This window comes from Streptomyces sp. NPDC055966, assembly GCF_042269865.1.
In the GTDB taxonomy this organism is placed as follows: domain Bacteria; phylum Actinomycetota; class Actinomycetes; order Streptomycetales; family Streptomycetaceae; genus Streptomyces.
The window spans coordinates 114,099-161,348 of sequence record NZ_JBHJYK010000023.1; the positions used below are offsets into that span (position 1 = coordinate 114,099).

At 71.8% G+C, this 47,250-nt stretch carries 46 protein-coding genes and 2 pseudogenes (1 of these 48 cut by a window edge); 35 read left to right on the top strand and 13 right to left on the bottom strand.

Going from position 1 to position 47,250, the window contains the following annotated elements:
- Both ACFC8N_RS38025 and ACFC8N_RS38030 read left to right on the top strand, forming a co-directional pair.
- On the top strand, positions 1 to 141 hold the end of the coding sequence (locus ACFC8N_RS38025; protein WP_071375420.1) for a YggT family protein. 147 nt of this gene lie to the left of the window's left edge; 141 of the gene's 288 nt are visible here — the last part of the coding sequence; its start codon lies off the left edge, out of view; its stop codon occupies positions 139 to 141.
- Positions 142 to 196: 55 nt separating this feature from the next.
- Positions 197 to 1,384 carry a DivIVA domain-containing protein gene (locus ACFC8N_RS38030; protein ID WP_356021022.1) on the top strand — a complete coding sequence of 396 codons (1,188 nt, stop codon included), beginning with the start codon at positions 197 to 199 and terminating at the stop codon, positions 1,382 to 1,384.
- 178 nt (positions 1,385 to 1,562) lie between these two features.
- On the opposite strand, the gene ileS is transcribed toward ACFC8N_RS38030, so the two are convergent.
- Positions 1,563 to 4,706, bottom strand: coding sequence for an isoleucine--tRNA ligase (ileS, locus tag ACFC8N_RS38035; RefSeq protein WP_376293614.1), 3,144 nt, complete (start codon positions 4,704 to 4,706; stop codon positions 1,563 to 1,565).
- Between the two features lie 620 nt (positions 4,707 to 5,326).
- Between ileS and ACFC8N_RS38040 the strand changes: the two genes are divergently transcribed.
- The 7 genes from ACFC8N_RS38040 (at position 5,327) to ACFC8N_RS38070 (ending at position 11,631) form a co-directional block, all read left to right on the top strand.
- The gene (locus tag ACFC8N_RS38040; RefSeq protein WP_356021027.1) at positions 5,327 to 6,274 is read left to right on the top strand and encodes a TraR/DksA family transcriptional regulator; all 948 of its coding nucleotides are present in this window, start codon (positions 5,327 to 5,329) and stop codon (positions 6,272 to 6,274) included.
- A gap of 67 nt (positions 6,275 to 6,341) precedes the next feature.
- Positions 6,342 to 6,968: a signal peptidase II gene (lspA, locus tag ACFC8N_RS38045; protein WP_376293617.1), complete on the top strand. Its 627-nt coding sequence runs from the start codon at positions 6,342 to 6,344 to the stop codon at positions 6,966 to 6,968.
- Between the two features lie 62 nt (positions 6,969 to 7,030).
- The gene (locus tag ACFC8N_RS38050; protein WP_356021032.1) at positions 7,031 to 7,975 is read left to right on the top strand and encodes an RluA family pseudouridine synthase; all 945 of its coding nucleotides are present in this window, start codon (positions 7,031 to 7,033) and stop codon (positions 7,973 to 7,975) included.
- Complete coding sequence (locus tag ACFC8N_RS38055; RefSeq protein WP_376293619.1) at positions 7,972 to 8,439, top strand: GNAT family N-acetyltransferase; 468 nt, start codon at positions 7,972 to 7,974, stop codon at positions 8,437 to 8,439. Before ACFC8N_RS38050 ends, ACFC8N_RS38055 begins: the two co-directional genes overlap by 4 nt.
- A gap of 74 nt (positions 8,440 to 8,513) precedes the next feature.
- Positions 8,514 to 10,100, top strand: a complete 1,587-nt coding sequence (locus ACFC8N_RS38060; protein ID WP_356021037.1) for a Na+/H+ antiporter — start codon at positions 8,514 to 8,516, stop codon at positions 10,098 to 10,100.
- Between the two features lie 106 nt (positions 10,101 to 10,206).
- Complete coding sequence (locus tag ACFC8N_RS38065; RefSeq protein ID WP_362820600.1) at positions 10,207 to 10,947, top strand: SDR family oxidoreductase; 741 nt, start codon at positions 10,207 to 10,209, stop codon at positions 10,945 to 10,947.
- 105 nt (positions 10,948 to 11,052) lie between these two features.
- Positions 11,053 to 11,631, top strand: a complete 579-nt coding sequence (locus tag ACFC8N_RS38070; protein ID WP_356021041.1) for a dienelactone hydrolase family protein — start codon at positions 11,053 to 11,055, stop codon at positions 11,629 to 11,631.
- Between the two features lie 9 nt (positions 11,632 to 11,640).
- Here ACFC8N_RS38070 and ACFC8N_RS38075 read toward each other — a convergent pair whose 3' ends face one another.
- The 4 genes from ACFC8N_RS38075 to ACFC8N_RS38090 form a co-directional block, all read right to left on the bottom strand.
- Positions 11,641 to 13,311, bottom strand: a complete 1,671-nt coding sequence (locus tag ACFC8N_RS38075) for an alkaline phosphatase D family protein (RefSeq protein WP_376293622.1) — start codon at positions 13,309 to 13,311, stop codon at positions 11,641 to 11,643.
- Between the two features lie 94 nt (positions 13,312 to 13,405).
- Positions 13,406 to 14,218, bottom strand: coding sequence for a DsbA family protein (locus ACFC8N_RS38080; protein ID WP_376293625.1), 813 nt, complete (start codon positions 14,216 to 14,218; stop codon positions 13,406 to 13,408).
- A gap of 91 nt (positions 14,219 to 14,309) precedes the next feature.
- A complete protein-coding gene (locus ACFC8N_RS38085) occupies positions 14,310 to 14,999 on the bottom strand; it encodes a hypothetical protein (protein ID WP_376293665.1) in 690 nt (229 codons plus the stop codon).
- Between the two features lie 68 nt (positions 15,000 to 15,067).
- A complete protein-coding gene (locus ACFC8N_RS38090) occupies positions 15,068 to 16,393 on the bottom strand; it encodes a DUF2252 domain-containing protein (protein WP_356021049.1) in 1,326 nt (441 codons plus the stop codon).
- A 200-nt stretch (positions 16,394 to 16,593) separates the two neighbouring features.
- Between ACFC8N_RS38090 and dnaE the strand changes: the two genes are divergently transcribed.
- Positions 16,594 to 20,133 (top strand): DNA polymerase III subunit alpha, encoded by a 3,540-nt coding sequence (gene dnaE, locus ACFC8N_RS38095; RefSeq protein WP_356021051.1) that lies wholly within the window; start codon positions 16,594 to 16,596, stop codon positions 20,131 to 20,133.
- Positions 20,134 to 20,216: 83 nt separating this feature from the next.
- On the opposite strand, the gene ACFC8N_RS38100 is transcribed toward dnaE, so the two are convergent.
- Positions 20,217 to 20,390, bottom strand: coding sequence for a hypothetical protein (locus ACFC8N_RS38100; protein ID WP_376293629.1), 174 nt, complete (start codon positions 20,388 to 20,390; stop codon positions 20,217 to 20,219).
- Between the two features lie 227 nt (positions 20,391 to 20,617).
- Here ACFC8N_RS38100 and ACFC8N_RS38105 point away from each other — a divergent pair, with 227 nt between their 5' ends.
- The 4 genes from ACFC8N_RS38105 (at position 20,618) to ACFC8N_RS38120 (ending at position 24,539) form a co-directional block, all read left to right on the top strand.
- On the top strand, positions 20,618 to 21,877 hold the full coding sequence (locus tag ACFC8N_RS38105) for an NYN domain-containing protein (RefSeq protein WP_376293632.1): 1,260 nt from the start codon (positions 20,618 to 20,620) through the stop codon (positions 21,875 to 21,877).
- A 29-nt stretch (positions 21,878 to 21,906) separates the two neighbouring features.
- Positions 21,907 to 22,929, top strand: a complete 1,023-nt coding sequence (locus ACFC8N_RS38110) for an ABC transporter ATP-binding protein (RefSeq protein ID WP_362823619.1) — start codon at positions 21,907 to 21,909, stop codon at positions 22,927 to 22,929.
- 82 nt (positions 22,930 to 23,011) lie between these two features.
- Positions 23,012 to 23,833 (top strand): ABC transporter permease, encoded by an 822-nt coding sequence (locus tag ACFC8N_RS38115; RefSeq protein WP_356021060.1) that lies wholly within the window; start codon positions 23,012 to 23,014, stop codon positions 23,831 to 23,833.
- A 34-nt stretch (positions 23,834 to 23,867) separates the two neighbouring features.
- Entirely contained in the window at positions 23,868 to 24,539 is a 672-nt protein-coding gene (locus ACFC8N_RS38120; protein ID WP_356021062.1) for an AAA family ATPase, read from the top strand.
- 46 nt (positions 24,540 to 24,585) lie between these two features.
- Here the strand turns inward: ACFC8N_RS38120 and ybaK are convergent, their stop codons facing one another.
- The 4 genes from ybaK to ACFC8N_RS38140 form a co-directional block, all read right to left on the bottom strand.
- Positions 24,586 to 25,089: a Cys-tRNA(Pro) deacylase gene (gene ybaK, locus ACFC8N_RS38125; RefSeq protein ID WP_356021064.1), complete on the bottom strand. Its 504-nt coding sequence runs from the start codon at positions 25,087 to 25,089 to the stop codon at positions 24,586 to 24,588.
- A gap of 9 nt (positions 25,090 to 25,098) precedes the next feature.
- Positions 25,099 to 25,839 (bottom strand): LON peptidase substrate-binding domain-containing protein, encoded by a 741-nt coding sequence (locus ACFC8N_RS38130; protein WP_362823618.1) that lies wholly within the window; start codon positions 25,837 to 25,839, stop codon positions 25,099 to 25,101.
- An 11-nt stretch (positions 25,840 to 25,850) separates the two neighbouring features.
- Positions 25,851 to 26,903 carry a hypothetical protein gene (locus tag ACFC8N_RS38135; protein ID WP_376293637.1) on the bottom strand — a complete coding sequence of 351 codons (1,053 nt, stop codon included), beginning with the start codon at positions 26,901 to 26,903 and terminating at the stop codon, positions 25,851 to 25,853.
- 134 nt (positions 26,904 to 27,037) lie between these two features.
- The gene (locus ACFC8N_RS38140; protein WP_362823616.1) at positions 27,038 to 28,615 is read right to left on the bottom strand and encodes an oxidoreductase; all 1,578 of its coding nucleotides are present in this window, start codon (positions 28,613 to 28,615) and stop codon (positions 27,038 to 27,040) included.
- 183 nt (positions 28,616 to 28,798) lie between these two features.
- Between ACFC8N_RS38140 and hisD the strand changes: the two genes are divergently transcribed.
- The 10 genes from hisD (at position 28,799) to ACFC8N_RS38190 (ending at position 36,443) form a co-directional block, all read left to right on the top strand.
- Positions 28,799 to 30,124, top strand: coding sequence for a histidinol dehydrogenase (gene hisD, locus ACFC8N_RS38145; protein ID WP_356021072.1), 1,326 nt, complete (start codon positions 28,799 to 28,801; stop codon positions 30,122 to 30,124).
- Positions 30,121 to 31,227, top strand: coding sequence for a histidinol-phosphate transaminase (locus ACFC8N_RS38150; RefSeq protein WP_376293641.1), 1,107 nt, complete (start codon positions 30,121 to 30,123; stop codon positions 31,225 to 31,227). Before hisD ends, ACFC8N_RS38150 begins: the two co-directional genes overlap by 4 nt.
- Positions 31,224 to 31,826, top strand: a complete 603-nt coding sequence (gene hisB, locus ACFC8N_RS38155; protein WP_071375442.1) for an imidazoleglycerol-phosphate dehydratase HisB — start codon at positions 31,224 to 31,226, stop codon at positions 31,824 to 31,826. Before ACFC8N_RS38150 ends, hisB begins: the two co-directional genes overlap by 4 nt.
- A 4-nt stretch (positions 31,827 to 31,830) precedes the next feature.
- Positions 31,831 to 31,995 (top strand): hypothetical protein, encoded by a 165-nt coding sequence (locus ACFC8N_RS38160; protein ID WP_356021076.1) that lies wholly within the window; start codon positions 31,831 to 31,833, stop codon positions 31,993 to 31,995.
- The gene (gene hisH / locus ACFC8N_RS38165; protein ID WP_356021078.1) at positions 31,986 to 32,633 is read left to right on the top strand and encodes an imidazole glycerol phosphate synthase subunit HisH; all 648 of its coding nucleotides are present in this window, start codon (positions 31,986 to 31,988) and stop codon (positions 32,631 to 32,633) included. Before ACFC8N_RS38160 ends, hisH begins: the two co-directional genes overlap by 10 nt.
- 4 nt (positions 32,634 to 32,637) lie before the next feature.
- Positions 32,638 to 33,363 carry a bifunctional 1-(5-phosphoribosyl)-5-((5-phosphoribosylamino)methylideneamino)imidazole-4-carboxamide isomerase/phosphoribosylanthranilate isomerase PriA gene (gene priA / locus ACFC8N_RS38170; protein ID WP_071382787.1) on the top strand — a complete coding sequence of 242 codons (726 nt, stop codon included), beginning with the start codon at positions 32,638 to 32,640 and terminating at the stop codon, positions 33,361 to 33,363.
- Complete coding sequence (locus ACFC8N_RS38175; RefSeq protein WP_071382786.1) at positions 33,360 to 33,755, top strand: RidA family protein; 396 nt, start codon at positions 33,360 to 33,362, stop codon at positions 33,753 to 33,755. Before priA ends, ACFC8N_RS38175 begins: the two co-directional genes overlap by 4 nt.
- A gap of 6 nt (positions 33,756 to 33,761) precedes the next feature.
- On the top strand, positions 33,762 to 34,517 hold the full coding sequence (hisF, locus tag ACFC8N_RS38180) for an imidazole glycerol phosphate synthase subunit HisF (RefSeq protein ID WP_356021082.1): 756 nt from the start codon (positions 33,762 to 33,764) through the stop codon (positions 34,515 to 34,517).
- An 86-nt stretch (positions 34,518 to 34,603) separates the two neighbouring features.
- Positions 34,604 to 35,191: a helix-turn-helix domain-containing protein gene (locus ACFC8N_RS38185; protein ID WP_356021084.1), complete on the top strand. Its 588-nt coding sequence runs from the start codon at positions 34,604 to 34,606 to the stop codon at positions 35,189 to 35,191.
- A 13-nt stretch (positions 35,192 to 35,204) separates the two neighbouring features.
- Positions 35,205 to 36,443, top strand: coding sequence for an MFS transporter (locus tag ACFC8N_RS38190; protein WP_376293648.1), 1,239 nt, complete (start codon positions 35,205 to 35,207; stop codon positions 36,441 to 36,443).
- 3 nt (positions 36,444 to 36,446) lie between these two features.
- Here ACFC8N_RS38190 and ACFC8N_RS38195 read toward each other — a convergent pair whose 3' ends face one another.
- Both ACFC8N_RS38195 and ACFC8N_RS38200 read right to left on the bottom strand, forming a co-directional pair.
- On the bottom strand, positions 36,447 to 36,842 hold the full coding sequence (locus ACFC8N_RS38195; RefSeq protein WP_376293651.1) for a VOC family protein: 396 nt from the start codon (positions 36,840 to 36,842) through the stop codon (positions 36,447 to 36,449).
- A 4-nt stretch (positions 36,843 to 36,846) separates the two neighbouring features.
- Positions 36,847 to 37,482, bottom strand: a complete 636-nt coding sequence (locus ACFC8N_RS38200) for a TIGR03085 family metal-binding protein (RefSeq protein ID WP_376293653.1) — start codon at positions 37,480 to 37,482, stop codon at positions 36,847 to 36,849.
- 84 nt (positions 37,483 to 37,566) lie between these two features.
- Here ACFC8N_RS38200 and hisI point away from each other — a divergent pair, with 84 nt between their 5' ends.
- From hisI to lgt, 11 genes and pseudogenes are all read left to right on the top strand, one after another.
- Positions 37,567 to 37,980, top strand: a complete 414-nt coding sequence (gene hisI, locus ACFC8N_RS38205; RefSeq protein ID WP_356021092.1) for a phosphoribosyl-AMP cyclohydrolase — start codon at positions 37,567 to 37,569, stop codon at positions 37,978 to 37,980.
- Between the two features lie 11 nt (positions 37,981 to 37,991).
- Positions 37,992 to 39,464, top strand: a pseudogene (locus tag ACFC8N_RS38210) (anthranilate synthase component I); the annotation flags it as partial.
- Between the two features lie 77 nt (positions 39,465 to 39,541).
- Complete coding sequence (locus tag ACFC8N_RS38215) at positions 39,542 to 40,180, top strand: TIGR02234 family membrane protein (protein ID WP_356021097.1); 639 nt, start codon at positions 39,542 to 39,544, stop codon at positions 40,178 to 40,180.
- Between the two features lie 211 nt (positions 40,181 to 40,391).
- Complete coding sequence (locus tag ACFC8N_RS38220; protein ID WP_356021099.1) at positions 40,392 to 40,652, top strand: HGxxPAAW family protein; 261 nt, start codon at positions 40,392 to 40,394, stop codon at positions 40,650 to 40,652.
- 124 nt (positions 40,653 to 40,776) lie between these two features.
- Positions 40,777 to 41,220 (top strand): DUF2752 domain-containing protein, encoded by a 444-nt coding sequence (locus ACFC8N_RS38225; RefSeq protein WP_356021101.1) that lies wholly within the window; start codon positions 40,777 to 40,779, stop codon positions 41,218 to 41,220.
- A 213-nt stretch (positions 41,221 to 41,433) separates the two neighbouring features.
- Positions 41,434 to 42,243 (top strand): indole-3-glycerol phosphate synthase TrpC, encoded by an 810-nt coding sequence (gene trpC, locus ACFC8N_RS38230; protein WP_071382776.1) that lies wholly within the window; start codon positions 41,434 to 41,436, stop codon positions 42,241 to 42,243.
- A 21-nt stretch (positions 42,244 to 42,264) separates the two neighbouring features.
- A complete protein-coding gene (gene trpM / locus ACFC8N_RS38235) occupies positions 42,265 to 42,432 on the top strand; it encodes a tryptophan biosynthesis modulator TrpM (RefSeq protein WP_351800536.1) in 168 nt (55 codons plus the stop codon).
- Between the two features lie 136 nt (positions 42,433 to 42,568).
- A complete protein-coding gene (gene trpB / locus ACFC8N_RS38240) occupies positions 42,569 to 43,852 on the top strand; it encodes a tryptophan synthase subunit beta (protein ID WP_376293658.1) in 1,284 nt (427 codons plus the stop codon).
- Entirely contained in the window at positions 43,849 to 44,667 is an 819-nt protein-coding gene (trpA, locus tag ACFC8N_RS38245) for a tryptophan synthase subunit alpha (RefSeq protein WP_376293661.1), read from the top strand. Before trpB ends, trpA begins: the two co-directional genes overlap by 4 nt.
- Before the next feature lie 107 nt (positions 44,668 to 44,774).
- Positions 44,775 to 45,548, top strand: a complete 774-nt coding sequence (locus ACFC8N_RS38250; protein ID WP_356021108.1) for a thioredoxin domain-containing protein — start codon at positions 44,775 to 44,777, stop codon at positions 45,546 to 45,548.
- 87 nt (positions 45,549 to 45,635) lie between these two features.
- The gene (gene lgt / locus ACFC8N_RS38255) at positions 45,636 to 46,607 is read left to right on the top strand and encodes a prolipoprotein diacylglyceryl transferase (protein WP_356021110.1); all 972 of its coding nucleotides are present in this window, start codon (positions 45,636 to 45,638) and stop codon (positions 46,605 to 46,607) included.
- A gap of 56 nt (positions 46,608 to 46,663) precedes the next feature.
- On the opposite strand, the pseudogene ACFC8N_RS38260 reads toward lgt, so the two are convergent.
- A pseudogene (locus tag ACFC8N_RS38260) lies at positions 46,664 to 47,250 on the bottom strand (HpcH/HpaI aldolase/citrate lyase family protein); the annotation flags it as partial.

Genomic DNA, 47,250 nt, shown 5'->3' on the forward strand with positions numbered 1-47,250 from the left:
ACTGTCACCGATCCACCGCTGAAGCTTCTGCGGCGGTTCATTCCGCCGCTGCGTCTCGGGGGCGTGGCGCTCGACCTGTCCTTCTTCGTACTGATGATCATCGTCTACATCCTCCTGTCCATCACGGGGAGCTTCGTGTGATGAGGGTGGACGATACGGTCTTGCCGACTGCCGATGACTACGTTGAGGTGAAGAGATGCCGTTGACCCCCGAGGACGTGCGGAACAAGCAGTTCACGACCGTCCGCCTCCGAGAAGGCTATGACGAGGACGAGGTCGATGCCTTCCTCGACGAGGTCGAAGCCGAGCTGACCCGTCTGCTCCGCGAGAACGAGGACCTGCGCGCCAAGCTGGCCGCGGCGACCCGTGCGGCCGCGCAGAACCAGCAGAACATGCGCAAGGGCCCGCCGGAGCAGGACCAGCAGCAGCATCCGCAGCAGCAGGGCATGCCGCAGCAGGGCATGCGAGGTCCCGGCGCGCCGGTGCCCGCCGGCATATCGGGCCCGCCGCAGCAGCAGATGGGTGGCCCCATGGGTGGCCCGCCCCAGCTGCCGAGCGGTGCCCCGCAGCTGCCCGCCGGTCCCGGCGGTGGTCAGGGTGGTCCCCAGGGTCCCGGTCCGATGGGCCAGGGTCCGATGGGTCAGGGTCCGATGGGTCAGGGTCCGATGGGCCAGGGCCCCATGGGTCAGGGCCCGATGGGCGGTCAGCCTCCCATGCAGCAGCAGATGGGTGGTCCGATGGGCGGCCCCATGGGCGGTCCGATGGGCGGCCCCGGTCAGGGCCCCGGTGGCGACAGCGCCGCCCGTGTCCTCTCGCTGGCCCAGCAGACCGCCGACCAGGCGATCGCCGAGGCCCGCTCCGAGGCCAACAAGATCGTCGGCGAGGCCCGCAGCCGCGCCGAGGGTCTGGAGCGTGACGCCCGTGCCAAGGCCGACGCCCTGGAGCGGGACGCGCAGGAGAAGCACCGCGTAGCGATGGGCTCCCTGGAGTCCGCCCGCGCCACGCTGGAGCGCAAGGTCGAGGACCTGCGCGGCTTCGAGCGCGAGTACCGCACGCGCCTGAAGTCGTACCTTGAGTCCCAGCTGCGTCAGCTGGAGACCCAGGCCGACGACTCCCTGGCCCCGCCGCGCACCCCGGCCACCGCGTCGCTGCCGCCGTCCCCGGCGCCCTCCATGGCGCCGGCCGGCGCGAGCGCCCCGTCCTACGGCGGCAACCAGACGATGGGCGGCAACCCCGCCCCGTCCGCCCCGTCCTACGGCGGCCAGCAGCAGATGACCCCGGCCATGACCCAGCCCATGGCCCCGGTCCGCCCGCAGGGCCCGTCCCCGATGGGCCAGGCACCCTCGCCGATGCGCGGGTTCCTGATCGACGAGGACGACAACTGAGCACCGGGCACGGTGAGTAGTACGCCTTAGGCGTCGGCAGCGTTCAGGGCGGGACCCCGGATTCACACGATCCGGGGTCCCGCCCTTTTTACGCGCGTTGCGGACCCATGAAGAGGACCGGCGAAGAAGGGCCCGGCCTCCGAACCGGAGACCGGGCCCTGCGCAAACCGCTCGGCGCTTACGCCTTCCGCAGCCGGAACGTGAGCGACAGCCCCTCGTCGGTGAACGGCTCGCCGTAGCTGTCGTCGGCCTCACCCTGGGCGAAGTCGGTCGCCAGAACCTCGTCCGCGATCAGCTCGCTGTGCTCGCTCAGCGCAGCGACCACCGCCGGGTCGGTCGACACCCACCGCAGAGCGATCCGGTCGGCCACGTCCAGGCCGCTGTTCTTGCGGGCCTCCTGGATCAGCCGGATCGCGTCACGGGCCAGGCCCGCCTGCCGCAGCTCCTCGGTGATCTCCAGGTCCAGCGCCACCGTGGCACCGGAGTCGGACGCCACCGACCAGCCCTCGCGCGGGGTCTCGGTGATGATGACCTCGTCCGGGGCGAGGGTGACGGTCTCGCCGTCGACCTCCACCGAGGCCGTGCCCTCGCGCAGGCCCAGGGACAGCGCGGCCGCGTCGGCGTTCGCGATCGCCTTCGCCACGTCCTGCACCCGCTTGCCGAACCGCTTGCCCAGCGCACGGAAGTTGGCCTTGGCGGTGGTGTCCACCAGGGACCCGCCGACCTCGGAAAGCGACGCCAGCGCGGAGACGTTCAGCTCCTCGGTGATCTGCGTGTGCAGCTCCGGGTCCAGCGTCTCGAAGCCGGTCGCCGCGACGAGCGCGCGGGACAGCGGCTGGCGGGTCTTGACGCCCGACTCCGCGCGCGTGGCACGGCCCAGCTCCACCAGCCGGCGGACCAGGACCATCTGCTTCGACAGCTCGGGGTCGATCGCCGACAGGTCCGCCTCCGGCCAGGCGGCCAGGTGCACGGACTCCACGGCGCGCGGCGTCACCGGCACGACCAGGTCCTGCCACACCCGCTCGGTGATGAACGGGGTGATCGGCGCCATCAGCTTGGTGACCGTCTCCAGCACCTCGTGCAGCGTGCGCAGCGCCGCCTTGTCGCCCTGCCAGAACCGGCGGCGCGAGCGGCGGACGTACCAGTTGGACAGGTCGTCGACGAACGCGGACAGCAGCTTGCCGGCGCGCTGGGTGTCGAACGCCTCCATCGCCTGCGTCACCTGGTCGGTGAGGGCGTGCAGCTCGGACAGCAGCCAGCGGTCGATCAGCGGGCGCTCGGCCGGGGCCGGGTCCGCCGCGCTCGGCGCCCACTGGGACGTACGGGCGTACAGGGCCTGGAAGGCGACCGTGTTCCAGTACGTGAGGAGCGTCTTGCGGACGACCTCCTGGATGGTGCTGTGCCCGACCCGGCGAGCCGCCCACGGGGAGCCGCCGGCCGCCATGAACCAGCGCACCGCGTCCGCGCCGTTGGCGTCCATGAGCGGGATCGGCTGCAGGATGTTGCCCAGGTGCTTGGACATCTTGCGGCCGTCCTCGGCCAGGATGTGGCCCAGGCAGACGACGTTCTCGTACGACGACTTGTCGAAGACCAGCGTGCCGACGGCCATCAGCGTGTAGAACCAGCCGCGGGTCTGGTCGATCGCCTCGGAGATGAACTGCGCCGGGTACCGGCTCTCGAACAGCTCCTTGTTCTTGTACGGGTAGCCCCACTGCGCGAACGGCATCGAACCCGAGTCGTACCAGGCGTCGATGACCTCGGGCACGCGCGTGGCCGTCTTGCCGCAGCCCTCGTGCGTGCAGGCGAAGGTGACCTCGTCGATGTACGGCCGGTGCGGGTCGAGGGCCGACTGGTCGGTGCCGGACAGCTCGGTCAGCTCCGCGCGCGAGCCGACGCAGGTGAGGTGATCGTCCTCGCAGCGCCAGATCGGCAGCGGGGTGCCCCAGTAGCGATTGCGGGACAGCGCCCAGTCGATGTTGTTGTTCAGCCAGTCGCCGTACCGGCCGTGCTTGACGGTCTCCGGGAACCAGTTGGTCCGCTCGTTCTCCTGGATGAGGCGGTCCTTGATCGCCGTCGTGCGGATGTACCAGGAGGGCTGGGCGTAGTACAGCAGCGCGGTGTGGCAGCGCCAGCAGTGCGGGTAGCTGTGCTCGTACGGGATGTGCCTGAAGAGCAGGCCGCGCTGCTGGAGGTCCTCGGTGAGCTTTTCGTCCGCCTTCTTGAAGAAGACGCCGCCCACCAGCGGGACGTCCTCCTCGAAGGTGCCGTCCGGGCGGACCGGGTTCACGACCGGCAGGCCGTAGGAGCGGCAGACCTTGAGGTCGTCCTCACCGAAGGCGGGGGACTGGTGGACCAGACCCGTGCCGTCCTCGGTCGTCACGTAGTCGGCGTTGACCACGAAGTGGGCCGGAGCCGGGAACTCCACGAGCTCGAACGGACGTTGGTACGTCCAGCGCTCCATCTCGGCACCGGTGAAGGTCCGGCCCGTGGTCTCCCAGCCCTCGCCGAGCGCCTTGGCGAGCAGCGGCTCGGCGACGACGAGCTTCTCCTCGCCGTTGGTGGCGACGACGTAGGTGACCTCCGGGTGCGCGGCGACCGCCGTGTTGGACACCAGAGTCCAGGGGGTCGTCGTCCACACCAGGAGCGCGGCCTCGCCGGCGAGCGGACCGGAGGTGAGCGGGAAACGGACGTACACGGACGGGTCGACCACCGTCTCGTAGCCCTGCGCCAGCTCGTGGTCGGACAGGCCGGTGCCGCAGCGCGGGCACCAGGGCGCGACGCGGTGGTCCTGGACCAGCAGGCCCTTGCCGAAGATCTCCTTCAGCGACCACCAGACCGACTCCACGTACTCGGGGTCCATGGTCCGGTAGGCGTCGTCCATGTCGACCCAGTAGCCCATGCGGGTCGTCAGCTCGGCGAAGGCGTCGGTGTGCCGGGTCACGGACTCGCGGCACTTGGCGTTGAACTCGGCGATGCCGTACGCCTCGATGTCCTGCTTGCCGGAGAAGCCCAGCTCCTTCTCGACCGCCAGCTCCACGGGCAGGCCGTGACAGTCCCAGCCGGCCTTGCGGGCCACGTGGTAGCCCCGCATGGTGCGGAAGCGGGGGAAGACGTCCTTGAAGACGCGCGCCTCGATGTGGTGGGCGCCGGGCATGCCGTTCGCGGTGGGCGGGCCCTCGTAGAACACCCACTCAGGGCGGCCCTCGGACTGCTCCAGGCTCTTGGCGAAGATCTTCTGCTCGCGCCAGAAGTCGAGCACGGCGTGCTCAAGAGCGGGCAGGTCGACCTGTGCGGGCACCTGGCGGTACGTCGGCGCTGTCATCTGCGAGCATCCTCCAACGGACTTGCTGCCTTCCGTCGGAGGGACGAGAGCCTTCGATCCTGTCTACGCCGTGTGCGGCGCGCTCCCGCGGTACCACCCTCCTTGGCCCGCCGGTGCGCCCTGTGCTCCGGTGAGCCCCCTCATTGGGGTCGCGATGCCGGTTCTACTCGCCCCGGCCTCACGGCTGCGGCTTTCTTCCGGCGGCTCCGGGGTGATCTTCACGTCGCGCTCGCCCCCGGGCTCACACCGTCCCCGGGTCGCTCTCGGCCGCGTACGCCGCTACTCGTCCCCATCCACGCTTCTCGCTCCGCCCAGTGTACGGCGCCGCACGGACAGCGGCTGACCGGTTTTCCCCGGGCCCGTTTTCCGCGGGCCGGGGCCGTCCGCCCGGCGACCGGTCGGCATGACCCGAATGGCGAGGGCACGCGCGTGCGTGTCCGGCCGACGCCGCCGGGGCGGATTACCCGGCGGGGAGCTGGGCACAACCGATGCAGGCCCGCTGCTCGGGGGGTGCGGGCGGGCGAATCGGGCGGTGTGCCCCGTTGCCGCGGGACTCAAGTCGATTTATCGTCCCAGCACGATTCGCGAGCAAGATCACAATATGTGAAGGGGCCGCGGCCATGGTGGCGAAGAAGACCGCCGTAGAGCAGCCGGCGACCGGCCGGGCCAGGGGCGCGGCCGCGGAGAAGACGGCCGCGAAGGACGCCAAAGATGCGAAAGACGCCAAGGCCGTCAAGGATGTCAAGGCCGTCGAAGCCGTCAAGTCCGTCAGGAAAACGGCGGCCGAGACGACAGGCGTGAAGAAGGCCTCCCGGAAGACCGCGGAGGCCGCCGTGGCGCCGAAGGCCGGGAAGAAGCCGGCGGCTGGGAAGAAACCCGCGGCCAAGACGGCGGCGGCCGGGAAGGTCGCCGGGAAGAAGGCGGCGGCGAAGGGGGTGGCGGTGGACAAGGCGGCCGTCGAGGCGCCGGCGGCGAAGAAGGCCGGCGCCCGCAGGACGGCTGCGGCGGGCGCCTCCACGGAGGCGGCCGGGAAGAGCACGGCCAAGAAAGCGGGCGCGGCGCGGGCCGCGAAGCAGACGGGAGCCACGACAGTGGTTGCGAAGAAGACTCCTGGCACGGCCACGGCCGAACAGACCGCCGTTCCCAAGGCACGGCTCGCCGCGGCGGAGCCCGGTGAGCTGGCGGTGCGTCCCGGAGAGGACCCCTGGACCCCGGAAGAGGTCGCGGAGGCCCGCGCCGAGCTGTTGTCCGAGGTGGAGCGGCTGCGCGCCGAGATCAGCTCCTCCGAGGCGTCCCTCGTGGGCCTGATGCGGGACTCCGGGGACGGCGCGGGCGACGACCAGGCCGACACCGGGACCAAGAACATCACGCGCGAGCACGAGATGGCGCTGGCCGCCAACGCGCGCGAGATGCTGATCCAGAACGAGCACGCCCTGGAGCGGCTGGACGCGGGCACCTACGGACTGTGCGAGAACTGCGGCAATCCCATCGGCAAGGCACGGATGCAGGCCTTCCCGAGGGCCACCCTGTGCGTGGAGTGCAAGCAGAAGCAGGAACGTCGCTCCTGAGCGTGAGGGGCCGGGCGGGCGTGCCGTAGTCTCGTCCTCAGTCAGGCACCTAGGTTGAGGGACTCACGTGGCAGAGGCGGAGCGCATCATCGGTACGCCGGACACCCCGGGCGACGACGGCGAGCACAGGGCGCCCGGCGCACCGACGGGCTCCGGCGTGTCCGCCGCGACCGGCACCGGCGGGCAGGAGGCGCACGCGCGCAGTGGCCGCGGGCGCCGGATCGCCGTGCTGTTCGCGGTGGCCGCGTTCGCCTACGCCCTCGACCTGATCAGCAAGACGCTCGTGGTCGCCAAGCTGGAGGGCCACGAGCCGATCAAGCTGGTCGGGGACCTGCTGGAGCTGCACGCCATCCGCAATCCGGGCGCCGCCTTCGGCTTCGGCGGCGCCTTCACGGTGATCTTCACGGTGATCGCCGCGGCGGTGATCGCGGTCATCATCAGGCTGGCCCGCAAGCTCTACAGCTTCCCCTGGGCGGTCGCCCTCGGCCTGCTGCTCGGCGGCGCGCTCGGCAACCTGACCGACCGGATCTTCCGGGCACCCGGCATCTTCGAGGGCCAGGTCGTGGACTTCATCGCGCCGAAGGGCTTCGCGGTGTTCAACCTGGCCGACTCGGCGATCGTGTGCGGCGGCATCCTGATCGTGCTGCTGTCCTTCCGCGGTCTGGACCCGGACGGCTCGATCCACAAGGACTAGGCCGCCCGGAGTTGTCCACAGGCACGGTCGGGGGTGTCCGGGCCGTCCGGCATACTCGACGGGTGAGCACGATTCCCGAGATCCGTACCCTGCCCGTGCCCGACGGCCTGGAGGGCGAGCGCGTCGACGCCGCCATCTCCCGCATGTTCGGCTTCTCCCGCACGAAGGCGGCCGAGCTGGCCGCGGCCGGCAAGGTCCAGGTCGACGGCGCGGTGGTCGGCAAGTCCGAGCGGGTGCACGGCGGTGCCTGGCTTGAGGTCGAGATGCCGCAGGCGCCCGCGCCGGTGCAGGTGGTGGCCGAGCCGGTCGAGGGCATGGAGATCGTGTACGACGACGATGACGTGGTCGTGATCGTCAAGCCGGTCGGGGTGGCCGCGCACCCCTCGCCGGGCTGGAGCGGCCCGACGGTCATCGGCGGCCTCGCCGCGGCGGGCTACCGCATCTCCACCTCCGGCGCCGCCGAGCGCCAGGGCATCGTGCACCGCCTGGACGTCGGCACCTCGGGCCTGATGGTGGTCGCCAAGTCGGAGCGGGCGTACACCTCGCTCAAGCGCCAGTTCAAGGAGCGCACGGTCGACAAGCGCTACCACACACTGGTCCAGGGCCACCCGGACCCGACGAGCGGCACGATCGACGCGCCCATCGGCCGCCACCCCCAGCACGACTACAAGTGGGCGGTCACGGCCGACGGCAAGCCCTCCGTGACGCACTACGACCTCATCGAGGCCTTCCGCGCCGCCTCCCTGCTGGACGTGAAGCTGGAGACCGGCCGCACCCACCAGATCCGCGTCCACATGGCCGCCCACCGCCACCCCTGCGTCGGCGACCTGACGTACGGCGCCGATCCGACCCTCGCCAAGCGGCTGCGCCTGGCCCGCCAGTGGCTGCACGCGGTCCGGCTCGGCTTCGAGCACCCCGCGGACGGGCAGTGGGTGGAGTTCGCGAGCGACTACCCCGAGGATCTCCAGCAGGCCCTCGACCAGGTCCGCGAGGAGACGTACGCGTGAGCGCGGCGTACACCGTCCGGATCGCCGCGGACTTCGCGGACCGCGAGGCCTGCTTCGCGGTCCGCAAGGAGGTCTTCGTGGGCGAGCAGGGCGTCCCCGAGGACCTGGAGTACGACGCCCACGACGCGGACGCCGTGCACGTACTGGCGATCCGCGAGGACGGTGTGCCGCTCGGCACCGGACGGCTGCTGCACGGCGCGGCGGCCGTGGCGAAGACCGGCGCGGACGCCTCGGTGGGCTGCCTGGGGCGGCTCGCCGTCTCCCGGGCGGCCCGCAGACTCGGCGTCGGCGCGGCCCTGGTGCGGGCCATCGAGGACGTGGCACGCGCGCGTGGCCTCACCGCCGTGGACCTCCACGCCCAGACCCGAGCCCTGGGTTTCTACGAGCGCCTCGGCTACGCGGCGTACGGCCCGGAGTTCCCGGACGCCGGCATACCCCACCGGGCGATGCGCCGCGCCCTGTAGCGGCGCGCGCTCCCGGCGGCCGGATGGCAGGCTTGAGGCCAGCCGTGTGATCGTCGACCCCCGGAGCGCCGGCCGTGGATCAGTTGGCCCTGTTGTTCGTCCTGTTGCTCGGGGCCCTGGTGAGCGTGCCGGTCGGAGACCGGTTCGGGCTGCCGGCACCGGTGCTGATGACGGTCTTCGGCGGGCTCCTCGCGGTGGCCGACTTCGTGCCCAACGTGAACATCCCGCCGGAGCTGATCCTGCCCGGGCTGCTGCCGCCGCTGCTCTACGCCGCCGTGCGCCGCACCTCCTGGCGGCAGTTCGCGGCCAACGTCCGGCCGATCTTCCTGCTCGCCGTCGCCCTGGTGTTCGTGACGACGGTGTGCGTGGCGTACGTCGCCAACGCGATCGTGCCCGGGCTGTCGATCGGTGCCGCCGTCGCCCTCGGCGCGCTGATCGCCCCGCCCGACCCGGTCGCCGCGACCAGCGTCGCCGGACAGCTCGGGCTGCCGCGCCGGCTGGTGTCGATCCTGGAGGGCGAGGGGCTCTTCAACGACGTCACGGCCATCGTGCTCTACCACGTGGCGATCGCCGCCGTCGTGAGCGGCACCTTCTCGGCCTGGCAGGCAGGCCTGGACCTGGTGCTGTCCGCCGTGGTCGCCGTGGTCGTCGGGGTGGCGCTCGGCTGGGGCGCGAACAAGCTGATGGACCTGCTGGGTGATCCGACCCTCCAGATCGGCATGACCCTGCTGGTGCCCTACGCCTCCTACGTGCTCGCGGAGAAACTGCACGGCTCCGGGGTGCTCGCCGTGCTCACCACGGCGCTCTTCCTCTCCGAGTACGCCACCGACGCCGACGACGTGATGACCCGGCTGGCCGGGTACACCTTCTGGGACATCATCGACACCCTCGTCACGGGCGTGGCCTTCGGGCTCATCGGCCTGGAGCTGCACAACGCCATCCGTACGGCCCAGGGCCGCTGGGGCGAGCTGATCGGCTGGGCCGCCGCCGTCACGGGCGTGGTGATCGTCGTACGGCTGGTGTGGCTGCTGCCCGCGACCTGGCTGACCAAGCGGCTGCACGCGCGACGGGACTACGACGAGGAGATCCCGGTCAGCTGGCGGGAGACCGTCGTGATGTGGTGGTCCGGGATGCGCGGGGTGGCCTCGGTGGCGCTGGCGCTGGCCGTCCCGCTGACGCTCGACGACGGGTCTCCCTTCCCGGACCGGGACGAGATCGTCTTCATCGCCTTCGGGGTCATCGTCGTCACCCTGGTGCTGCAGGGGCTCACCCTGCCCTGGCTGGTGAAGCGGCTCGGGGTGCGGGCCGACTCCGAGCGGGAGAAGGAGTTCGAGAAGGAGCTGGCGGTGCGCGCGGCGAAGGCGGCGAAGGGCAGGCTGCGGGAGATCGAGCAGGTGGAGGACCTGCCCGAGGACCTGGCGGAGCAGATGCTGCGGCGCGCCTTCGACATCGGCATCCGGATCAGCCCGGACATGGGCGAGGAGGAGCGGCGCGAGGCACAGCACCAGCGGGCCAAGCGGCTCAGACGGATCCGGCGGATCCAGAGCGAGATGATGAGCGCGGCCCGGCACGAGGTCCTCGCGGCGCGGAGCGAGCCGGGGGCGGATCCGGAGATCGTGGACCGCGTGCTGCGCCATCTCGACGTGCGGAGCCTGCGCTGAACGGGTGCGCACGCCGACGCGCAGGAGTGGCTCGATAGTCGTACGAATGTGTGGTGCCTGTGGAAAACTTCCGCGCCGCTCGGCGGTCCGTGCCTACGCTCGGATCATGACGCGGAACATTGTGATCAGTGGTGGGGGTACGGGCATCGGGCTGGCCACCGCCCGGGCGTTCGCGGCGGACGGGGACCAGGTGCTGCTCCTCGGGCGGCGGGCCGAGGTGCTGGAGAAGGCCGGTGTGCCCGGGGCGCTCACCTGTGCCGCGGACCTCGCCGAGCCCGATCAGGTCCGCAGGGTGGCCAGGTTCGTCGCCGAGGAGTTCGGCACCGTCGACGTCCTCGTGCACTGCGCGGGCGGCGCGGGGCAACTGGAGCCGCCGTCCGACAGCGACGACCCCCTGGACCGGGTGGCCCACGACTGGACCGTCAACTTCAGACAGAACGTGCTGACGGCCGCGCTGCTCACCGAAGCGCTGAAGAACCGCCTCGCCGAGCCCGGCGGACGGGTGCTCTTCGTCAGCTCCATCGCCGCCTACCGCGGTTCGGGCAGCGGTGCCTACGCTGCGGCCAAGGCCGGCCTGCACCCCTACGCGCACGACCTGGCCCGGCAGCTGGGCCCGCACGGCATCACCGTGAACGTGGTCGCTCCGGGGTACGTCGAGGACACCGAGTTCTTCGGGGACACGATGGACGAGGCCCGGCGGGAGCGGCTCATCGGGGACACGGTGACCGGCCGCGCCGGGACACCGGGAGACGTGGCGTCGACTCTGCACTGGCTGGCCTCACCCGCCGCCGGGCACGTCACCTCACAGGTCGTGCAGGTCAACGGCGGTGCGGAGCGCGGCAACTGACGACGGGCGGTGCGGCGGGGGCACCGCGTCGAAGGTGTTGTCAGGACGAGCCGGCAGGGGTGTCCCCGGCTCCGGTGGCGTCGCACCGGCTGGCACCATGGCCTCATGAACATCATGCTCTTTCATTCGATCTACGGCCTCAGGCCCGCGGTGCGGGAGGCCGCGGACCGGCTGCGCGCGGCCGGCCACGAGGTGTGGACGCCGGACCTCTTCGAGGGGCGCACGTTCGACACCGTCGAGGAGGGCATGGAGTACCGGGGCGAGATCGGCAAGGACGAGCTGCTGAAGCGTGCCGTGCTGGCGGCGGCGCCGTACTCCGAGCGCGGGCTCGTGTACGCGGGCTTCTCGCTCGGCGCCTCCGTCGCCCAGACCCTCGCCCTCGGCGACGACAAGGCGCGCGGGCTGCTGCTCCTGCACGGCACGTCGGACATCGCGCCGAACGCACAGGCGGAGGATCTGCCGGTGCAGCTGCACGTGGCCGAGCCGGACCCGTTCGAGACGGACGACTGGCTGAGCGCCTGGTATCTCCAGATGGGCCGGACCGGCGCGGACGTGGAGGTCTACCGGTACGCGGGCGCCGGGCACCTGTACACCGACCCGGAGCTGCCGGACTACGACGCCGAGGCCGCCGAGGCCACCTGGCGGGTGGCGCTGGGCTTCCTCGACGGCCTGGAGAACGCGTAGTCGTACGCCCTACACGGGGTCGTAGGTCCGCTCGACCTTCTGGGTGCCGCTGCGGGTGCGGTACGAGCGCTCCCACGTCGAGGTCGCGTTCGGGTCGGTGCGGTCGGACAGGACGTAGTAGTCCATCTGCGCCCGGTCGGCGGTGATGTCCAGCACGCCGTAGCCGTGCCGGTCGGTGTCGACCCAGTGGACGTGCCGGTTGGCGGCCCGGATGAGCGGCGCGGCGACGGCGGAGACCGTGCCCTCGGGGACCTTGACGATGTCGTCGAGGTTGTCGGAGGTCACCGAGGTGATCACGAACTCGGTGGCCGCCGACGGCGACAGCGGGTAGGTGCCCGCGTCCACCGGCACGTCGTTGGCCCAGGACATGTGGATGTCGCCGGTCAGGAAGACGGTGTTGCCGATGGCGTTCGCGCGCAGGTGGTCGAGGAGTTCACGGCGGTCGTGGGTGTAGCCGTCCCACTGGTCGGTGTTGACGCCGATGCCGCCCTGCGGCAGGTCGAGCAGCTCGGCGAGCGGCCCCAGCAGGTCGGCGGTGAGGGAGCCGATGACGAACGGCGCGATCATCACCGAGTTGCCGACCAGCCGCCACTTGGTGTCGGAGGCCTTCAAGCCGGCCTTCAGCCAGTCGAGTTGGGCGCGGCCGGTGATCGTCCGGTTCGGGTCGTCCACCGAGCCGTTGCCCGCCGACGCCTGCTGGGAGCGGAAGGAGCGCAGGTCCAGCAGCGACAGATCGGCGAGCTTGCCGAAGCGCAGCCGCCGGTAGGTGGTGCCCTCGATCGCGGGGCGGACCGGCATCCACTCGAAGTAGGCCTGCTTGGCGGCGGCCTTGCGGGCGGTCCAGGTGCCCTCGGCGCCCTCGGTGTGGTTGACCGCGCCGCCCGACCAGGCGTTGTCGGCGAACTCGTGGTCGTCCCAGATCGCGACGACCGGCGCCTTCAGGTGCAGGGCCTGGAGGTCCGGGTCGGTCTTGTACTCGCCGTGCCGGGTGCGGTAGTCGGCGAGCGTGATGATCTCGTTGGCCGGCGCGTGCGGCCGGACGACCGTGCCGCGGGCCGCGTACTCGCCGGACTTGTACTCGTAGATGTAGTCGCCGAGGTGCAGCCACGCGTCGAGGTCGCCGCGGGCGGCGAGGTGGCGGTAGGGGGTGAAGTAGCCGGCCTCCCAGTTGGCGCAGGTGACCACGCCGAAGCGCAGCCCGGACACGGCCGCGTCCGCCGCCGGGGCGGTGCGGGTGCGGGCCACCGGGGAGTCGGCGGCGCCGGCCGAGAACCGGAACCAGTAGTCGGTCGCCGGCTGCAGACCGCGGACGTCGGCCTTCACGGTGTGGTCGGAGGCGGCGGTCGCCTCGACGGTGCCCTTGGCGACGATGCTGGTGAACGCCTTGTCCTTGGCGACGACCCAGCTCACCTCGGTGTCCGGGCCGATCCCGGAGCCCGGGACGGCCTGCGGGGTCGGAGTCACCCGGGTCCACAGCAGCACGCCGTCGGGCAGCGGATCGCCGGAGGCGACACCGTGCAGGAAGGCGGGGGCCCGGCCGTCGGCGCGCGCCGGGACGGTGGCGGCGAGCGGCGCGGCCAGCGCAGCAGTCGCCGCCGCGGCCTTGACGACCGTACGGCGGCGGGGCGAGAGGGAGTTGAAGCGCTCGGAGGCCGAAAATGATCTCTGTCGACTGGTCACGACCGGTCATGTTACTGGCTGGTACGAACGCGAGAGCGGGCGAACTCCCCATGTTCGCCCGCTCTTCACGCGGAGGCCGGATTCCGCCGGGACGTCAGCCCTTCATGGCTGCGTCGAGCGCCTTGTCGAAGTCGGCCACGGTCATGGGCGGGTTCTTGCCGTCGGGGCCCGTCAGCGTCTTGCCGTCCATCTTCAGGGTCGGGGTGCCCGAGATGCCGTCCTTGTTGAAGATCTTGGACTCCTCCAGCGCCCACCGGTCGTAGGTGCCGTCCTTCACCGCCTTCTGGAAGGCCGCGTTGCCCTTCAGCGCCGGGACCGTGTCGGCGATCTGGAGCAGATAGGAGTCGTCCTTGAACTTGTCGTCCTGCTCGTCGGGGTGCCACTTCGTCGAGTACATCGCGGACCGGTACTCGATGAACGCCTCGGGGCTGACGTTGAGCGCGGCACCCAGGGCGCTGAGCGCGTTCTTGGAGCCCACGCCGGGCAGGTTCTGGTCGAGGAAGGTGGCGCCGACGTAGTGGAGCTTGATCTTGCCGTCGTCGACATCCTTCTTGACCGTCGAGCCGACCGTCTGCTCGAACTGCGCGCAGATCGGGCAGCGCGGGTCCTCGTAGATGGTGAGGGTCTTCTTGGCGGTGCTCTTGCCGATCACGACGGTCGTGCCGTCCGAGCCCGAGGTGTTGGCCGGCTTCACGAGCGGCTGGGACTTCGCCGCGTCCCACCCGGTGGGCTTGTTGGCCTGGACGACGGCGTAGCCGATGCCGCCGGCGGCGGCCAGCACGGCCACGACCGAGGCGGCCACGATGACCTGCCGCTTGGCCTTGTCGCGCTTGGCCTGCCGCTCGCGCTCCTCGCGCAGCCGCTCGCGGGCCGCGGTCTTCGCCGCCTGGGTGTTCCGCTTGCTCATGTTGGTGATCTCCATGTGGGACGCGCACATGTCGTACGCGGGATACGTTTGGGGGACTGGATGTGCTCGGATGCCGCCGCGTACAAGCCGTTCAGACGGCGGCGAGGGCGGGTGAGCACGGCGGTCCACGCCGTCCCAGGGAGTGCACGAGAAGCCGGTCGCGGGCTGTCGCCGGGCCGGGAGCCGGCCGCGGCAGCCGGCGGGCCGGGGCCGGCCGTACGGCGGCGGAGGTCACCGCCAGCAGCAGCGGCCGGAAGGTGGTGGCGGCGACCGCGCGCAGCAGCTGCATCAGTGCCCGCTCGCCCCGGCGCAGCCAGGCGGCGGCGAGCAGCCCCACGCCGACGTGCGCGGCGAGCAGCAGCCACGCGGCCGTCGGGCCGGCGTGCGCGAGCAGCGCCTCCGGGTGGCCCTGGCCCCCGGTCATCCGGGCGAGCGGGGTGCCGACGGCACCGCCCTGGCACAGCACGTCGAAGCCGAAGGCGTGCAGCGGGCCCGCGACCGGGCCGCCCGCCCGGCCGTAGCAGGTGTGCTGGCCCGTGGTGAACACGGTGTCGGCGGCCAGCTCCACCGGGATCAGCAGGGCCGCGATCCGGCCGAAGCCGCGCTCGCGGCCCGCGAGCGCGTACGCGGCGGCGAAGACGCCGGCGCAGACCGCCAGCACCGTCCCCGCCGGCAGCGGGGCCTGGGACAGCAGCACGTGCGACGCGGTGCTGAGCGTCACGACGAAGGCCGTGAACAGCGCCGCGCGCACGGCTCTGAGCTGGATCCCGGATATGTCCATAGCGATTGAAGAGTCTGTCACGTACGTGAGTAAGGGACCCCTAAAGAGTGCCTGTGAGTGCGCGAAGGTTACAGCCCCGGAATCCGGCCGTTGCGGAACAGGTCGACGAAGATCTGGTGGTCGCCGCGCGCGCGTGCGCCGTAACTGTGCGCGAAGTCCACCAGCAGGGGCGCGAAGCCCTCCTCGTCGGCCGCGAGCGCCGCGTCGATGGCCCGCTCGGTGGAGAACGGCACCAGGGACTCGCCGGACTGGTCGTCCGCCGCCGCGTGCATCGCCGCCGTGGCCCGGCCCAGGTCGGCGACGACCTGGGCGATCTCCTCCGGGTCGTCGATGTCGCTCCAGTCCAGGTCCACGGCGTACGGCGAGACCTCGGCGACCAGCTGGCCCGCCCCGTCCAGCTCGGTCCAGCCCAGCCACGGGTCGGCGTGTGCCTGGAGGGCGCGCTGGGAGATCACCGTGCGGTGGCCCTCGTGCTGGAAGTAGCCCGCGATGGCCGGATCCGTGATGTGCCGGGAGACGGCCGGGGTCTGCGCCTGCTTGACGTAGATCACGACGTCGTTCTCCAGGGCGTCGCTGTGGCCCTCCAGGAGGATGTTGTACGACGGCAGACCGGCCGAGCCGATGCCGATGCCCCGGCGGCCGACGACGTCCTTCACCCGGTAGGAGTCGGGCCGGGCCAGCGAAGCGTCCGGCAGGGTCTCCAGATAGCCGTCGAAGGCGGCCAGGATCTTGTAGCGGGTCGCGGCGTCCAGCTCGATCGAGCCGCCGTCCGGCGCGAAGCGGCGCTCGAAGTCGCGGATCTCGGTCATCGACTCCAGCAGCCCGAAGCGGGTCAGCGAGCGGGCGTCACGCAGCGCGTCGAGGAGCGGGCCCTCCGCCGTGTCCAGCGTGAACGGCGGCACCTCGTCGCTCTTGGCGCCCGTGGCCAGGGCGTGGATGCGCTCGCGGTACGCGCCCGCGTAGATCCGCACCAGCTCGGTGATCTGCTCGTCACCGAGCGCCTTCGCGTACCCGATCAGGGCGATCGAGGCCGAGAAGCGCTTCAGGTCCCAGGTGAAGGGGCCGACGTAGGCCTCGTCGAAGTCGTTGACGTTGAAGACCAGGCGGCCGCCTGCGTCCATGTACGTGCCGAAGTTCTCCGCGTGCAGGTCGCCGTGGATCCACACGCGCGAGGTGCGGTCGTCCAGGAACGGACCGCCGCGCTTCTCGGCGTCCAGGTCGTGGTAGAAGAGGCATGCCGTGCCCCGGTAGAACGCGAACGCCGAGGCCGCCATCTTCCGGAACTTCACCCGGAACGCGGCCGGGTCGGCGGCCAGGAGCCGGCCGAAGGCGGTGTCGAAGACGGCGAGGATCTCCTCGCCGCGCTGCTCGTCGTTGAGCCGGTGGACCGACATCGCGGGGTGCCTCCTGGTGCAAGTGCATGAGCGACAGCGTTTCTGTCGTCTCCAACGGGCGACGCCATGCGGGAGTGCCCGGTTCCGCCCGAAGGTACGCGCGAAGAGGCCGTGCGTGTCAGTGGCGAGGCATAGACTTCCCGCTGACCCCAGAACTCCCCGTCCGCCCCATGCCGAGCGTTTCCGTTGGAGGCCATACCGTGTCAAAGCCGCCCTTCACGCACCTGCACGTCCACACCCAGTACTCGCTGCTGGACGGTGCCGCGCGGCTCAAGGACATGTTCGACGCCTGCAACGAGATGGGCATGACGCACATTGCCATGTCCGACCACGGCAACCTCCACGGGGCGTACGACTTCTTCCACTCCGCGAAGAAGGCCGGAATCACCCCGATCATCGGGATCGAGGCGTATGTCGCCCCCGAGTCGCGGCGCAACAAGCGCAAGATCCAGTGGGGCCAGCCGCACCAGAAGCGGGACGACGTCTCCGGCTCCGGCGGTTACACCCACAAGACGATGTGGGCCGTGAACAGTACGGGCCTGCACAACCTCTTCCGGCTCTCCTCGGACGCGTACGCCGAGGGCTGGCTCCAGAAGTGGCCCCGGATGGACAAGGAGACGATCTCCCAGTGGTCCGAGGGGATCGTCGCCTCCACCGGCTGCCCCTCCGGTGAGCTCCAGACCCGGCTGCGTCTCGGGCAGTACGACGAGGCGCTGAAGGCCGCCGCCGACTACCAGGACATCTTCGGCAAGGACCGGTACTTCCTGGAGCTGATGGACCACGGCATCGAGATCGAGCACCGGGTCCGCGAAGGCCTCCTGGAGATCGGCAAGAAGCTCGGCATCCCCCCGCTGGTCACCAACGACTCGCACTACACGTACGCGCACGAGGCGACCGCCCACGACGCCCTGCTGTGCATCCAGACCGGCAAGAACCTCTCCGACCCGGACCGCTTCAAGTTCGACGGCACCGGCTACTACCTGAAGTCCACGGACGAGATGTACGCCATCGACTCCTCGGACGCCTGGCAGGAGGGGTGCGCCAATACGCTCCTGGTCGCCGAGATGGTCGACACGACCGGCATGTTCGAGAAGCGCGACCTCATGCCGAAGTTCGACATCCCCGACGGCTACACCGAGGTCACCTGGTTCCAGGAGGAGGTCCGCCGGGGCATGGAGCGCCGCTTCCCCGGCGGCATCCCGGACGACCGGCAGAAGCAGGCCGAGTACGAGATGGACGTCATCATCCAGATGGGGTTCCCGGGCTACTTCCTCGTCGTCGCCGACTTCATCATGTGGGCCAAGAAGAACGGCATCGCGGTCGGCCCCGGCCGAGGCTCGGCGGCCGGCTCGATCGTCGCGTACGCCATGGGCATCACCGACCTCGACCCGATCCCGCACGGCCTGATCTTCGAGCGGTTCCTCAACCCCGAGCGCGTCTCCATGCCCGACGTCGACATCGACTTCGACGAGCGCAGGCGCGTCGAGGTGATCAGGTACGTGACCGAGAAGTACGGCGCCGACAAGGTCGCCATGATCGGCACCTACGGCAAGATCAAGGCGAAGAACGCCATCAAGGACTCCGCGCGCGTGCTGGGCTACCCGTACGCGATGGGCGACCGCCTCACCAAGGCGATGCCCGCCGACGTCCTCGGCAAGGGCATCGACCTCGACGGCATCACCAACCCCTCGCACCCGCGCTACAACGAGGCGGGCGAGATCCGGGGGATGTACGAGAACGAGCCGGACGTCAAGAAGGTCATCGACACCGCGAAGGGCGTCGAGGGCTTGGTGCGGCAGATGGGTGTGCACGCCGCCGGCGTGATCATGTCCAGCGAGCCCATCGTCGACCACGCCCCGATCTGGGTGCGGCACACGGACGGCGTGACCATCACGCAGTGGGACTACCCGCAGTGCGAGTCGCTCGGCCTGCTGAAGATGGACTTCCTCGGCCTGCGCAACCTGACGATCATGGACGACGCCGTCAAGATGGTGAAGTCCAACAAGGGCATCGACCTCGACCTGCTCGCCCTGCCGCTCGACGACCCGAAGACCTTCGAACTCCTCCAGCGCGGTGACACCCTGGGCGTCTTCCAGTTCGACGGCGGCCCCATGCGCTCGCTGCTGCGGCTGATGAAGCCCGACAACTTCGAAGACATCTCCGCCGTCTCGGCGCTCTACCGTCCCGGCCCGATGGGCATGGACTCGCACACGAACTACGCGCTCCGCAAGAACAAGCTCCAGGAGATCACCCCGATCCACAAGGAGCTGGAGGAGCCCCTGGAAGAGGTCCTGGCCGTCACCTACGGCCTGATCGTCTACCAGGAGCAGGTGCAGAAGGCCGCCCAGATCATCGCCGGGTACTCGCTCGGCGAGGCCGACATCCTGCGCCGCGTGATGGGCAAGAAGAAGCCCGAGGAGCTGGCGAAGAACTTCACCATCTTCCAGGCGGGCGCCCGCAAGAACGGCTACAGCGACGAGGCCATCCAGGCCCTGTGGGACGTGCTGGTCCCGTTCGCCGGATACGCGTTCAACAAGGCGCACTCCGCCGCGTACGGCCTGGTCTCGTACTGGACCGCCTACCTGAAGGCGAACCACCCCGCCGAGTACATGGCCGGGCTGCTCACGTCGGTCAAGGACGACAAGGACAAGTCGGCCGTGTACCTCAACGAGTGCCGCCGCATGGGCATCAAGGTGCTCCCGCCGAACGTCAACGAGTCGGTGCACAACTTCGCCGCCCAGGGCGACGACGTGATCCTCTTCGGCCTCGAAGCCGTGCGCAACGTCGGTACGAACGTGGTGGAATCGATCATCAGGAGCCGCAAGGCCAAGGGCAAGTACAGCTCCTTCCCCGACTACCTCGACAAGGTCGAGGCGGTCGCGTGCAACAAGCGCACCACGGAATCGCTGATCAAGGCGGGCGCCTTCGACTCCCTGGGGCACACCCGCAAGGGCCTCACCGCGCACTTCGACTCGATGATCGACAACGTGGTCGCGGTCAAACGCAAGGAGGCCGAGGGCCAGTTCGACCTCTTCGGCGGGATGGGCGAGGAGGAGAGCGACGAGCCCGGCTTTGGACTCGACGTGCAGTTCACCGACGAGGAGTGGGACAAGACCTATCTGCTCGCCCAGGAGCGGGAGATGCTCGGTCTGTACGTCTCCGACCACCCGCTCTTCGGCCTGGAGCACGTGCTCTCCGACAAGGCCGACGCGGGTATCGCCCAACTGACCGGAGGCGAGCACGCGGACGGCGCGGTCGTCACCATCGGCGGCATCATCTCCGGCCTCCAGCGCAAGATGACCAAGCAGGGCAACGCCTGGGCGATCGCCACCGTCGAGGACCTCGCCGGCTCCATCGAGTGCATGTTCTTCCCGGCGACGTACCAGCTGGTGTCGACCCAACTCGTCGAGGACGCCGTGGTGTTCGTCAAGGGCCGCCTCGACAAGCGCGAGGACGTGCCGCGGCTCGTCGCCATGGAGCTGATGGTCCCGGACCTGTCCAACGCGGGCGCCAACGCGCCGGTGATCCTCACCATCCCGGCCACCAGGGTCACTCCGCCCATGGTCAGCCGCCTCGGTGAGATCCTCAGCCACCACAAGGGCGACAGCGAGGTCCGGATCAAGCTCCAGGGCCCGCGCAAGACCACCGTGCTGCGCCTGGACCGGCACCGCGTCAAGCCCGATCCGGCGCTCTTCGGCGACCTGAAGGTGCTGCTCGGCCCGTCCTGCCTGGCGGGCTAGCGAGCGGAGACGTACGAGGGGCGCACCCGTGGCGGGTGCGCCCCTCGTCGTGTGCCTGGGCTCAAGTGCCCTTTATGCAGATGTCAGTTGTGGCCGAACCGCTTCTGCTTGCCCTTGCGCGCCAGGTCCCCGGGCGTCACCTGGGAGAGGTGCTGCTCGGTGCGTGCCTCCACCGAGGACTTCTGGGCCTGTTCCTGCCCGCGCTCGGCCTGCGAGGCGCGCTGCTGACCTCGGTCCTGCTTCTTGTTCTTGGCCATGGTGATCTGCCTCCTGTGGGGGATCTAGGGGCCAGGGCCGGATTCAGATTCACATACGCCGACATCAGGCGCATGTCGGATAATTACCGTGTGTGACAGGGCAGGTGGGCGTGCGTGGGCCGGAAACGCCACGCCGAAGATCCAGTTCCGGCCGTTAACCTCCGCGTGGTCGGGCAGACTCGAAGGAAGTCCGAAATCCAAAGCCTCCCGGGAAGAGGGTGAGTCGCGTGGACCGCTGCATCGTCCTGGTGGACGCCGGGTATCTGCTGGGCGCAGCCGCCAGCCTCCTCGCCGGTGAGCCCTCGCGGTCCCGGATCACCGTCGACCACACCGCGCTGATCCAGGCGCTGCGCGAGCGCGCGGAAGCCGAGACCGAGCGCCCGCTGCTGCGCATCTACTGGTTCGACGGCGCCCCCGACCGCGTTCCCCAGCCCGAGCACCGCCGGCTGCGCGTCATGCCCCGGGTCACCGTCCGGCTCGGCGCCCTCACCCGCAGCGACGGACGCTGGGCGCAGAAGGGCGTGGACGCCGCCATGCACGCCGAGCTGACGGAGCTGGCCCGCAACCGCGCCTGCTCCGACGTCGTCCTCGTCACGGGCGACGGCGATCTGCTGCCCGGCATGATGGCCGCCAAGGAGCACGGCGTCGCCGTCCACCTGTGGGCCGTCCAGGCCGCCGACGGCGACTACAACCAGTCCGAGGACCTGGTCGCCGAGGCCGACGAACGGCGTGTGCTGGACCGCGCCTGGATCACCCAGGCCGTCCGCGCCAAGGAGCTGACCGGCGTCTGCGCCCCGCCGCCCGTGCCCCGCCCCGAGATCGCCGCGATCCTCTCCGCGCCGCTGCCCGAGTCCGCGCTCGCCGCCGCGGCCGAGCGCCCGGCCGAGCAGGGCCCGCCGCCGGCCGCCGCGGCGAGCGCCAACGGCGCGCAGGAGCGGGCCGCCGCCCCCAAGGGCGTACCCACCCCCAAGGACCTCGCCGCCCTGCGCGCCCCCGGCGCCCAGCCCGCCCAGAACCCGGCGACCGCGACCCTGCGCTGGTCCTCCGACAAGGGCTGGGTGGACCGCCCCGGCGTGGTCTCCGAGCCGCCCGAGGCCGCCGCCATGCCGACGCTCGCCCAGCTCACCACCGCCGAGCAGCGCTGGGCCGACCGCGAGGAGGACATCACGACGGTCGGCGGCGACCCGTACGAGGTGGGCCAGGTCTTCGCCCGGCGCTGGATCTCCCGCCTCGGCGACCAGGGCCACCTCCAGAAGCTGGCGCAGATGTACCCGCGCGTCCCGCACCGCATCGACGGGGAGCTGCTGCGCTACGCCGCCCGGTTCGGGCTGCTCGCCCACAAGGACGACCAGATCGACGAGCACGACCGTTACGCCATTCGGGCGGGCTTCTGGCGGGAGATCGACGTGCCCGCGGGGACGGAACCCGCTCCCACCGGGGGACTGAACCCGGGCGGAACCCCCATGGCTGGCCCCAAAGGCGAGTAAAGGCCCCGGACCCCGTACCCTCGTCCCTTGTGAACACGCGCGCGGTACAGGCCCCTCGGGAGGACGGGGAGGACGAGGTCGTACGCGTGCGCGGGCTCGCCAAGACCTACCCGGCCGTCAAGGGACGGCGCGGCGCCCCCGGCACCCCCGAGGTGCGGGCCACCGACGGGATCGAGCTGAGCGTCCGGCGCGGCGAGGTCTTCGGGCTGCTCGGGCCGAACGGCGCCGGCAAGTCCACCCTCGTACGGCAGCTCACCGGACTCATGCGGCCGGACGCCGGCAGCGTCGAGATCCTGGGCCACGACATCGTGCGGCACCCCGAGCGCGCCGCGCGCCTGCTCGCCTACCTCGGCCAGGAGTCCTCCGCGCTGGACGAGCTGACCGTCTCCCTCGCCGTCGAGACCACCGGAGTCCTGCGCGGCCTCGACGTACGGCGGGCGCGGGCCGAGCGGGACGCCGTGCTGGACGAGCTGGGGCTCGCGCCGATCGCCGGGCGGGCGCTGAAGAAGCTGTCCGGCGGGCAGCGCCGGCTCGCCTGCTTCGCCGCCGCCCTCGTCGGCCGGCGCCCGCTGCTCGTGCTGGACGAGCCGACCACCGGCATGGACCCGGTGGCCCGGCGCGCGGTGTGGGCGGCCGTGGACCGGCGGCGCGCCGAGCGCGGCACGACGGTGCTGCTGGTCACCCACAACGTCATCGAGGCCGAGACCGTCCTGGACCGGGTCGCCGTCATCGACCGGGGCCGGGTCATCGCCTGCGACAGTCCGGCCGGGCTGAAGGAACAGGTCTCCGGCGAGGTGCGGGTCGAGCTCGTGTGGCGGGAGCGGGCGCCGCTGGAGGTGCCCGAGGTCGCCGCCCTGCGCGAGCGCGCGGCGGAGTCCGGCCGGCGCTGGACGCTGCGGCTCGCGCCCGAGGAGGCCCGGGCCGCCGTCGCCACCGTGACCGGCGGGGCCGCCTTCGCCGCGCTGGACGACTTCACCCTCGCCACGCCCAGCCTGGAGGACGTCTACCTGGCGCTCGGCGGTGCGGCCCGGCAGGGGCTGGTGAAGGCATGAGCGCGCAGACCGCGACATGCGTATCGGTCGTAGAGGCGTACGGGGTGTACGCGACGGCCGCAGGGAAGAGGAGCAGCTCGACGTGAGTGTCGTACCCGCCCAGGTTCTGCCGGGCGGTGTCCCGGCCGTGCCCGAGACGGCACGGGACACGGACGGACTCGGTCCGCCCGCGCGGCTGTGGCCGTCGCTGGCGGCCGTCTACCGGGCGCAGCTGTCCCGGGCCCGGGTGGCGCGGATCCCGCTGCTGTTCGTGGCGACCTTCCAGTCCGTCGGCATCGCGGTGATGATGCGCGGCGTCGTCGACAGCGGTACCGAGGCCCAGTCCGTGGTGGCCGGGTCGGCGGTGCTGGTCGTCGCCTACGTCGCGCTGAACCTGCTCTCCCAGTACTTCGGGCAGCTGCGGGCCAGCGGCGGCCTCGACCACTACGCCACGCTGCCGGTGCCGCCGGCCGCGGTGGTGCTCGGCGCGGCGGCCGCCTACGCCTCCTTCACGGTGCCGGGGACCCTGGTGACCGCCGTCTTCGGGTGCGCGCTGTTCGGGCTGCCGCTGTCCAACCTGTGGATCCTGCTGCTCGTGATCCCGCTCGCCGGGGCCGCGCTGTCCGGGCTCGGCGCCGCCTGCGGGCTGCTCGCGCCGCGGCCCGAGCTGGCCACGCTGCTCGGTCAGCTGGGCATGTCCGCGGCACTGCTGCTCGGGGTGCTGCCGGCCGACCGGATGCCGGAGATCATCCGGCTCGCACGCGATCTGCTGCCGTCGACGTACGGCGTGGAGGCGTACGCCCGCACCTTCGCCGAGCGTCCGGACTGGGCCGTCGTCCTCGCCGACCTGGGGGTGTGCGCCGGTGTCGGGGTGGTCTCGCTGGCCGTGGCGACCTGGGCGTACCGCCGGGCCGCCGTCCGGTGACGCGGCGCACAGCGCGACCTGGCACGATGTCAGGGTGACCGCACCGCTGACTCCGCCACCGCCGCCGCACGACGACTCCGCGCACCACGCCTGGCAGGTTCCGCCTGCCGCGGGGCCGGGTGCGGGCACGTACGAAGAGGACGGGCCCGGAATGAAGACCGAGTTGCGGGAGGCCGCCGGCATCACGGTGGCCGTGGCGCTGGGCGGGGTGCTGCTGGGGCTGCTGTGGTGGTGGCTGGCGCCGCACGTGCCGCTGGTCGGCGACGAGGTGGACAAGAGCTGGGTGGTCTACCTCAAGGACAGCGAGGGCGAGCAGGCCATCGGGGTGGACGGCACCTTCACCCTGCTGGCGCTGGGCCTCGGGCTGGTCAGCGGGCTCGCCGTGTTCCTGTGGCGGCGGCGCGGGGGCGTACCGGCCGTGGTGGGCCTCGGCGTCGGCGCGCTGCTCGCGTCACTGCTGGCGTGGCGGCTCGGGGTGTGGCTCGGGCCCACGTCCGACGTGATCGCGCACGCGCAGCAGGTGGGGAAGGGAGTCACCTTCCCGGCGCCGCTGAAGCTGGGCGCGAAGGGGGCGCTGCTGGCCTGGCCGCTGGCCGCACTGGTCGTCCACCTCGCCCTGACGGCGGCCTTCGGCCCCCGGGACCCCGAGCTCCCGTATCCGCCGGGACCGATGACCGAGGACCTGTACGGGGCGCCGCCGGCGTAGCCGGCCCCTTCCTCCCCGCTCGGCGCTCGGCCGGCAGCACTGCTCGTCAGCCTCGTCCCACCGGTGCCAGCACCGCGTCCGTCAGCTTCGCCAGGTCGCCCGGTGCCAGCTCCACCTCCAGGCCCCTGCGGCCCGCCGAGACGCAGATGGTGGCGTGTGCCGCCGCCGAGTCGTCCAGGACCGTCCTGAGCCGCTTGCGCTGGCCCAACGGGGAGATGCCGCCGCGGACGTAGCCCGTCGTGCGTTCCGCCAGGGCCGGGTCGGCCATGGCCGCCCGCTTGCCGCCGACCGCCGCCGCCAGCGCCTTGAGGTCCAGGGAGCCGGAGACCGGGACCACGGCCACCGTCAGGGCGCCGTCGACGTCCGCGACCAGGGTCTTGAAGACGCGGTCCGGGGAGACACCCATCGCCTCGGCCGCCTCCTCGCCGTAGGAGGGGTGGGCGGGGTCGTGGTCGTAGGCGTGGACCGTGAAGTCCACGCCGGCCGACGTCAGGGCGACCGTCGCGGGCGTTCCCCCGGACTGCTGCGGCTTCTTCTGCTTCTTCGCCATCCGGCTTCCTCAGTTCAGGCTCGTCGGCGCCCGGGTCAGCTCGAACGCGGGCAGCGAGGGCAGGTTACGGATGATGGCCGTCTCGGCGCGCAGCAGTTTCAGCTCGTCGCGCAGGCGCGAGGCGGTGTCCGGGGCCTGCAGCAGCCGTTGCTTCGTCGGGGTGTCGTGGACCATCGCGGCCGCCACCAGGTACGACACCACGCCCGGGTCGTCCGGCAGCTCCGCGCCCGAGGACAGCGAGCGCTCACGGGCACCGGCCAGCCGCTTCTGGTACTGGCGGAAGGAGCGCAGGACGCCCTCGGCCAGCGCGCCGGCCTCGTCGCCCGGCTCCTCCGGCAGTTCCTCGCACTCCGCCGTCAGGAACGGGCCCGACGCGTCGATCGAGAGCAGACGCACGCGCGTCGTGCCCGTCGCGAGGACCTCGAACGTGCCGTCGGCCCGCTCCCGGATCGTCGCCGCGTCCGCCACACAGGCCGTCGTGTGGAGGGCCTTGAGCGGGTCCGGGCCGAAGCCCGCGGCCGGCCCGCGCTCCGGCTGCGCGGTCGGATCCGGCATGCCGGGGGCGCTCGGCGCCACCTCGTAGCCGTCGCGGATCGCCACGACCGCGAACCGGCGCGGCTCGTCCTCGGGTGTCTTGAGCAACTCGCGCATCACGGCGCGATAGCGCTCCTCGAAGACGTTGAGTGGCAGCACGAGTCCCGGGAACAGCACGGTGTTCAGCGGGAAGAGCGGGAGACGGACGGTGGTCACGGCGCCCCAGCCTAGTGGTCACCGGCGCGAACGTGTCCGCCGTGCCCGCCGAGCGGGACCGGGGACCAGGGCGCCGGCCCCGCGGGCAGGGGCCGCGTACCGGGTGCCAGCAGGTGCTCGCGCAGCCGCAGGAAGTGGCCCAGCGGGTCGTCGGAGAACCGGTCCCAGGGGAACGACGTGGCGTACGGGCCGATGAGGACCAGCTGGGCGCGGGCGTCCTTCCACCGCTCCAGGCGCAGCAGGACGTACAGGAGCTCGTTGCGGATCCCGGCCGGCCAGGGGTCGGCCGGGGGGAAGCGCTCCGACAGGGCGAGGGCCCGGTCGGCCGCCGCGTCCAGCCGGGCGCGCGGCACCTCGGGGCCGCAGCCGTCGGTCAGATAGCCGAGGGCCGCGCGGGCCGGCAGCGCCTGGACCAGCGAGTCGGCGGGCGCGTCCTGCGCGGCCCGGTCGGCGAAGTCCAGGCACTCGCGGTGCGCGCCGTGCCAGGACGTGCCCAGATAGCGCAGGGCGGACACATGGCAGCCGTGGTGGTGCGGGGCCCGCCGTACGGCCGCCTCCCACAGCTCCTCGACATAGCGGTGCCCGGCCCCGGAGCCGCGCGCGTGGTCCAGCGCGATCCGCCAGGGCACCGGATCGCGGTCGTCGGCCCGGGCGGCGGCGGTGATCAGCGGGCTCACCTCGCGCAGCAGTTCGGCGCGGGCCGGGGAGGACCAGACCCGGTCCACCGCGAGCTGCGTCGCGACCAGCAGCACGCCGGGATCCTGCGGGAGGGCCGTGTGCCAGGCGTCGAACCACTCGGGGCGCGAGCGGGCGAAGCCGGCCAGGTGCCGGACGTACCGGTCGTGGCTCTCCCAGGCGGCCGCGGTCCGGGTGGCGGTGAGCAGGGCGGCCGCCGCGGCGTACTCGCCCCGGCCGGCCGCGACCAGCGCGGGGGAGAGCCGGTCGTCGGGCGCGTCGAGTACGGCCTCGGCCCCGGTCTCGGGCCGGCCGGCCGGGCGCGCGGAGCGTCTGTTCATCAGGGCGCAGCGGATGAACGAGGGCAGCGGAGCCATGGTGTCGACCATTGAAAGTCCGCAGGTCGGGGGCGCGCCAGAGGGTTCGGGGAAGTCCAGGAAAGTTGTACGGCGCGAGGTCAAAGAGCGGTAAAGGTGCGGGTTCGTCTGGGTATCGGCTGTGGCCCCCGCCCTCCTGGGTCCCCTCAGCCCCGCCGCAGCAGCCGCGTCGCCCCCGCCGCCACGGTCGTCGCGAGTATCCAGCCGAGCAGGATCATCGCGGCCTTCAGCCAGTCCCAGACGCCGTGCAGCTCCCACTCGCCCGCCTGGCCCAGGTCGATCACCGGCAGCAGCAGGTCCAGCGTGAACAGGGCCGGGCTCCAGTAGGGGTGCTCGTCGTGGTTCGCAGGGAGGTGGTCCGCGTGGGCGAAGGCCAGCGTGCCCGCCGCCCACAGCACCGCCATCCACACCGCGGCCCGGCCCGGCCGGTAGCCGTAGGCGACCGTCCAGTCCTGGACGTACCCGAGGAACTTCGCGGCCAGCGGCAGCGTCTCGCGGCGCCGGCGCTGCTTGGCGAGCAGCACCTCGCGCGCGTCCTCGTCCTCGCCGGCCGCGCGCAGCACCGCCGCCAGCCGCTCGTACGGCTCCGGGGCGTACTCCGCCGTGGCCGCCGCTATCCAGTCCAGGCGCCGGGTCAGCGGGAAGGGGCCCTGCGGCACGAGGTTCTCGTACGTGAAACCGCCCATGTGCAGGTTCCCGGTCCCCGGCCAGGCGTTCGCGCGGTCCACCAGGTTGACGATCCGTGCCCCGGACAGCAGGACCTTGCCGCGCTGCGGCCGGTCGCCGAGGAAGCGCAGCTCGGGCGTGTGCACCCGGCGCAGGGACAGCTCCTGGTCGTCGGTGAGGGCGAAGCGGGCCCGCTCCAGGTCGACGGCGTCCCCGAACCGCCCGTCGTCCAGCCGCAGTCCGCCCCGGCACTCGAAGCGCTGGATCCGCGTCCCGCGCGCGGGAGTCGTACCGCTCAGCTGCGCGCCGCCGACGCCGGCCGGGGTCAGGTACAGGGTGCGCTCGACGGTCAGCTGCGGTGCGTTCAGGGCGAGCCGGGCGTAGGGATTGGCGAGTTTCGCGCCCCGCAGGCTGAGCGACACGCCGACCTTGGCGCTGCGCAGGCTCAGCTCGCCGTGCGACTCCAGCAGCTCCGCCTGGAGGTCCTGGCCGACGGTCATGCCGTCCGCCGCGATCGACCGGCCGCTGCGGTCGCGGTACACGATCGCCTCGTTGAGCAGCAGATCCGTGCCGATGTGCGCGTCGGTCAGCCGGATCCCGTTCTGGAAGCGGCAGCGCGGCAGATGCAGATCGCCCTCGGTGTGCACCCGGGCGGCCTCCAGGCGCGGCACCGCGCAGTTCACCAGGCGCAGGGTCGTGAACCGGGCCTCCGGCACCCGTACCTCGTCGTCGAAGCGGCAGCCGCGCAGCTCGACGTACGGCGTGATCTGGCCGCCCGCTAGCTCCATCGTGCCGGTGATCCGCACGCCGGCGAGCTTCAGCGCGGACACCCGGCCCGCGAGCGCCGGCGGCCCGTCCAGCAGCAGCCAGCACACGATCCGGGCCCGCACGGTCCGCTCGGGTCCCCAGGGATGCCCGCCGTGCGGATCGTCCACGACGGCGTCGCCGCTGTTCAGGTCGTACACACTGCCGTTGCGGAAGGCCTGCCACATGCCCGCCTCGGCCGCCGTCAGCTCGTCCGGCACGTCCCCGGCGACGAAGCCGGCCCCCTCGGTCACCGCCGTTCCTTCTCTCTTCCCGCGCACGACGCTCGCGCATGACATTTCGTACAGCCGTTCATGCCCGCTGAATGACTGCTGGAACACTAGAGGTGAAGGAGATCTTCCGAATCAGGCCACGTTCTGTATCAGCCATTGATACGCGCGCACGGTGCCCGACCCCGGTCTGAGAGAATTGAGTCCGTGATCTCCCGAATCGATCTGCGCGGCGACGCCCTTCCCGAGGGCCCCGCCCTGCGCGACCTGCTGCCCCGAGCCGACTTCGACGTCTCGGCCGCCCTGGAGAAGGTGCGTCCGATCTGCGAGGCCGTGCATCATCGTGGCGACGCGGCGCTGATCGACTTCGCCGAGAAGTTCGACGGAGTACGGCTGGAATCCGTCCGGGTGCCGGCCGAGGCCCTCACCGATGCCCTCAAGACCCTCGACCCGGCCGTGCGCGCCGCGCTGGAGGAGTCCATCCGCCGCGCCCGCCTGGTCCACCGCGAGCAGCGCCGCGACACGCACACCACGCAGGTGGTGCCGGGCGGCTCGGTGACCGAGAAGTGGGTGCCGGTCGAGCGCGTCGGGCTGTACGCGCCGGGCGGCCGGTCCGTCTACCCCTCCTCCGTGATCATGAACGCCGTACCGGCCCAGGAGGCCGGCGTCGCGTCCATCGCGCTCGCCTCGCCGCCGCAGGCCGAGTTCGGGGGCCTGCCGCACCCGACGATCCTCGCGGCCTGCGCCCTGCTCGGCGTGGACGAGGTCTACGCCGCGGGCGGCGCCACCGCCGTCGCGATGTTCGCCTACGGCACCGAGTCCTGCGCCGCCGCCAACATGGTCACCGGCCCCGGCAACATCTGGGTCGCCGCCGCCAAGCGCTTCTTCACCGGCCGGATCGGCATCGACGCCGAGGCCGGCCCGACCGAGATCGCGGTCCTCGCCGACGACACCGCCGACCCGGTGCACGTCGCCGCGGACCTGATCAGCCAGGCCGAGCACGACCCGCTGGCCGCCGCCGTCCTCGTCACCGACTCCGTCGAGCTGGCGGACGCGGTGGAGAAGGAACTGCGGCCGCAGGTCGAGGCCACCAAGCACATCGAGGACCGGATCGTGCCCGCCCTTGAGGGCCGGCAGTCCGCGATCGTCCTCGTGGACGGCCTGGACGAGGGCCTGCGCGTGGTCGACGCCTACGGCGCCGAGCACCTGGAGATCCAGACCGCCGACGCCGCCGCGGTGGCCGACCGCGTGAAGAACGCGGGCGCGATCTTCATCGGCCCCTGGGCCCCCGTCTCCCTCGGCGACTACGCGGCCGGGTCCAACCACGTCCTGCCCACCGGCGGCTGCGCCTGCCACTCCTCGGGCTTGTCCGTCCAGTCCTTCCTGCGCGGCATCCACATCGTGGACTACACGAAGGACGCGCTCGCCGAGGTCGCCGCCCACGTGGTGACGCTGGCGGAGGCGGAGGACCTGCCGGCGCACGGCGCGGCGATCAAGGCGAGGTTCGGCTGGAAGGTACCGACGAGCAAGTGACCGGCATCGACGATCTGCCCGTACGGGACGAGCTGCGCGGCAAGTCCCCCTACGGCGCGCCCCAGTTGGACGTCCCCGTACGGCTGAACACCAACGAGAACCCCTACCCGCTGCCCGAGCCGCTGGTCGAGCGGATCGCGGAGCGGGTGCGCGAGGCCGCCCGCGACCTGAACCGCTACCCCGACCGGGACGCGGTCCAGCTGCGCACCGAGCTGGCCAAGTACCTCACGAACACCGGCAAGTACCCCCTCGGCATCGAGAACGTCTGGGCGGCCAACGGCTCCAACGAGGTCATCCAGCAACTGCTGCAGACCTTCGGCGGACCGGGCCGTACGGCGATCGGCTTCGAGCCGTCGTACTCGATGCACGCGCTCATCGCGCGCGGCACGGGCACCGGCTGGATCTCCGGGCCCCGGAACGAGGACTTCACGATCGACCTCGCCGCCGCCGAGCGGGCCATCGCCGAGCACAAGCCCGACGTCGTCTTCATCACCACCCCCAACAACCCCACGGGCAACGCGGTTGCGCCCGAGACCGTCCTCGCGCTGTACGAGGCGGCCCAGGCGGCCAAGCCGTCGATGGTGGTCGTGGACGAGGCGTACATCGAGTTCAGCCACGGCGACTCGCTGCTGCCCCTCCTCGAAGGCCGCCCGCACCTCGTCGTCTCCCGCACGATGTCGAAGGCGTTCGGCGCCGCGGGCCTGCGCCTCGGCTACCTCGCCGCCGACCCGGCGGTCGTGGACGCCGTCCAGCTCGTCCGGCTGCCGTACCACCTGTCGGCCATCACCCAGGCGACCGCCCTGGCCGCCCTGGAGCACACCGACACCCTGCTGAAGTACGTCGAGCAGCTGAAGGCGGAGCGGGACCGGCTGGTCGCCGAGCTGCGCGCGACCGGCTACGACGTCATCGAGTCCGACGCGAACTTCGTGCAGTTCGGCCGGTTCGCGGACTCCCACGAGGCCTGGCAGAAGATCCTCGACCGCGGCGTCCTGGTCCGGGACAACGGCGTACCGGGATGGCTGCGGGTCTCCGCCGGCACCCCGCAGGAGAACGACGCGTTCCTCGACGCGGTCCGTGAAGTCAAGAAGGAGCTTGAGGCATGACTCGCGAAGGTCGCGTGGGAAGAACAGAGCGTACGACGAAGGAGACGTCCGTCCTGGTCGAGATCGACCTCGACGGCACCGGGAGGACCGACATCGCCACCGGCGTCGGCTTCTACGACCACATGCTCGACCAGCTCGGCCGGCACGGTCTGTTCGACCTGACCGTGAAGACCGACGGCGACCTGCACATCGACTCCCACCACACCATCGAGGACACCGCCCTCGCGCTGGGCGCCGCCTTCAAGCAGGCCCTCGGCGACAAGGTGGGGATCTACCGCTTCGGCAACTGCACGGTCCCGCTGGACGAGTCCCTCGCCCAGGTGACCGTCGACCTGTCCGGCCGCCCCTACCTCGTGCACACCGAGCCCGAGAACATGGCGCCGATGATCGGCGAGTACGACACGACGATGACCCGGCACATCCTGGAGTCCTTCGTCGCCCAGGCACAGATCGCGCTGCACGTGCACGTGCCGTACGGGCGCAACGCGCACCACATCGTGGAGTGCCAGTTCAAGGCCCTCGCCCGGGCGCTGCGCTATGCCTCCGAGCGCGACCCGCGCGCGGCCGGCATCCTCCCCTCCACGAAGGGCGCGCTGTAACCCCATGACCAGCCTCTCCACCATCCTGATCGTCGTCGGTCTCTTCCTGGTCGGCGGCATCATCTCCTTCGTCAAGCAGAAGATGCCCACGAGCCTCATCGTGCTGCTCTCCATCGGCGCGGCCATGTGCCTCGTCGCGGGCGTCATGCGGCTGGGGGTGTGGAATTGACCGCCCCCAAGAGGGTTGTCGTCTTCGACTACGGCTTCGGCAACGTCCGGTCCGCCGAGCGTGCCCTCGCGCGCGTGGGCGCCGATGTCGAGATCACGCGTGACTTCGACAAGGCGATGAACGCCGACGGCCTGCTGGTGCCGGGCGTCGGCGCGTTCGCCGCCTGCATGGAGGGCCTGCGCGCCGCCCGCGGCGACTGGGTGGTCGACCGCCGGCTGTCCGGCGGGCGCCCGGTGATGGGCATCTGCGTCGGCATGCAGATCCTCTTCGCGCGCGGCATCGAGCACGGCGTGGAGGCCGAGGGCCTGGACGAGTGGCCCGGCACGGTCGCGCCGCTGGAGGCCGACGTCGTGCCCCACATGGGCTGGAACACCGTCGACGCCCCGGCCGACTCCCAGCTGTTCGCGGGCCTCGACGCCGACGCCCGCTACTACTTCGTGCACTCCTACGCCGTCCACGACTGGCAGTTGGAGTCGCACAACCCGCTGATCGCCGCCCCCAAGGTCACCTGGTCGACGCACGGCAGGCCGTTCGTGGCGGCGGTGGAGAACGGCGCCCTGTGGGCCACCCAGTTCCACCCCGAGAAGTCCGGCGACGCCGGCGCCCAGCTCCTCACCAACTGGATCGGAACCCTGTAGAGACATGGCCAAGCTCGAACTCCTCCCCGCCGTCGACGTCCGCGACGGCCAGGCCGTCCGCCTCGTGCACGGCGAGTCCGGCACGGAGACCTCGTACGGCTCCCCGCTGGAGGCCGCCCTCGCCTGGCAGCGCTCCGGCGCCGAGTGGCTGCACCTGGTCGACCTGGACGCCGCGTTCGGCACCGGTGACAACCGCGAGCTGATCGCCGAGGTCGCGCGGGCGATGGACATCAAGGTGGAGCTGTCCGGCGGCATCCGTGACGACGCCTCGCTGGCCGCCGCCCTGGCCACCGGCTGCACCCGGGTGAACCTGGGCACGGCCGCACTGGAGACCCCCGAGTGGGTCGCCAAGGTCATCGCCGAGCACGGCGACAAGATCGCGGTCGGCCTGGACGTGCGCGGCACCACGCTGCGCGGCCGCGGCTGGACCCGTGACGGCGGCGACCTCTACGAGACGCTGGACCGCCTGAACAAGGAGGGCTGCGCCCGCTACGTCGTCACCGACATCGCGAAGGACGGCACGCTCCAGGGCCCCAACCTGGAGCTGCTGCGCAACGTCTGTGCCGCCACCGACCGTCCGGTCGTGGCCTCCGGCGGCGTGTCGTCGCTGGACGACCTCCGGGCCATCGCCGAGCTGGTACCCCTCGGTGTCGAGGGCTCCATCGTCGGGAAGGCCCTGTACGCGAAGGCGTTCACCCTGGAAGAGGCCCTGGAGGCTGTGTCGTCATGACGTCCGATGCCGTGCGGCGGGTGCAGAGCGGAAGTCCCTGGGAAGAGAGTTTCGGCTTCGCACGCGCCGTCGCGGCGGGGGACCGGGTGTCGGTGGGCGGCACCACGTCCTTCAAGGGCACGGTGCTGTACGGCGAGGGCGACCCGTACGAGCAGACCAGGGTCGCCTTCGGCAACGCCCTCGAAGCGCTGAAGGAGTTCGGGCTCGGCATCGAGTCCGTGATCCGTACCCGCATGTACCTGAGCCATGTGCGCGACGTCGACGAGGCGGGCCGGGCCCACAAGGAGCTGTTCGACTCCGTGCGCCCGGCGACGACCCTTCTCGTGGTCGAGGGCTTCGTCGACCCGCGCATCCTGGTCGAAGTAGAACTCGAAGCATTCAGAGGAGCCTGAGCAGTCATGACCCTGGCGGTCCGAGTCATCCCCTGCCTGGACGTGGACAACGGCCGGGTCGTCAAGGGCGTCAACTTCCAGAACCTGCGCGACGCGGGCGACCCCGTCGAGATGGCGAAGGTGTACGACGCCGAGGGCGCCGACGAGCTGACGTTCCTGGACATCACCGCGTCCTCGGGCAACCGGGAGACGACGTACGACGTGGTGCGCCGCACCGCCGAGCAGGTCTTCATCCCGCTGACCGTCGGCGGCGGCGTCCGTACGGCCGAGGACGTGGACAAGCTGCTGCGGGCGGGCGCCGACAAGGTCGGCGTGAACACGGCCGCGATCGCGCGCCCCGAGCTGATCCGCGAGATCGCGGAACGCTTCGGCCGCCAGGTCCTGGTCCTCTCGGTGGACGCCCGCCGCACCGCGTCGGGTTCCTTCGAGGTCACCACCCACGGCGGCCGCAAGGGCACCGGCATCGACGCCGTCGAGTGGGCGCACCGGGCGGCCGAGCTGGGCGCGGGCGAGATCCTGCTGAACTCGATGGACGCCGACGGCACCAAGGACGGCTACGACCTGGAGATGATCGCGGCCGTTCGCAAGCACGTCACCGTCCCGGTCATCGCCTCGGGCGGCGCCGGCAAGCTGGCCGACTTCCCGCCGGCCGTCGCGGCGGGCGCGGACGCGGTGCTCGCGGCCTCCGTCTTCCACTTCGGCGACCTGCGGATCGGCCAGGTGAAGCAGACCCTGCGGGAGGCGGGCCACCCCGTGCGCTGACGCTGCGCCGGTCTTCGGTCAGATACGAAAGGGAAGTTGCGCAAAATCTGTTGTGCAACTTCTCTTTCGCATCTACGGTCGTGCCCATGGCAAGCAAGGAGAACCGGCGGATCACCGACGTCGGCACACTCAAGGCGCTCGCGCATCCGCTGCGCATGAAGCTCTACCGACTGCTGTTCGTCGCCGAGGCGGCCACCGCCTCCCATCTCGCCGAGCAGGTCGACGAGGCCGTCTCGCTGGTCAGTTACCACCTGCGCAAGCTCGCCGAGCACGGCCTGGTCGAGGAGGCCGAGCCGCGCAGCGCGGACGGCCGTGAGCGCTGGTGGCAGCCGTCCTCCGACGGCGTCTCCATCCGCGACGAGGACTTCCAGGACGCCCCCGAGAAGGTGGCGGCGCATCTCGCGGCCTCCCGGATGTTCCTGGAGCAGCGGGCCGAGATGTACCGGAGGTACCTGGACGAGCGCGCCCACTGGGGCCCGGAGTGGAGCGAGGCCGCCCATGACTCCGAGTCGCTGCTCAGGCTGACCGCCGCGGAACTGGCGGAGCTGAAGAAGGACCTGCACGACCTGCTCAAGCGCTACGACGAGCAGGGGCGAGCCCACGAGGCCGCCGGCGACACCGAAGGGCGCGAGCACGTCGCGCTGCACGTGTACGGCTTCCCGTTCCGCGTCTGAGAGGGCCCCTCCCGTGACCGCCACGCTCGCCGCCCCGTCGACCACCACGCCCGCCCACCGCGACGGCAACGTCCGGCGCTGGCTCGCCGCCTACACCTCCTCGATGCTGGGCGACAGCGTCTACTACCTCGCCCTGTCCTGGGCCGCCGTCCGGGCCGGAACCCCGGCGCAGGCCGGTCTCGTGATGTCGGCGAGCGCGCTGCCCCGGGCCGTGCTGATGCTCGGCGGCGGAGTGATCGCCGACCGGTTCGGTCCGCGCCGGGTGGTCATCGGCAGTGATGCCGTGCGCTGTGCGGCCGTCCTCGCCGTGGCCGCCCTGCTGTTCCTCACCAGCCCGGGGCTGTGGCCGCTCGCCCTGCTGGCGCTGGTCTTCGGCGCCGTCGACGCCGTCTTCGTGCCCGCCGTGGGCGCCCTGCCGGCCCGGCTCACCGCGCAGGACCAGCTCGGCCGGGTCCAGGGCATGCGCAGCCTCGCCATCCGGTTCGCGAGCGTCGTCGGCGCCCCGCTCGGCGGGCTCGGGGTGGCCGCCGGCGGCGCTCCGGCCGCGTTCGCCCTCGCCGGGCTGCTCATCGCCGTGTCCGTGCCGCTGCTGGTCCGCGTGCGCGTACGGGACCTGCCGACGCGGGACGCCGCACCGAAGGGCACGGCCTGGGCGGACCTCAGGGCCGGGCTGCGCCACATCCGCGGCCACCGCGTCCTCGCCCCGCTGATGCTCGCCATCGCCCTCGGCGACCTGGGATTCGTCGGCCCCCTGAACGTCGGACTGACCCTGCTCGCCGACCATCGCGGCTGGGGCGCCGCCGGCATGGGCTGGATACTCGCCGGGTTCGGCACCGGCGCGGGCGCCGCCTCGCTGCTGCTGGCCGTCCGGGGGCGGCTGCCCCGCGCCGGACTCGTCGCCGGGTGCACGATCATCGCCGGCTCGATCGCCGTCGGCGCCCTCGCCTACGCCCCCACCCTGCTGACCGCCGTCGGCACGGCCCTGTTCGTCGGCCTGCTCACCGGGCTGAGCGGGGTGATGTGCGGTGCGCTGCTCCAGACCCGGTCCGACCCCGCCTTCCTGGGCCGCGTCACCGCCGTCTCCAGCCTGGTCAGCCTCGGCCTCACCCCGCTCAGCATGCCCTTCGCCGCCGCCGCTGTCGGGGCCTGGGGGCTGCGCCCGGTCTACGTCGTCAGCGCCGCCGTCTGCGGACTCGGCGGGGTCGTCGCCCTCGCCGTACCGGCCCTGCGCACCGCCGAACTGCCCCGCTGAACATCACTCCCGCGACTGAACCAGCTGCACCAGATTGCCGCACGTGTCGTTGAACACCGCCGCGAGGACCAGCCCCTGCCGCTGCGGCGGGTGCGTGAACCGGACACCCAGGGCGCGCAGCCGCAGGTACTCCGCCGGAAGGTCGTCCACGGAGAAGACGATGCACGGGATGCCCGCGTCGTACAGCGCGCCGCGGTACGCCTGCGCGATCGGGCCCTGCCCGGGCTCCAGCAGCAACTGGAGATCCGGCTGGGCCCCGGGCGCGCCGACCGCGACGAACAGGGCGTCGCCACCCAGGTCCCGGTGGACCCGCGTCTCGAAGCCCAGGACGTCCGTGTAGAAGGCGTGGGCCGCTGCCACGTCGTCCACGTACACACCCGTCATCGCGACCTTGATCATGGGATCAGAACCCGAGCTGCTTGGTGCCCTGCACCTTCTCGATGGCGTCCGCGTCGCCCTCCAGGTCCACCCGGGCCGCGCTCTGCCGGCCGAAGGCGAACATGACCAGCTCGGACGGCTCGCCGGTCACCGTCACCACCGGCACACCCCGGTGCGCCACCACCGTCTGCCCGTCCGGGCGGCGCAGCACCAGACCCGTCGGCACCCCCCGGCCCAGCAGCCGCGCGGTGCGCTCCAGCCGGGACCACAGGGCGTCCTGGAAGACCGGGTCCAGCTCGCGCGCGCTCCAGTCCGGCTGCGCCCGGCGCACGTCCTCGGTGTGGACGTAGAACTCGACGATGTTGGCCGCCTCGTCGACCTGCTTCAGCTGGAACGGCGAGAAACGCGGCGGGCCGGTGCGGATCAGCTGGATCAGCTCGTCGTACGGCTTCGCGGTGTACTCGGCCATCACCTTCTCCAGGCGCGGCAGGAGCTGCTTGACCAGCGTGCCCCCGGCCGCGTCGGGGCGGCGTTCGCGCACGATCACGTGCGCGGCCAGGTCCCGGGTGTGCCAGCCCTCGCAGAGGGTCTCGGCGTTCGGTCCGACGGTCTCCAGCAGGTCCGCGAGCAGCAGCCGTTCACGCTTGGCGAAGGTCGACATGGGGATCAGCCTACGACCGGTCAGAAAGTCCGCCCAGCGGACGTACTCCCCGCGTTGTCGGTGCAGCGCGGCACAATGGCACCCATGACCAGCACGACCGGAACGCCCCGGCCCAGCAGCCTCGACCCGGAGATCGCCGCGCGCCTCAAGCGCAGCCCCGACGGACTCGTCCCCGCCATCGCCCAGCAGTACGACACCGGAGAGGTGCTCATGCTCGGCTGGATGGACGACGAGGCGCTGCATCGCACGCTGACCACCGGCCGCTGCACCTACTGGTCCCGCAGCCGCCAGGAGTACTGGGTCAAGGGCGACACCTCGGGCCACTTCCAGTGGGTGAGATCGGTCGCGCTCGACTGCGACGCCGACACCGTGCTCGTCAAGGTCGACCAGGTCGGCGCCGCCTGCCACACCGGCGCGCGCACCTGCTTCGACGAGGACGTGCTGCTCAAGGACGGCGCCGGCGACATCGATTCCGGCCCGGCCGGCTCCGATCAGTAAGGTCAGCGGCCATGGACCTCGAGACCTTCCGCAAGCTCGCCGCCGACCGGCGCGTCATCCCGGTCACGCGCAAGCTCCTCGCCGACGGCGACACCCCGGTGGCGCTCTACCGCAAGCTCGCCGCCGAGCGCCCCGGCACCTTCCTCCTGGAGTCCGCGGAGAACGGCCGCTCCTGGTCCCGGTACTCCTTCGTGGGCGTCCGCAGCTCCGCCACGCTCACCACGCGCGACGGCCAGGCCCACTGGCTGGGCACCCCGCCGGTCGGCGTCCCCGTCGACGGCGACCCCCTCCAGGTGCTGCGCGCCACGCTCCAGACCCTGCACACCCCGAACCAGGAGGGCCTGCCCCCCTTCACCGGCGGCATGGTCGGCTACCTCGGCTACGACATCGTCCGCCGCCTGGAGAAGATCGGCCCCGGCGAGCGCGACGACCTCGGGCTGCCCGAGCTGACCATGCTCCTGACCAGCGACCTCGCCGTGATGGACCACTGGGAGGGCTCGGTCCTGTTGATCGCCAACGCGATCAACCACAACGACCTCGCCACCGGCGTGGACGAGGCCTACGCCGACGCCGTGGCCCGCCTCGACGCGATGGAGGCCGACCTCACGCGCGCGGTGGCCCAGCCCCCGGCCGTCCTGCCGCCCTCGGAGCTGCCCGAGTACACCGCGCTGTGGGGCGGCCCCGACTTCCAGGCCGCCGTCGAGGACGTCAAGGAGCGCATCCGCGCGGGCGAGGCCTTCCAGGTCGTGCCCTCTCAGCGCTTCGAGACCCCGTGCACGGCGAGCGCCCTGGACGTCTACCGGGTGCTGCGGACCACCAACCCCTCGCCGTACATGTACCTCTTCCGCTTCGACGGGTTCGACGTCGTCGGCTCGTCCCCCGAGGCCCTGGTGAAGGTCGAGGACGGGCGGGCCATGGTCCACCCCATCGCCGGCACCCGCCCGCGCGGGGCCACCCCGCAGGAGGACCAGGCCCTCGCCGAGGAGCTGATGGCCGACCCCAAGGAGCGCGCCGAGCACCTGATGCTGGTCGACCTCGGGCGCAACGACCTCGGCCGGGTCTGCGAGCCCGGCTCGGTCGAGGTGGTCGACTTCATGTCCGTCGAGCGGTACTCCCACGTGATGCACATCGTCTCGACCGTCACCGGCCGGGTCTCCGCGGGCCGTACGGCCTTCGACGTGCTCACCGCCTGCTTCCCGGCGGGCACCCTCTCCGGCGCCCCCAAGCCCCGCGCGATGCAGATCATCGACGAACTGGAGCCCTCCCGCCGCGGCCTGTACGGCGGCTGTGTCGGCTACCTCGACTTCGCGGGCGACTCCGACACCGCCATCGCGATCCGCACGGCCCTGCTGCGCGACGGCACGGCCTACGTCCAGGCCGGTGCCGGCATCGTCGCCGACTCCGACCCGGTGGCCGAGGACCAGGAGTGCCGCAACAAGGCGGCGGCGGTGCTGCGCGCGGTCCACACGGCCAACCGGCTGGGCGCACAGGCGCCTTCCGCCCGTAAGGCACGTCCCATCCGAACCCCCTGGGTGACGGTTCGCCCGGGGTTCAGGCGATAGTGGAGTACGTGACTGCCGTTCCTCACCCCCGTTCCGAAGCCGCCGAGCCCGTCCGGTCCGGCCGCCGGAGCCTCGCCCTGGCCCTCCTGTGCGGTGCGCTCGGCGCGGCCGTGGCGCTGCTCGCGACCCGGCAGCGCTGGGCGGAGGGCACCGCGACGGTGGCCGGCGGAGCGTTCCCGCTCACCGCGAAGGGCAGCGACGTCACGGGCGTCCCGGCGGCCCTCGCCATAGTGGGCCTCGCCGCGCTCGTCGCCGTCTTCGCCGTCCGCCGGGCCGGCCGCCTCGTCGTCGCCGGACTGCTCGCGCTGTCCGGCGCCGGGATCGCGGCCGCCGCCCTCGTGTCCGCCTCCGACAGCTCCGCGCTGGACGACAAGGCCGCCCAGGCCAGCGGCGACACCTCCGCCACGGTCGAGGCGCTCAGCCACACCGGCTGGCCCTACGTCGCGGCCGTCGGCGGGGTGCTGATCCTGCTGGCCGGCCTGCTCGCGCTGCGCTACGGCAGCCTGTGGCCCGCCATGTCCGGCCGCTACGAGCGCGGCACCGACCGCCCGCGTCGCAAGGCCCGCCCGGTCGACCCCGAGCGGCCCGAGGAGATGTGGAAGGCCCTGGACCGCGGTGAGGACCCGACCGGGGCCTGAGCCGCAAGCCGCCCCCGGGCGCGGCCGGTGCGCCGGTGCGCCGGTGCGGCCAGGTGTGGCGAACCAGACGCCACCCCCGCGTCCGGAGCACGCACCCGTACGGGACAATGGGGGGTGAGCGTCCGGCTCGGACACTGACGGGCGGGCTCGGAGCCGTACGACACGTACGCCGCTCTCCCGGGACACGTACACAGCAACGAGGAGCACAGACATGGCGGGCAGCAGCCACGGCCACGGTCACACCCCGGCCGCCTGGACCGGCGTCATCATTTCCTTCATCGGTTTCCTGGTCGCGGGCGCCTTCATGGTGATGGCCAACACCGTCGGCTTCTGGGCCGGCATGGTGCTCATCCTCGCCGGCGCCGTGGTCGGCGGCATCATGCGCGCCATGGGCCTCGGCGCCGACCCGAAGCCGCTGAAGATGGTCGGCGGCTCCCTCGCGACCCCCGAGCCGGTTGCCGTGGAGAGCTGAGCCCTCCCGCTCCCGCCTTCGAGGGGCGGTCCGGCACCCGCAGGGGTGCGGGGCCGCCCCTCGGCTTTCCCCCGTACGCCCGCGACGACGCGCGGGCGGCACCGGCCCGCGGCACAATGCGAACGTGAACGCCGACAGCCGCGTGGCCCCGCCCGCGACAGCCGCGACCGCACCGCTCGGACGGCGGCTCGCCGTCCCGGGCGCGCTGCTCGCGGTCGTCGCCGCGGCCTTCGCGTACGTCGGCGCCGTCGACCCGAACGAGCCCGGCCACTACCCGGTCTGTCCGCTGTACCGGCTCACCGGTCTGTACTGCCCCGGCTGCGGCGGACTGCGCAGCGCGCACGCCTTCGTCCACGGCGACCTGCTCACCGCGCTGCACGACAACGCGCTGGGCGTGGCCGGCTACCTGGGCTTCGCGGTGCTGTGGAGCGTCTGGACGGTCCGTACGGCGCGCGGCCGGCCGCTGCGGCCGGACCTCGGCCGGGCCCACCTGTGGGGCGCCGGCGTGTCGCTGCTGGTGTTCACGGCTGTCCGGAACCTGCCGTCGGGCGACTGGTTGCATCCTTGATCACCGGGGGAAGGTCCAGTATGGGGGCACCTCCCGCCGAGCCGTGCGAAGCTGGTTCGAGGGTGGGGGAAGGACCGGCGTCCGCTGGATGCGAAGGCACCGGCCCGCTGCGGATACCATCGCTATGACCACGGGTTTTCAGAACGTGAAGAACCCGGGCCCGAAGAACCTGATGAACCTGAAGGAACCACCGTCTGGAAGGGGGCCGCTCGCGTGAGTGTGCTCGACGAGATCATCGACGGAGTCCGTGCCGACCTCGCGGAGCGGCAGGCGCGCGTCAGCCTCGACGAGCTCAAGGAGCGCGCGGCCAAGGCACCCGCCGCAAAGGACGGGGTGGCCGCGCTCAAGGGCGACGGCGTCAAGGTGATCTGTGAGGTCAAGCGCTCCAGCCCCTCCAAGGGCGCGCTGGCCGCGATCGCCGACCCGGCCGGGCTGGCCGCGGACTACGAGGCGGGCGGTGCGGCCGTCATCTCCGTCCTCACCGAACAGCGCCGCTTCGGCGGCTCGCTGGCCGACCTGGAGGCCGTCCGCGCGCGCGTGGACATCCCGGTCCTGCGCAAGGACTTCATCGTCACCTCGTACCAGCTGTGGGAGGCCCGGGCCTACGGCGCCGACCTCGCGCTGCTGATCGTGGCCGCGCTGGAGCAGCCCGCCCTGGAGTCCCTGATCGAGCGCGCGGTCTCCATCGGCCTGACCCCGCTCGTCGAGGTGCACGACGAGGACGAGGTCGAGCGCGCGGTGGACGCGGGCGCCAAGGTGATCGGTGTCAACGCGCGCAACCTGAAGACGCTGGAGGTCGACCGCGGCACGTTCGAGCGGGTCGCCCCGGAGATCCCGAACCACATCGTCAAGGTCGCCGAGTCCGGCGTCCGCGGCCCGCACGACCTGATCGCCTACGCCAACGCCGGCGCCGACGCGGTCCTGGTCGGCGAGTCCCTCGTCACCGGCCGCGACCCGAAGACCGCCGTCGCCGACCTGGTCGCCGCGGGCGAGCACCCCGCGCTGCGGCACGGCCGGAGCTGATCACCCGGTAGGCTGATCCCGATGACTCTCACCGTGACGACCGTGGACCGGTACGCCCGCCTGGCGCGCGGCTGCCGCCCCCGGGGCTGCCGCGCCCCGGCGAGGCGCGTCCACGGCCGCAGGGTGCGGTACGTCATCGGTGACGAACCCGGGCAGGTCAACGGCATGCGATGGCAGCAGCCAACCTGAGGGGCGCGGGGCTCTGTTTGATATGCGGCTACCGCCGCGCGGGCGCGATCAACCACAGCGGTCCCGCAGTCGACTGATCACCCCGTCGCCCCACGGCGAACAGTGTCTTTTCACGCACTCACCGTGAGGTTTCGGCATGCCCAGCAACTTCTTCTTCCCTGACCCGGAGGGTCAAGTCCCCACCGCCGAAGGCTACTTCGGCGTGTTCGGCGGCAAGTTCATCCCGGAGGCCCTCGTCGCCGCCGTCGACGAGGTCGCCGTCGAGTACGACAAGGCCAAGCAGGACCCCGAGTTCGCCCGGGAACTCGACGACCTGATGGTCAACTACACCGGCCGTCCCAGCTCGCTCACCGAGGTCCCCCGCTTCGCCGAGCACGCCGGCGGCGCCCGGGTGTTCCTCAAGCGCGAGGATCTCAACCACACCGGCTCGCACAAGATCAACAACGTGCTCGGCCAGGCCCTGCTCACCAAGCGCATGGGCAAGACCCGGGTCATCGCCGAGACCGGCGCCGGCCAGCACGGCGTCGCCACCGCCACCGCCTGCGCCCTGTTCGGCCTCGACTGCACCATCTACATGGGCGAGATCGACACCGAGCGCCAGGCCCTGAACGTGGCCCGCATGCGCATGCTCGGTGCCGAGGTCGTCTCGGTGAAGTCCGGCAGCCGCACCCTGAAGGACGCCATCAACGAGGCGTTCCGCGACTGGGTCGCCAACGTCGACCACACCCACTACCTCTTCGGGACCGTCGCCGGACCGCACCCGTTCCCGGCCATGGTCCGCGACTTCCACCGCGTGATCGGCGTGGAGGCCCGCCGCCAGCTCCTGGAGCGCGCCGGCCGGCTGCCCGACGCCGCGATCGCCTGCGTCGGCGGCGGCTCCAACGCCATCGGCCTCTTCCACGCCTTCATCCCGGACACGTCCGTCCGCCTCATCGGCTGCGAGCCCGCGGGACACGGCATCGAGACCGGCGAGCACGCGGCCACCCTCACCGCCGGCGAGCCCGGCATCCTGCACGGCTCCCGGTCGTACGTCCTGCAGGACGAGGAGGGCCAGATCACCGAGCCGTACTCGATCTCGGCGGGCCTGGACTACCCGGGCATCGGCCCCGAGCACTCGTACCTGAAGGACTCGGGCCGCGGTGAGTACCGCGCGATCACCGACGACGCGGCCATGCAGGCCCTGCGCCTGCTGTCGCGCACCGAGGGCATCATCCCGGCCATCGAGAGCGCGCACGCCCTCGCCGGCGCCCTGGAGGTCGGCAGGGAGCTGGGCAAGGACGGCCTGATCGTCGTCAACCTCTCCGGCCGCGGCGACAAGGACATGGACACCGCCGCGCGCTACTTCGGCCTGTACGACGCCGACGCCGCGGTCGCCGCCGACGCGACCGACACCGCCGAGATCGAGGGGGACGCCAAGTGAGCGGGAACATTCAGCTGCTGTCCGACACCCTCGCCGGCGCCAGGGCCGAGGGCCGCTCCGCGCTCATCGCCTACCTCCCGGCCGGGTTCCCGACCGTGGACGGCGGCATCGAGGCGATCAAGGCCGTCTTCGACGGCGGGGCGGACGTCGTGGAGGTCGGTCTGCCGCACAGCGACCCCGTCCTCGACGGTCCCGTCATCCAGACCGCCGACGACATCGCCCTGCGCGGCGGCGTCAAGATCGCGGACGTCATGCGGACGGTCAAGGAGGCCCACGGGGCCACCGGCAAGCCCGTCCTGGTCATGACGTACTGGAACCCGATCGACCGCTACGGCGTCGAGCGCTTCACCGCCGAGCTGGCCGAGGCGGGCGGCGCGGGCTGCATCCTGCCCGACCTGCCCGTCCAGGAGTCGGCGCTGTGGCGCGAGCACGCCGACAAGCACGGCCTCGCCACCGTGTTCGTCGTCGCCCCCAGCAGCAAGGACGAGCGGCTCGCGCAGATCACCGCCGCGGGCAGCGGCTTCGTCTACGCCGCCTCGCTCATGGGCGTCACCGGCACCCGTGAGTCGGTCGGCGCGCAGGCCCAGAACCTGGTCGGACGCACCCGGGCCACCGGCACCGACCTGCCCGTCTGCGTCGGGCTCGGCGTCTCCAACCGCGTCCAGGCGGCCGAGGTCGCCGGCTTCGCCGACGGCGTCATCGTCGGCTCGGCGTTCGTGAAGCGGATGCTCGACGCCCCCGACCACGCGTCGGGCATCGAGGGGGTCCGCGAGCTGGCCGGAGAGCTCGCCAAGGGCGTGCGCGGACAGGCGTAACCGTCAGCAATCATCCGTAGTCACCTACAACGGAACATTCGGTCACTCGAACGGGTGGACCTGAGGCCGGGGAGGCGCGCTGCGCCTCCCCGGTTCGTTCTGGGGGTGTGAGCGAGAAGAACCGTGACGGAAAGCGCACCGCCCGGGAGCGGCTGGCGGTCGAGCGCGAGAAGCAGAAGTCCGCTGACAGGCGGCGGCGCACGCTGATCGTGGGCGCAAGCGTGGTCTGCGTCCTCGGACTCGCGGCGGTGATCGGCGTGATCGCCGCGAACGCGGGCAAGAGCGGGAGCAGTGCGAAGGCGGGCCCGGTCGTGGCGCCCTCGGGCGCGCAGGGCAAGGACAGCCTCGCGATCCCGGTCGGCAAGGACGGCGCCAGGTCGACGCTCACCGTCTGGGAGGACATGCGCTGCCCGGCCTGCCAGGCCTTCGAGACGGCCTACCGCCCGACGCTCCACGAACTGGTGGACTCCGGCAAGCTCAGAATCGAGTACCACCTGGTCCGGCTGATCGACGGCAACCTCGGCGGCACCGGCTCCCTGCGCGGCGCCAACGCCGTGGCCTGCGCCCAGGACGCCGGAAAGTTCCGCGACTACCACGACGTGCTGTACACGAACCAGCCGAAGGAGACCGACGACGCGTTCAGCAGCAACGACAAGCTGATCGCGCTGGCCGGCAAGGTGGGCGGCCTCGTCACCCCGGCGTTCCGCACGTGTGTGAACGACGGCACCCACGACAGCTGGGTGGACAAGAGCAACAAGGCCTTCCAGTCCGGCGGTTTCAGCGGCACGCCCACGGTCCTGCTCGGCGGGAAGAACATCTACGAGAACCAGAGCATGACCCCCGCCAAGCTGAAGCAGATGGTCGAGGCGGCCGGCCGCTGACCGGCGATTTCCGGACGCCCCCGTTATGGACCCGTAGCCGGGCTGCTTGCCGTCCCCACGGCCCGGCACGGTAGCGTCGGACCTGCCATGGAACTTGCCTACATTCCCAGCCCGTCGCGCGGGGTGCTGTACCTCGGCCCCATCCCGCTGCGCGGCTACGCCTTCTGCATCATCATCGGCGTCTTCGTCGCCGTCTGGCTCGGCAACAAACGCTGGGTCGCCCGCGGCGGGCGGACCGGCACCGTCGCCGACATCGCGGTCTGGGCCGTCCCCTTCGGCCTGGTCGGCGGCCGGCTGTACCACGTGATCACGGACTACGAGCTGTACTTCAGCCCGGGTCGTGACTGGGTGGACGCCTTCAAGGTGTGGCAGGGCGGCCTGGGCATCTGGGGCGCGATCGCGCTCGGCGCGCTCGGCGCGTGGATCGGCGCGCGGCGCCGGGGCATCCCGATGCCCGCGTACGCCGACGCCGTCGCGCCCGGCATCGCCTTCGCGCAGGCCATCGGCCGCTGGGGCAACTGGTTCAACCAGGAGCTGTACGGCCGTGAGACGCATGTTCCCTGGGCGCTGCACATCACCTCGTCCGAGGGCGGCCGGGTGCCGGGCTACTACCACCCGACCTTCCTCTACGAGTCCCTGTGGTGCATCGGCGTGGGCTTCCTGGTGATCTGGGCCGACCGCCGCTTCAAGCTGGGCCACGGCCGGGCGTTCGCCCTGTACGTCGCCGCGTACTGTGTGGGCCGCGGCTGGATCGAGTACATGCGCGTGGACGACGCCCACCACATCCTGGGCCTCCGCCTCAACGACTGGACCGCGATGATCGTGTTCCTGCTGGCGGTGGCGTACATGGTGGTGTCCGCGAAGCTGCGGCCGGGCCGTGAGGCCGTGGTGGAACCGGGTGCCTCCGAGGCCGTGGCCGACGGTACGGAAGAGGCCGCCGAGAGCGGGACCGAGGACGTCGAGGGCAAGGTCGCGGACAAGGCCGAGCCCGATGCCGAGCCCGCTGCCGCGGAGGCGAAGGCCGAGGCCGAGGCCGAGTCGGGGACGTCGAAGACCTGACGGCAGGCGGTACGACGCACAGGGCGCCCTGACCGGGGCGCCCTTCGCGTGTGCGGTCAGCTCCTGCGTGCCGGCGCCAGCGTGCGCTGGGCCACGGCCACCACCGCCGTGTCGACGAAGCGCCCGTCCGGCAGGGCCTGCGGCCCGCTTCCGTCGCCGCTGCCTCAAGAACCGTCTGTGCCGCCTCGGTCTCCTCCGGTGCGGGCAGGTAGGCCCGTTCGATCACCGGCAGCTGGCGGGGGGTGGATCGCGGCGTGGCCCAGGAAGCCGAGGGCGCGGCCGTGGGCGCAGGAGGCGGCGAGGCCGGCCAGGTCACGGGTGTGGGGGTGGACCGGCTGGGGCGGTGGCGCGAGCCCCGCCGCGCGGGCGGCGACGATCACCCGGGAGCGCGGCCGGTCGAGGCCCGCGTCGGCCCGTACCCCCAGGTCGGCCCGGAGATCCGCCTCGCCGAGGGCGATGCCCCGCAGGGCGGGGTGCGCGGTGGCGACGGCGTAGGCGCGCTCGATGCCGAGGGCCGTCTCCAGCAGGGCGTACAGCGGGACCGCGGCGGCCGCGGCGACCGCCTGAGATAGGGTGGCTCTGATACCCAGCTGACGCTGCAGCCGATTCCACTCGAGAAGATCTCCGTGGTCGCCGGAACAAG

Coding starts and splice junctions, on each gene's coding strand:
- ACFC8N_RS38195 (WP_376293651.1), bottom strand. CDS start 36,842: ATGATCAAGGTCGCGATGACGGGTGTGTACGTGGACGACGTGGCAGCG.
- ACFC8N_RS38135 (WP_376293637.1), bottom strand. CDS start 26,903: ATGGTCGACACCATGGCTCCGCTGCCCTCGTTCATCCGCTGCGCCCTG.
- ACFC8N_RS38200 (WP_376293653.1), bottom strand. CDS start 37,482: ATGTCGACCTTCGCCAAGCGTGAACGGCTGCTGCTCGCGGACCTGCTG.
- ileS (WP_376293614.1), bottom strand. CDS start 4,706: ATGACAGCGCCGACGTACCGCCAGGTGCCCGCACAGGTCGACCTGCCC.
- ACFC8N_RS38085 (WP_376293665.1), bottom strand. CDS start 14,999: ATGGACATATCCGGGATCCAGCTCAGAGCCGTGCGCGCGGCGCTGTTC.
- trpB (WP_376293658.1), top strand. CDS start 42,569: ATGCCCAGCAACTTCTTCTTCCCTGACCCGGAGGGTCAAGTCCCCACC.
- hisF (WP_356021082.1), top strand. CDS start 33,762: ATGACCCTGGCGGTCCGAGTCATCCCCTGCCTGGACGTGGACAACGGC.
- ACFC8N_RS38070 (WP_356021041.1), top strand. CDS start 11,053: ATGAACATCATGCTCTTTCATTCGATCTACGGCCTCAGGCCCGCGGTG.
- ybaK (WP_356021064.1), bottom strand. CDS start 25,089: ATGGCGAAGAAGCAGAAGAAGCCGCAGCAGTCCGGGGGAACGCCCGCG.
- hisB (WP_071375442.1), top strand. CDS start 31,224: ATGACTCGCGAAGGTCGCGTGGGAAGAACAGAGCGTACGACGAAGGAG.
- ACFC8N_RS38065 (WP_362820600.1), top strand. CDS start 10,207: ATGACGCGGAACATTGTGATCAGTGGTGGGGGTACGGGCATCGGGCTG.
- ACFC8N_RS38090 (WP_356021049.1), bottom strand. CDS start 16,393: ATGTCGGTCCACCGGCTCAACGACGAGCAGCGCGGCGAGGAGATCCTC.
- ACFC8N_RS38220 (WP_356021099.1), top strand. CDS start 40,392: ATGGCGGGCAGCAGCCACGGCCACGGTCACACCCCGGCCGCCTGGACC.
- priA (WP_071382787.1), top strand. CDS start 32,638: ATGGCCAAGCTCGAACTCCTCCCCGCCGTCGACGTCCGCGACGGCCAG.
- lgt (WP_356021110.1), top strand. CDS start 45,636: ATGGAACTTGCCTACATTCCCAGCCCGTCGCGCGGGGTGCTGTACCTC.
- ACFC8N_RS38040 (WP_356021027.1), top strand. CDS start 5,327: ATGGTGGCGAAGAAGACCGCCGTAGAGCAGCCGGCGACCGGCCGGGCC.
- hisI (WP_356021092.1), top strand. CDS start 37,567: ATGACCAGCACGACCGGAACGCCCCGGCCCAGCAGCCTCGACCCGGAG.
- ACFC8N_RS38160 (WP_356021076.1), top strand. CDS start 31,831: ATGACCAGCCTCTCCACCATCCTGATCGTCGTCGGTCTCTTCCTGGTC.
- trpM (WP_351800536.1), top strand. CDS start 42,265: ATGACTCTCACCGTGACGACCGTGGACCGGTACGCCCGCCTGGCGCGC.
- ACFC8N_RS38185 (WP_356021084.1), top strand. CDS start 34,604: ATGGCAAGCAAGGAGAACCGGCGGATCACCGACGTCGGCACACTCAAG.
- ACFC8N_RS38100 (WP_376293629.1), bottom strand. CDS start 20,390: ATGGCCAAGAACAAGAAGCAGGACCGAGGTCAGCAGCGCGCCTCGCAG.
- ACFC8N_RS38080 (WP_376293625.1), bottom strand. CDS start 14,218: ATGAGCAAGCGGAACACCCAGGCGGCGAAGACCGCGGCCCGCGAGCGG.
- ACFC8N_RS38030 (WP_356021022.1), top strand. CDS start 197: ATGCCGTTGACCCCCGAGGACGTGCGGAACAAGCAGTTCACGACCGTC.
- ACFC8N_RS38175 (WP_071382786.1), top strand. CDS start 33,360: ATGACGTCCGATGCCGTGCGGCGGGTGCAGAGCGGAAGTCCCTGGGAA.